This window comes from Psychrobacter alimentarius (genome assembly GCF_001606025.1).
Classification (GTDB): domain Bacteria; phylum Pseudomonadota; class Gammaproteobacteria; order Pseudomonadales; family Moraxellaceae; genus Psychrobacter; species Psychrobacter alimentarius.
This window is the reverse complement of the sequence record NZ_CP014945.1, coordinates 1,499,456-1,557,126: the sequence shown is the minus strand read 5'-3', so window position 1 is coordinate 1,557,126 and position 57,671 is coordinate 1,499,456. Positions and strand designations below refer to the sequence as shown.

General features: G+C 44.1%; 53 protein-coding genes and 1 riboswitch (1 of these 54 cut by a window edge). Of the genes, 24 read left to right on the top strand and 29 right to left on the bottom strand.

All coding sequences use genetic code 11. The annotated features are described in order from the left end of the window. Positions 1–169: 169 nt before the first annotated feature. The 7 genes from ppiC (at position 170) to A3K91_RS06405 (ending at position 5,008) form a co-directional block, all read left to right on the top strand. Positions 170–448: a peptidylprolyl isomerase PpiC gene (gene ppiC, locus A3K91_RS06430; RefSeq protein ID WP_062844521.1), complete on the top strand. Its 279-nt coding sequence runs from the start codon at positions 170–172 to the stop codon at positions 446–448. Between the two features lie 179 nt (positions 449–627). After that, on the top strand, positions 628–702 hold the full coding sequence (pqqA, locus tag A3K91_RS14070; RefSeq protein ID WP_075107140.1) for a pyrroloquinoline quinone precursor peptide PqqA: 75 nt from the start codon (positions 628–630) through the stop codon (positions 700–702). A gap of 79 nt (positions 703–781) precedes the next feature. Next, entirely contained in the window at positions 782–1,693 is a 912-nt protein-coding gene (gene pqqB / locus A3K91_RS06425; RefSeq protein ID WP_062844520.1) for a pyrroloquinoline quinone biosynthesis protein PqqB, read from the top strand. A gap of 30 nt (positions 1,694–1,723) precedes the next feature. Beyond that, positions 1,724–2,482: a pyrroloquinoline-quinone synthase PqqC gene (pqqC, locus tag A3K91_RS06420; RefSeq protein ID WP_062844519.1), complete on the top strand. Its 759-nt coding sequence runs from the start codon at positions 1,724–1,726 to the stop codon at positions 2,480–2,482. Beyond that, on the top strand, positions 2,479–2,763 hold the full coding sequence (gene pqqD, locus A3K91_RS06415; protein ID WP_062844518.1) for a pyrroloquinoline quinone biosynthesis peptide chaperone PqqD: 285 nt from the start codon (positions 2,479–2,481) through the stop codon (positions 2,761–2,763). Before pqqC ends, pqqD begins: the two co-directional genes overlap by 4 nt. Continuing rightward, positions 2,760–3,956: a pyrroloquinoline quinone biosynthesis protein PqqE gene (gene pqqE / locus A3K91_RS06410; protein ID WP_062844517.1), complete on the top strand. Its 1,197-nt coding sequence runs from the start codon at positions 2,760–2,762 to the stop codon at positions 3,954–3,956. The genes pqqD and pqqE overlap by 4 nt, the downstream gene beginning before the upstream one ends. Positions 3,957–3,958: 2 nt before the next feature. Further along, positions 3,959–5,008 carry a dipeptidase gene (locus tag A3K91_RS06405; protein ID WP_208855364.1) on the top strand — a complete coding sequence of 350 codons (1,050 nt, stop codon included), beginning with the start codon at positions 3,959–3,961 and terminating at the stop codon, positions 5,006–5,008. A gap of 35 nt (positions 5,009–5,043) precedes the next feature. Here the strand turns inward: A3K91_RS06405 and A3K91_RS06400 are convergent, their stop codons facing one another. From A3K91_RS06400 to A3K91_RS06345, 12 genes are all read right to left on the bottom strand, one after another. Beyond that, the gene (locus A3K91_RS06400) at positions 5,044–5,646 is read right to left on the bottom strand and encodes an ankyrin repeat domain-containing protein (RefSeq protein ID WP_208855363.1); all 603 of its coding nucleotides are present in this window, start codon (positions 5,644–5,646) and stop codon (positions 5,044–5,046) included. 232 nt (positions 5,647–5,878) lie between these two features. Beyond that, positions 5,879–6,325 carry a hypothetical protein gene (locus A3K91_RS06395; RefSeq protein ID WP_062844516.1) on the bottom strand — a complete coding sequence of 149 codons (447 nt, stop codon included), beginning with the start codon at positions 6,323–6,325 and terminating at the stop codon, positions 5,879–5,881. Between the two features lie 386 nt (positions 6,326–6,711). Continuing rightward, positions 6,712–7,761: a zinc-binding alcohol dehydrogenase family protein gene (locus A3K91_RS06390; protein ID WP_062845900.1), complete on the bottom strand. Its 1,050-nt coding sequence runs from the start codon at positions 7,759–7,761 to the stop codon at positions 6,712–6,714. 106 nt (positions 7,762–7,867) lie between these two features. Beyond that, positions 7,868–8,722 carry an SDR family NAD(P)-dependent oxidoreductase gene (locus A3K91_RS06385; protein WP_208855362.1) on the bottom strand — a complete coding sequence of 285 codons (855 nt, stop codon included), beginning with the start codon at positions 8,720–8,722 and terminating at the stop codon, positions 7,868–7,870. Positions 8,723–8,978: 256 nt separating this feature from the next. Continuing rightward, a complete protein-coding gene (locus A3K91_RS06380) occupies positions 8,979–9,401 on the bottom strand; it encodes an acetyl-CoA carboxylase biotin carboxyl carrier protein (RefSeq protein ID WP_228139929.1) in 423 nt (140 codons plus the stop codon). A gap of 18 nt (positions 9,402–9,419) precedes the next feature. Further along, a complete protein-coding gene (locus tag A3K91_RS06375) occupies positions 9,420–10,607 on the bottom strand; it encodes an NRAMP family divalent metal transporter (protein ID WP_062844514.1) in 1,188 nt (395 codons plus the stop codon). A 40-nt stretch (positions 10,608–10,647) separates the two neighbouring features. Next, positions 10,648–11,385, bottom strand: coding sequence for a 5-oxoprolinase subunit PxpA (gene pxpA / locus A3K91_RS06370; RefSeq protein ID WP_084387281.1), 738 nt, complete (start codon positions 11,383–11,385; stop codon positions 10,648–10,650). After that, positions 11,375–12,298, bottom strand: a complete 924-nt coding sequence (locus tag A3K91_RS06365) for a 5-oxoprolinase subunit C family protein (protein WP_062844512.1) — start codon at positions 12,296–12,298, stop codon at positions 11,375–11,377. Before A3K91_RS06365 ends, pxpA begins: the two co-directional genes overlap by 11 nt. A 191-nt stretch (positions 12,299–12,489) precedes the next feature. Continuing rightward, the gene (gene pxpB, locus A3K91_RS06360; RefSeq protein WP_062845898.1) at positions 12,490–13,143 is read right to left on the bottom strand and encodes a 5-oxoprolinase subunit PxpB; all 654 of its coding nucleotides are present in this window, start codon (positions 13,141–13,143) and stop codon (positions 12,490–12,492) included. A 68-nt stretch (positions 13,144–13,211) separates the two neighbouring features. Continuing rightward, positions 13,212–14,561, bottom strand: coding sequence for an acetyl-CoA carboxylase biotin carboxylase subunit (gene accC, locus A3K91_RS06355; protein WP_062844511.1), 1,350 nt, complete (start codon positions 14,559–14,561; stop codon positions 13,212–13,214). Between the two features lie 72 nt (positions 14,562–14,633). Beyond that, complete coding sequence (gene accB, locus A3K91_RS06350; RefSeq protein ID WP_062844510.1) at positions 14,634–15,149, bottom strand: acetyl-CoA carboxylase biotin carboxyl carrier protein; 516 nt, start codon at positions 15,147–15,149, stop codon at positions 14,634–14,636. A gap of 122 nt (positions 15,150–15,271) precedes the next feature. Continuing rightward, positions 15,272–16,063 (bottom strand): putative hydro-lyase, encoded by a 792-nt coding sequence (locus A3K91_RS06345; protein ID WP_062844509.1) that lies wholly within the window; start codon positions 16,061–16,063, stop codon positions 15,272–15,274. Positions 16,064–16,578: 515 nt separating this feature from the next. Between A3K91_RS06345 and ppc the strand changes: the two genes are divergently transcribed. From ppc to A3K91_RS06330, 3 genes are all read left to right on the top strand, one after another. After that, on the top strand, positions 16,579–19,365 hold the full coding sequence (gene ppc / locus A3K91_RS06340; RefSeq protein WP_062844508.1) for a phosphoenolpyruvate carboxylase: 2,787 nt from the start codon (positions 16,579–16,581) through the stop codon (positions 19,363–19,365). Between the two features lie 333 nt (positions 19,366–19,698). Continuing rightward, positions 19,699–20,544: a molybdate ABC transporter substrate-binding protein gene (gene modA, locus A3K91_RS06335; RefSeq protein WP_062844507.1), complete on the top strand. Its 846-nt coding sequence runs from the start codon at positions 19,699–19,701 to the stop codon at positions 20,542–20,544. A gap of 181 nt (positions 20,545–20,725) precedes the next feature. Further along, positions 20,726–21,004 (top strand): DUF3817 domain-containing protein, encoded by a 279-nt coding sequence (locus tag A3K91_RS06330; protein ID WP_084387388.1) that lies wholly within the window; start codon positions 20,726–20,728, stop codon positions 21,002–21,004. A 189-nt stretch (positions 21,005–21,193) separates the two neighbouring features. Here A3K91_RS06330 and A3K91_RS06325 read toward each other — a convergent pair whose 3' ends face one another. Continuing rightward, positions 21,194–21,802: a manganese efflux pump MntP gene (locus A3K91_RS06325; RefSeq protein ID WP_228139928.1), complete on the bottom strand. Its 609-nt coding sequence runs from the start codon at positions 21,800–21,802 to the stop codon at positions 21,194–21,196. After that, positions 21,775–21,941: riboswitch (yybP-ykoY riboswitch) on the bottom strand. Its footprint overlaps the gene before it by 28 nt. A 162-nt stretch (positions 21,942–22,103) precedes the next feature. Between A3K91_RS06325 and A3K91_RS06320 the strand changes: the two genes are divergently transcribed. Beyond that, positions 22,104–22,964 carry a hypothetical protein gene (locus A3K91_RS06320; protein WP_062844505.1) on the top strand — a complete coding sequence of 287 codons (861 nt, stop codon included), beginning with the start codon at positions 22,104–22,106 and terminating at the stop codon, positions 22,962–22,964. 140 nt (positions 22,965–23,104) lie between these two features. On the opposite strand, the gene ampC is transcribed toward A3K91_RS06320, so the two are convergent. After that, positions 23,105–24,280 carry a class C beta-lactamase gene (gene ampC / locus A3K91_RS06315; RefSeq protein ID WP_084387280.1) on the bottom strand — a complete coding sequence of 392 codons (1,176 nt, stop codon included), beginning with the start codon at positions 24,278–24,280 and terminating at the stop codon, positions 23,105–23,107. A 354-nt stretch (positions 24,281–24,634) separates the two neighbouring features. On the opposite strand from ampC, the gene A3K91_RS06310 reads away from it, so the two are divergent. Beyond that, positions 24,635–25,630 carry a phosphatase PAP2 family protein gene (locus A3K91_RS06310; RefSeq protein ID WP_062844504.1) on the top strand — a complete coding sequence of 332 codons (996 nt, stop codon included), beginning with the start codon at positions 24,635–24,637 and terminating at the stop codon, positions 25,628–25,630. Positions 25,631–25,993: 363 nt separating this feature from the next. Here A3K91_RS06310 and A3K91_RS06305 read toward each other — a convergent pair whose 3' ends face one another. Beyond that, positions 25,994–27,058, bottom strand: coding sequence for a 2,3-butanediol dehydrogenase (locus A3K91_RS06305; protein WP_062844503.1), 1,065 nt, complete (start codon positions 27,056–27,058; stop codon positions 25,994–25,996). Between the two features lie 428 nt (positions 27,059–27,486). Between A3K91_RS06305 and A3K91_RS06300 the strand changes: the two genes are divergently transcribed. Together A3K91_RS06300 and A3K91_RS06295 are read left to right on the top strand one after the other, a co-directional pair. Further along, positions 27,487–28,398, top strand: coding sequence for a homocysteine S-methyltransferase family protein (locus A3K91_RS06300; protein WP_228139944.1), 912 nt, complete (start codon positions 27,487–27,489; stop codon positions 28,396–28,398). Positions 28,399–28,408: 10 nt separating this feature from the next. Then, on the top strand, positions 28,409–29,746 hold the full coding sequence (locus A3K91_RS06295; protein ID WP_062844501.1) for a basic amino acid/polyamine antiporter: 1,338 nt from the start codon (positions 28,409–28,411) through the stop codon (positions 29,744–29,746). Positions 29,747–29,871: 125 nt separating this feature from the next. Here the strand turns inward: A3K91_RS06295 and A3K91_RS06290 are convergent, their stop codons facing one another. The 4 genes from A3K91_RS06290 to A3K91_RS06275 are packed head-to-tail and all read right to left on the bottom strand — an operon-like array spanning position 29,872 to position 34,724. Further along, on the bottom strand, positions 29,872–31,323 hold the full coding sequence (locus A3K91_RS06290; RefSeq protein WP_062844500.1) for an ABC transporter ATP-binding protein: 1,452 nt from the start codon (positions 31,321–31,323) through the stop codon (positions 29,872–29,874). Next, on the bottom strand, positions 31,320–32,123 hold the full coding sequence (locus tag A3K91_RS06285) for an ABC transporter permease (RefSeq protein WP_062844499.1): 804 nt from the start codon (positions 32,121–32,123) through the stop codon (positions 31,320–31,322). Before A3K91_RS06285 ends, A3K91_RS06290 begins: the two co-directional genes overlap by 4 nt. A gap of 41 nt (positions 32,124–32,164) precedes the next feature. Then, the gene (locus A3K91_RS06280) at positions 32,165–33,103 is read right to left on the bottom strand and encodes an ABC transporter permease (RefSeq protein ID WP_062844498.1); all 939 of its coding nucleotides are present in this window, start codon (positions 33,101–33,103) and stop codon (positions 32,165–32,167) included. 52 nt (positions 33,104–33,155) lie between these two features. After that, complete coding sequence (locus tag A3K91_RS06275) at positions 33,156–34,724, bottom strand: ABC transporter substrate-binding protein (protein ID WP_062844497.1); 1,569 nt, start codon at positions 34,722–34,724, stop codon at positions 33,156–33,158. Between the two features lie 284 nt (positions 34,725–35,008). Between A3K91_RS06275 and A3K91_RS06270 the strand changes: the two genes are divergently transcribed. Further along, positions 35,009–35,455, top strand: a complete 447-nt coding sequence (locus tag A3K91_RS06270) for a DUF2798 domain-containing protein (protein ID WP_062844496.1) — start codon at positions 35,009–35,011, stop codon at positions 35,453–35,455. A gap of 161 nt (positions 35,456–35,616) precedes the next feature. Here the strand turns inward: A3K91_RS06270 and A3K91_RS06265 are convergent, their stop codons facing one another. After that, positions 35,617–36,747, bottom strand: a complete 1,131-nt coding sequence (locus A3K91_RS06265) for an NAD(P)-dependent alcohol dehydrogenase (RefSeq protein WP_062844495.1) — start codon at positions 36,745–36,747, stop codon at positions 35,617–35,619. A gap of 316 nt (positions 36,748–37,063) precedes the next feature. Further along, positions 37,064–37,957: a LysR family transcriptional regulator gene (locus A3K91_RS06260; RefSeq protein ID WP_062844494.1), complete on the bottom strand. Its 894-nt coding sequence runs from the start codon at positions 37,955–37,957 to the stop codon at positions 37,064–37,066. A 144-nt stretch (positions 37,958–38,101) separates the two neighbouring features. On the opposite strand from A3K91_RS06260, the gene A3K91_RS06255 reads away from it, so the two are divergent. Together A3K91_RS06255 and A3K91_RS06250 are read left to right on the top strand one after the other, a co-directional pair. Further along, positions 38,102–38,977, top strand: a complete 876-nt coding sequence (locus A3K91_RS06255) for an MBL fold metallo-hydrolase (RefSeq protein WP_062844493.1) — start codon at positions 38,102–38,104, stop codon at positions 38,975–38,977. 160 nt (positions 38,978–39,137) lie between these two features. Continuing rightward, entirely contained in the window at positions 39,138–39,755 is a 618-nt protein-coding gene (locus tag A3K91_RS06250; protein ID WP_062844492.1) for a GNAT family N-acetyltransferase, read from the top strand. 110 nt (positions 39,756–39,865) lie between these two features. Here A3K91_RS06250 and A3K91_RS06245 read toward each other — a convergent pair whose 3' ends face one another. Beyond that, complete coding sequence (locus tag A3K91_RS06245; protein WP_062844491.1) at positions 39,866–42,232, bottom strand: FepA family TonB-dependent siderophore receptor; 2,367 nt, start codon at positions 42,230–42,232, stop codon at positions 39,866–39,868. A 611-nt stretch (positions 42,233–42,843) separates the two neighbouring features. Then, a complete protein-coding gene (locus tag A3K91_RS06240; RefSeq protein WP_062844490.1) occupies positions 42,844–43,284 on the bottom strand; it encodes a DoxX family protein in 441 nt (146 codons plus the stop codon). A 137-nt stretch (positions 43,285–43,421) separates the two neighbouring features. On the opposite strand from A3K91_RS06240, the gene A3K91_RS06235 reads away from it, so the two are divergent. Beyond that, positions 43,422–44,366 (top strand): LysR family transcriptional regulator, encoded by a 945-nt coding sequence (locus A3K91_RS06235; protein ID WP_228139927.1) that lies wholly within the window; start codon positions 43,422–43,424, stop codon positions 44,364–44,366. A gap of 133 nt (positions 44,367–44,499) precedes the next feature. Here A3K91_RS06235 and A3K91_RS06230 read toward each other — a convergent pair whose 3' ends face one another. The 3 genes from A3K91_RS06230 to A3K91_RS06220 are packed head-to-tail and all read right to left on the bottom strand — an operon-like array spanning position 44,500 to position 47,026. Next, positions 44,500–45,951 carry an NAD-dependent succinate-semialdehyde dehydrogenase gene (locus tag A3K91_RS06230; protein ID WP_062844488.1) on the bottom strand — a complete coding sequence of 484 codons (1,452 nt, stop codon included), beginning with the start codon at positions 45,949–45,951 and terminating at the stop codon, positions 44,500–44,502. An 18-nt stretch (positions 45,952–45,969) separates the two neighbouring features. After that, positions 45,970–46,356 (bottom strand): carboxymuconolactone decarboxylase family protein, encoded by a 387-nt coding sequence (locus tag A3K91_RS06225; protein ID WP_062844487.1) that lies wholly within the window; start codon positions 46,354–46,356, stop codon positions 45,970–45,972. Between the two features lie 16 nt (positions 46,357–46,372). Further along, positions 46,373–47,026: a GntR family transcriptional regulator gene (locus tag A3K91_RS06220; protein ID WP_062844486.1), complete on the bottom strand. Its 654-nt coding sequence runs from the start codon at positions 47,024–47,026 to the stop codon at positions 46,373–46,375. Positions 47,027–47,226: 200 nt separating this feature from the next. Here A3K91_RS06220 and A3K91_RS06215 point away from each other — a divergent pair, with 200 nt between their 5' ends. The 6 genes from A3K91_RS06215 to A3K91_RS06190 all read left to right on the top strand — a co-directional run bounded on the left by A3K91_RS06215 (position 47,227) and on the right by A3K91_RS06190 (position 54,083). Beyond that, on the top strand, positions 47,227–47,829 hold the full coding sequence (locus A3K91_RS06215; protein WP_062844485.1) for an amino acid synthesis family protein: 603 nt from the start codon (positions 47,227–47,229) through the stop codon (positions 47,827–47,829). A gap of 13 nt (positions 47,830–47,842) precedes the next feature. Then, positions 47,843–48,682, top strand: a complete 840-nt coding sequence (locus A3K91_RS06210) for an alpha/beta fold hydrolase (protein WP_062844484.1) — start codon at positions 47,843–47,845, stop codon at positions 48,680–48,682. A 34-nt stretch (positions 48,683–48,716) separates the two neighbouring features. Further along, positions 48,717–49,628, top strand: coding sequence for a flavin reductase family protein (locus A3K91_RS06205; RefSeq protein ID WP_062844483.1), 912 nt, complete (start codon positions 48,717–48,719; stop codon positions 49,626–49,628). A gap of 79 nt (positions 49,629–49,707) precedes the next feature. Then, positions 49,708–50,745, top strand: a complete 1,038-nt coding sequence (locus A3K91_RS06200; RefSeq protein ID WP_062844482.1) for an LLM class flavin-dependent oxidoreductase — start codon at positions 49,708–49,710, stop codon at positions 50,743–50,745. Between the two features lie 64 nt (positions 50,746–50,809). Beyond that, a complete protein-coding gene (locus tag A3K91_RS06195; RefSeq protein WP_062844481.1) occupies positions 50,810–52,297 on the top strand; it encodes an aldehyde dehydrogenase in 1,488 nt (495 codons plus the stop codon). A 43-nt stretch (positions 52,298–52,340) separates the two neighbouring features. Beyond that, positions 52,341–54,083: a BCCT family transporter gene (locus tag A3K91_RS06190; protein ID WP_062844480.1), complete on the top strand. Its 1,743-nt coding sequence runs from the start codon at positions 52,341–52,343 to the stop codon at positions 54,081–54,083. Positions 54,084–54,236: 153 nt separating this feature from the next. Here the strand turns inward: A3K91_RS06190 and A3K91_RS06185 are convergent, their stop codons facing one another. From A3K91_RS06185 to A3K91_RS06175, 3 genes are all read right to left on the bottom strand, one after another. After that, the gene (locus A3K91_RS06185; protein WP_062844479.1) at positions 54,237–56,567 is read right to left on the bottom strand and encodes a TonB-dependent receptor; all 2,331 of its coding nucleotides are present in this window, start codon (positions 56,565–56,567) and stop codon (positions 54,237–54,239) included. 261 nt (positions 56,568–56,828) lie between these two features. Then, positions 56,829–57,470 (bottom strand): RraA family protein, encoded by a 642-nt coding sequence (locus tag A3K91_RS06180; protein WP_062844478.1) that lies wholly within the window; start codon positions 57,468–57,470, stop codon positions 56,829–56,831. Then, positions 57,463–57,671, bottom strand: partial view of an IucA/IucC family protein gene (locus A3K91_RS06175; RefSeq protein ID WP_062844477.1) — the final stretch only. Its footprint extends 2,014 nt past the window's final position; the window shows 209 of its 2,223 coding nt (coding positions 2,015–2,223); its start codon lies beyond the right edge, outside the window — the gene reads right to left on this strand; its stop codon occupies positions 57,463–57,465. The genes A3K91_RS06180 and A3K91_RS06175 overlap by 8 nt, the downstream gene beginning before the upstream one ends.

The following is a 57,671-nucleotide window of genomic DNA, read 5'->3' as shown; positions in this document are numbered from 1 at the left end:
AATAGCCTCATCTCTCATCACATTTTCTTGGTCAGATTCATAAATCAAAATATGAGACTTGAGAAGCAAGATAGCTTCTAACGAATTCGCTTATCCAAGCGAGGTTAGCAACCAAGATAAGCCATGATATAATGCCTTGATAATCGATATTTTATGAAAGGTTTACACTATGGCTCGTACCGCTAGCGCATTACACATTTTAGTAAAACACAAAGAACAGGCTGATGACATCCTCGCCAAGCTCAAAAAAGGCGCTCAGTTTGATGTGCTGGCTAAGAAACACTCCACCTGCCCATCAGGTAAACAAGGCGGCAACTTAGGGGAGTTTACAAAAGGTCAAATGGTACCGGCATTTGATAAAGTCTGCTTCAGCGGTGAGCTCCTGACCCCGCACTTAGTAAAAACCAAATTTGGCTGGCATGTGGTCAAAGTTCTTTATAGAACCTAAGCATTAGAGTCAGAGCGTTCACTACCGTCAGTCTTTGTTACCAAAACCCTCCAAACATAATTTTTAACAAATTGACATTGAGGGTCAGCTTATAATACCATTGATATATAGTTACTTTATAGATGGTTACTTTCATTCATCTCAACGATGATCCCATAATAACTTTTCGGAGACATCCCATGCAGTGGACTAAACCCGCTTTTCAAGACATCCGTATCGGTTTCGAAATCACTATGTATTTTGAAGCACGTTAAGATTTACTAGAACTCAGTACATTAAAAGCCCTAGATGATTAGGGCTTTTATTTTTTTAGAAATTTGGAAAAATTGATCTATGTATATTCATGTTTTAGGCTCAGCAGCTGGTGGCGGCTTTCCGCAGTGGAATTGCAATTGCGATAACTGTCATGGCGTGCGTCAGGGCACGATTGAAGCACAAACGCGTACCCAATCGTCAATCGCCATATCAGAAAATGGCATAGATTGGATACTATTCAACGCCTCACCTGATATTCGCCAGCAGTTATTTGACTTTAAGGCGGCTCAGCCAGCTCGTCACTTGAGAGACACAGGAATTACCGATGTGGTTTTGATGGACAGTCAACTTGACCATACCACAGGCCTGTTGACCCTACGTGAAGGCTGCCCTATTCGGATATGGTGTACAGACATGGTGCATCAAGACCTCAGCACAGGTTTTCCTCTTTTCAATATGCTAAAGCATTGGAACGGCGGCCTACAATACAATCAAATCGATCCAAAAAAGAGCTTTCAAATTGACGGCTACAGTAATTTAGAGCTAACCCCATTGATTATCAGAAGTTCAGCACCTCCTTATTCTCCGCATCGCAATGATCCGCATGATGGCGACAATATTGCTTTGATTGTGAAAGATTTGAAAACACAAAAGCAGCTGTTCTATGCGCCAGGTTTGGGCAAAATTGACGATGACGTCATGCAAATCATGAAAGCGTCTGATTGCGTGATGATTGACGGCACCCTATGGACTGATAATGAGATGCAAGAGTGCGGTGTCGGTACAAAAACCGGCCAAGACATGGGGCATTTGCACATCAGTGGCGAAGATGGCTCACTCCATTATTTAGACCAGCTCACCAATTCACGCAAGATATTGATCCATATCAACAACACCAATCCAATACTGAACGAAAAGTCTGAACAGAAAGCCCAATTAAAGCAGCATGGGGTTGAAGTGGCTTTTGATGGCATGCAGATTGAGTTGTAAGGTGAAGACTGAAATACTAAGGTAAAAGCAATGCAAGAAGAAAAAGCAGCACTTAGCACAGAAGCGTTTGAACAAGCGATTTTGGCAAAAGGTCAGTATTATCATATTTACCATCCTTTTCATATCATGATGCATGAAGGACAGGCAACGCAGCAGCAAATTCAAGCGTGGGTCGCTAACCGATTTTACTATCAAATCAATATTCCACTAAAAGACGCAGCCATCATGGCAAACTGTCCCGACCAGCGCGTACGTCAAGAGTGGATTCAACGCATGATTGATCAAGATGGTGTGTATCCTGATGGCGGTGGCCGCGAAGCGTGGCTCAGTCTGGCTGAAGCAGTTGGTCTGACACGTGAGCAAGTGATTTCTGAAGAGTTGGTTTTACCGGGTGTGCGGTTTGCCGTTGATGCTTATGTGAATTTTGCGCGTCGCACCTCATGGCGAGAAGCCGCCAGTAGCTCACTGACTGAGCTATTTGCCCCGCAGATTCATCAGTCTCGCTTAGAGTCTTGGCCCAAACATTATCCTTGGATCAAAGAAGAAGGCTATATCTACTTCCGCTCACGCTTGAGTCAAGCTCGCCGTGATGTTGAGCATGGTCTGACCATCACACTCGACTCATTCAAAACGGTTGAACAACAAGAGCGTATGCTTGAAATCTTACAGTTCAAGCTTGATATTTTATGGACGATTTTGGATGCGTTGAGCTTGGCTTATGTTCATAATCAAGCCCCTTACCAGAGCGTCACAACAGATAATGTCTGGCATAAAGGATTGTTTAAATGAGTATACCTGAGTTAGATCATTCTATCGTACCTGTATGGCGTCATGGCTATCGCTTTCAGTTCGAGCCAGCCCAAAATGCTTATGTGTTGCTCTACCCTGAAGGCATGATCAAACTTAATGACAGCGCCAGCGTCATTGGTCAGCATATTGATGGTGAAGCCTCCATTGCGGATATTATCCAAAAGGTAAAAGCCATGTTTGGTGATGTACCTGAAATCGAGCAAGACATCGTTGAGTATATGCTAGTGGCCCAGCGCGAACATTGGATCGATTTAGTATGACTGCGCCAGTAGGACTACCATTATGGCTGCTGGCGGAGCTGACTTATCGCTGCCCATTACAGTGTCCATATTGCTCCAACCCCATTGATTATGCTCAGTATAAAGAAGAGCTGACGACTGGGGAGTGGTTTGATGTGTTTGATCAAGCGCGGCAAATGGGCGCGGTACAGCTTGGGTTTTCGGGTGGTGAGCCGCTGGTTCGCCAAGATTTGGAAGAGCTGGTCGCTTATGCACACAAGCAAGGCTTTTATACCAACTTGATCACTTCAGGTATGGGACTCACTGAGGCCAGAATCGCGAGTTTAAAAGAAGCAGGCCTACAACATATTCAAATCAGTTTTCAGGCCAGTGATCCGTCGGTAAACAATGCATTGGCGGGTTCAAAACATGCTTTTGAACAGAAGTATGAGATGTCACGTCTGGTCAAGCAATATGACTATCCGATGGTACTTAACTTTGTGATTCATCGCCAAAATATCGATCAGATTGACCAGATTATTGATCTATGCTTAGAGCTTGAAGCAGACACGGTTGAGCTGGCTATTTGCCAGTTTTATGGTTGGGCGTTTGAAAACATTGAAGGTTTACTTCCGACCAAAGAGCAAGTGGTCAGAGCCGAACGCATTACCAATGAATACCGCAAAAAAATTGAAGAACGTGGTATCAAATGCAAACTGATCTTTGTGGTACCTGATTATTATGAAGAACGCCCAAAACCTTGTATGGATGGTTGGGGCAAGATTTTTTTGACCGTCGCGCCTGATGGCACTGCCCTACCGTGTCATGCCGCCAGACAGCTGCCCATGCAGTTTCCTAATGTCAGGCAGACACCATTAAAAGACATCTGGTATGACTCAGACAGCTTCAATCACTTTCGCGGTGATGAGTGGATGCCTGATATGTGCCAAAGCTGCCCTGATAAAGAACGCGATTATGGCGGTTGTCGTTGCCAAGCGTTTATGCTGACGGGCGATGCCAAAAACGCCGATCCAGTATGTGGCAAATCGCCTTATCACTATCTGATCGAAGAGGCGCGTGTCAACAGCGAGACGCCCGTACCTTTTGAGGAATTGCGCTTTCGCAACCCTAAAAACTCCAAGCGGTTAAGTGATAAACAAGTCAATGAAACACAAGTCAATAAAGTACAAGTAGGTCAAGAGCAATTGATTCCTACTCGTACCCTGATGGATTAAATATGAATGCCAAGCCTATCATCTTTGATGGCCATAACGATCTGTTAACCCGCCTGTGGCTAAGCTCGGCTGACGATCCGGTGCATGATTTTATTTATGGCACGCTACCGGGACATTTAGATTTAAAGCGTTGCCGACAAGCAGGTTGGATGGGCGGATTATTCTCTATTTTCTTACCGCCCTATGCTTATGTAAAAAACAACCATCCCGATAAGTTATCCAATCCGTCAAACTCAGACTTCACTCCGCAAGAAATCGTTGATATTTGTTGCGCACAATTAGAACTTGCCCAGCAATTAGAGGCGCGATCAGACGGTCAGATTCAGATCTGTACATCTGTTGCACAAATCAGAGCCTGCCAGCAGAATCAGCAATTGTCCATTGTTCTTCATCTTGAAGGTGCTGAGTTTTTGGCTATTGAGCCTGAGTTGCTGGATGTATTTTATGAAGCAAGACTCAGAAGTATCGGCCCACTGTGGAATAGAAAAAGCCTCTTTGGTGATGGCTTAAATGCGTCCTTTCCGCACTCTCCAGATACAGGATCTGGTCTCACCACTAAAGGCAAAGACCTTATTTTGGCGTGTCGTAATAAACACATGCTCATCGATGTGTCACACATGAATGAGCGTGCGTTTTGGGATACGCTAGAAATTATCGATCAGCCCATTGTCGCAACCCACTCGAACGCCCATGCCTTATGTCCGCAAGCAAGAAACCTGACTGATCGACAACTGGCTGCCATTAAACAAAATGGTGGTCTGGTTGGGGTGAACTTCGATGTAGCATTTCTGCGTGCGGATGGGCAGCGAGATACGCAGACCTCACTTGATGTGATCGTCAATCATCTTGCTTATCTGATTGACCATCTAGGCGAAGATCACGTTGGCTTTGGCTCTGATTTTGATGGATGCCTGTTACCTGATGAATTGTCTGATATCAGTCAAATCTCCAAGCTGATTGAGCGGATGCAACAACGCCACTTCTCTGATGCGCTTATTGAAAAGATCACGTCAAAAAATTGGTTTGCTGTGTTGGATAAGATATGGAGTTGATATTTTATATCTTTGGATACCGCGAAATAGAATATCTATATCGATGCGTATTGCTCTAAGAGTTGGATAACGGGTATGAATTTTTCCTGCCTTCCAAGGTGCTTTTTCATACTATTTACTATACTTAGTTCATTATTACCATTTTTATAGTGTGTATTGGCTCCCTTATCAAGCATTAGCTTAAGTAGATCAAGTCTTTCAGGCATTCCTCCAATCATAGCTAAGGGAATAACGTTGTCTCTGTTTGGTATATTTGGATCTGCTCCTGCTTCTAGTAAGGCTATGGCTGCTTCCGCATTTTTACCTCGCATGGCATAGTGCAATGGCGTCATACCATACCTATCTTGAGCGTTAATAGTCACTCCTTTATCAATATAGAATTTAACAGTTGTTAGTGGTGTGCCTGTCCATTCTTTAGCTTGATTAGGAATATGCATTAGTGAACGATGTAGCCAGTTCCACTTTGCTTCTTCCGTTACAGCTGAGATAGCAAGAAGGTTATCTATTAAAAAAATATTATTCAAAAAATCAATATCACCTTTCCTATTTGCATGAGCCACTCGCAATTCAGGATCTTGTTCATAAAGCTCTTGATAACGTTTCGATATTTCTTCTCTTCTCTGTTTAGTCATTTTCATATCTACTTTCCTTCATTTAAAAACTGCTTCATTTCCACAACAATATCTTGGATACCACCCTTACCTTCCATTTCTTCAGTATGCCTACGATTGTCAGACATACTTTTTAATCTGAAATGTTGAGAGTAGCTATTATCGTGATGTACTACGACTATTTTGACGTGAATGAAGCAGTTAAAAACATAAAGCCTAACTTAATTAGTTAGGCTTTATGATAAAAAATCGTCGAGCTTTAGGCATCTTCTTCATCACTCAAATACCATATCATAAAATCGTAAAAACTATCCCAATGCGGTAATGTACCGTCGGCTAGTTGCTGTAGCTGACCAATCTGAAAGTCCCATACACTATCATTTTCTATGTTATACAAATAACCCCCTTCACCTTCGCCTGTACTGAATAGAATATAGTTGTTAGGTACATCCCAATAATCATGTACCATTTTAGCTGAGAAACCCTGAGGTGGCAGAGGATCAACTATTTCACCAGCACCAGAACGACTATTCAAAAATCTTAAAAAATATTTTGTATACAATTTAAAAAAACCACTGTCCTTTTTAACACCATACTCTAAAAGAATATTTTCTGTACTTTCTTTCTTTTCAATTTTTTTTTGCATTAGACATGCAGCATGCTTTTTTTCAGATAACAACTTTTCCACTGTATTGAATGAACTCATATTAATTTCCTTGCAATTGGTTTAAACGATCTTTCCAGTACTGACCCTTATATCTCTATCAAAAATATCATAATTAACTGGATAATCTGAATGGCTATTGTTTCCATAAGTTTGCCATTCTCTTTTTCATATTGTTTAATCATTTCAATTTTTTTACTATGCATATCTTTTTTAGTACCCAAATTTATTTTTGATATTCAACACCTGTTTTCTCAATTTCATCAGTAGAATAGCGCTTTTGGTTACACTGCGTGACGGAGTTACTATTAGATATTGAAGTACGACTAATTGTATAACCACGCAAGCCCAAAAAAACCACCCTTGCCGATCAAGCTAAGGTGGTTTTTATTTTGGTTTTAAGATTATACTTGATGAAAATATAAGCCCTACGCAGGCCAACCTTCTAACACTATCTTGCCATGTGCTTGCTGGTTTTCTAGCATTTGGTGCGCACTGCGTACATGTTCAGCTGTGATAGTGCCAAGATGATAGGCAACGGTGGTCTTGATCTCGCCTGCGTCAATCATGTTGGCAACATCCGTTAATAAACGATGCTGTTCAAGCATATCTGGCGTATGGAACATTGAGCGCGTAAACATAAACTCCCAATGTAGGCTCAGACATTTAGTTTTAAGCGCCTTAGCGTCTAATGATTCAGGATCATCGATAAGTCCTAACTTACCTTGTGGCTTTAAGCATTTGATGATTTCTTCATAATGCTCATCGGTGTTATTGAGACTCACGACATAATCTACCTCAGTGATACCTGTCTTCTGTAGCTCATCAAACAATGGGTTACGATGATTGATCACATGATCTGCGCCTAAATCCTTTAACCACTGTACACTCTCATCTCGTGATGCAGTACCGATGACTGTGGCAGAGGTCCGTGTTTTTAATAACTGCGTTAAGATAGAACCTACGCCGCCTGCTGCACCAATGACCAATACCGAGACGTCATTATCACGCTCATCACTACCATTTTTATCTGTCGAGCTATTGGTAACAGGCACTTGCAGGCGTTCAAACAACATCTCCCAAGCCGTAATCGTGGTGAGTGGTAATGCCGCAGCTTCTGCAAAAGATAGCGATGATGGCATGTGCCCAACGATACGCTCATCAACCAGTTGATATTCAGCATTGCTACCTGAACGGGTCAAATCACCAGCGTAATACACCTTATCTCCTACTGAGAACAAGCTGACCTCATCGCCGACAGCCGTCACGATACCCGCCGCGTCCCAGCCAATCACCGCATACTCACCCTCTGGTGCAGGACGTGACTGACGGATTTTATAATCTACGGGGTTTACAGATATGGCTTTGACCTCTACCAAAATATCATGGCCTGTAGCAGTCGGTTTATCAAGGGTAATGTCTTGTAGTGCTTGTTCATTATCGATAGCGAAATTGTCTTTATAACCAATGGCTTTTATTGTCTGATTTTGCATTGTTTTTATTCCTAATAATAAATAGCGTCAGTAGCGTCTTTATCTGGACATTAATTAGCTTAAGTGAAGCTTCTTATGAAATGAGTTATGGTTAATATAACGATTGCAAGACCTGCTCTGTATGCTTCTCAAGCTTTGCAATGGCTTCTTTATTCAAAGCATCAGCATGCGGTTTTCCAAACTCGCCTCTTACATCACCTTGTATGCCATCTTTGATATCGTTATCAAAGTATTTACCCGTGTCATTAGCAAACTCATCTGAGATTGCCAGTTCCGTTAAGATATTTGCGCCTTTGTCTGCTGATGACCAGTACTGACCATACGCTTCATCAACCATCTTGGTATTGAGAAGGGAACCTGGATTCACAGCAATCACATTGATATCATCGCTGGCAATCTTGTCAGCCAAGGCCATACTCCACATCGTGAGTGCCAGCTTACTTTGCGCATAGGCAGTTTTATCCTCCAAGCTGGCTTGTCCTGCAAATGCCTCATATGATATCGGCGTTTGGGCAGCTGAGCTTAGATTGATGATGCGTGCTTTACTAGACTGCTTGAGTAACGGTAATAGCGTATTGGTCAGCTCATAAGGTGCTAGGTAATTGATCACAAAGCGTATGTCCAAATCATCTTTGGTCGTTGCAGCTGATGTGGTATAAATTCCTGCATTGTTTATCAAGACATCCAGCTTTGGCAACTTTTCATTCACGTCGGATGCCATCTTAAGTACAGCAGTTAAATCAGAGAAATCCGCTACAAACCCACCAACTCTATCTAATGCTTCACCTGTCGCTACTGCTTGGACTTCAGTAATCACACTGGCCAGTTTGTCCGCATCACGGCCATGCAGGTACACTTGATGCCCCGCTTCTGCCAGTTTTAAAGCAGCTAATTTGCCAATGCCGTCCGTGCTACCAGTGATTAAAATAGTTTTATGCATAGTCATAAACCGTCCTTATTGTTTGAATTATGGTTTCAGTTTTAGATACGTGTTCTATTTTATCTGTCGTCATAGCAGCCATTGTTATGAAAGTGTTGTGATTCTAACAGCAGATATTTACCAGTTTTCTCGGCATTTCTTAATAATGAAACCTTTAGTCACTGCCCATAAAAATGACGGTACCAAGCCCATATAAAGACAAGATACCGCCAAGTGAAAAATCAATAAGCTGCTGGCTGAATGCTAAGTTAATCCATACACGCTATGTACTGCTTGTTAATTTTAAAATAGGCTGACCATATTCGATGTTTTGTCCATTTTTAACTAAGATGGTGTCAATAATACCTGTTTTATCACTGATAACAGGAAGCAAACGAGTCAACTCCTCAATGAAACAGATCGTCTGACCTTTTTCGATACTATCTCCTTCATTTACCAGCTGGTCAGTTGTATCATCTTCACTTAAGTAAACTTTTCCCACATGAGTTGCACATACTTGTAATGGTTTACTGTCTTTCTGTTCAAGCTCTTGAGTCGGCATAGCTTCTAGCGGATTAGCACTGTTCTGTGAGTCTATATTGTTAACCACTTTAATAGATTGCCCGTTATTCGCAATTGTTATTTCGTGCAACTGACTGCGCTCAACCAGCTTAACCACACGCGCTATTTGCTCTATATCCATCATAAATTCCTTAATTAATTATCAACTCATACCAAGATATTTAGCGATCGTCATCACGCTTAGAATACTCATGACAATGGCAATCAACCAACCAAATGCGGCAATCCAAATAGGATGCTTGTAGTTACCGACGATGTTTTTTCTATAAGCAGCGATAAGAATAATGACCATTGCAATAGGCAATACCAAACCATTTAAAGTACCGACCAATACCAGTACTTGAGCAGGCTTACCGATAGTGGCAAACACCAGCGTTGAGATGACGATAAAGCCAATAATAAAATAGCGTTTGTACGTTTCAATAAACGGATGAAAATTGGTCATAAAAGACACAGAAGTATAAGCAGCACCAATGACAGAAGTCACGGAGGCGGCCCAAATGACCATACCAAAAATCACCTTACCTGCATTGCCTAATATATATTCAAAAGGCGACATAGCTGGGTTTGCCGGATTCAAGGTAAAACCCTGAGACACCACACCTAAAACGGCAAGAAACAAGAACACACGAATAACAGAAGCAATCAAAATACCAGACACTGAACTTCGCGTCACTGCGCCCAGATTTTCTTCTCCACTCACGCCTGCTTCTAATAAGCGGTGTGCACCTGAAAACGTAATATAACCGCCAACCGTACCGCCGACCAAAGTAACGATAGCCACTGCATCAATCTTGTCGGGCATGATGGTTTTGGTAACAGCTTCAGCCAATGGTGGGTCAGATTTGAACACCACATAAATGATCAATACAATAAGAATAAAGCCCATCAGCTGAGCAAACTTATCCATCATGGGGCCGGCTTCTTTGCCTAAGAATATGGCTACTGCGACGACACCACTGATCAATGCCCCAGTGATAGGCGAGATATTGAACATAGACTGCATGCCAAGACCTGCACCGCCAATGTTACCAATGTTAAAAGCAAGCCCGCCTGCAATAATTAAAAATGCAAGCAAGTAACCGACGCCTGGGAATACTAAGTTGGCAATTTCCTGTGCCCGTTTTCTAGAGACAGCGACAATGCGCCAAACATTAAGCTGTACGCCAATATCCATGATAATAGATATTAGAATAACAAAACCAAAACTTGCCATCAGACTTTCGGTAAAGGTAGCCGTTTGGGTCAAAAACCCTGGTCCGACAGCTGATGTGGCCATCAAAAAGGCCGCGCCCAAAATGGCGGTATTATGTTTTTTTAAGGTACTCATGAACATCCTTGTGTTATACAAAATAAGTCGATTCAAATTACTATTGAGCGGATATCTTAATACCTTTGATCTCTAGTTGTTTTTTAATCTCTTGAGCAAATAAAATGGCATGTTCCCCATCACCATGTAAACAGATACTTTGCGCCTCTACTGGGATTTTTTTGCCGCTTACACTGGTAACAGTCCCCTCCGTAATCATCTGTAATACATGATTGATTGCTTCATTGGTATCAGTGATCAATGCATTGTCTTTACTACGGGAGACCAATGAGCCATCTTCCTCATAGTTGCGATCGGCGAACACTTCTGATATTGACACTAAACCATGATTTTTTGCTGATTTGACAAGATGACCACCCGACAAACCCATCACTTTTAAGTTTGGGTCGAAGCGTTTGATTTCACTCACCAAGATATCTGACAACGCCTCATCAACCGCTGCTTGGTTATACAGTGCACCATGGGGTTTGACATACTCCAAAGGCACACCAACCAAATCACAGAGTGCTTTGGTTGCCCCCAGTTGATAGGATAACAAAGCTCGGTAACTGGCTTCATTCAAGCTCTGATTGGTACGGCCAAAGTTTTCTCTATCGTTCAGTCCCGGATGCGCGCCTACTCTTACATTGTTTGCTTTGGCCAATTGCAAGGTCGCCAGCATCTCATCATAAGAACCCGCGTGAAGACCGCAGCAGACATTCGCCGAGCTGACGATGGTTAATAATTTATCATCTTGCCCACAGCCTTCAGCGACATCGGCATTTAAATCAATTTTCATCAGCATATTCCTTAATTTGCTTAATATAGTGGTGTCTTTTTTGTTGTTCATGCAATGCTTGTTCTAAACCTACGAGCGTAAACTGACACGCTTTACCGAACCGAATTTGTGCCATCATTCCTATGTCTGCATTGATGACGGTAGCAATTTTGGGATAGCCTCCTGTCGTCTGCCCATCTGCCATCAAAACAATGGGTTGCCCTTGCGGTGGTACTTGAATCATACCAATATCTACGCCGTGCGAACTCATCTCTACAGGCTCAGCAAACTCAAGCGCTGATTCTCCTGCCAAGCGATAGCCCATACGATTGCTGTTAGTTTGCAGCTTCCACGCTTGTGTCTCAAACGCTTCTTGGGAAGCAGCGGTAAAACACTCATACTCGCTACTTTTTATGACTCTAATCATTTGAGTTGGTGTCAGGCGAGCCACGCCAATGACGGGTAAGTGTGAAGCGACTTTTACATTTAAAGTGTCATCGGCTTTAAGATACCTACCTTCAAATCCACCAAAACCCGCTTTGGTATTGGTACTGGTCGACTCTAAGACTGGTTCAATATCAAAGCCACCATGTACACATAGATAGGTATACATACCTTGTAGCGGACGTACCAGTTTGAGCGTTTGATTGGCTTTTGCATTGATACGCCAATAGCAAGGAATGCGTTTGTCATCTAAATATGCTTCATATAATGCGCCTGTTAGGCAAAAACTGACGTCTTCTTCAAATTCTATAGTCAAATTACCTAAAGAAATTTCAATTGCTGGCTCATTAAGCTCATTTTTTATTAAAGCGTTACCAGCTTGTAGCGACCAGCTATCCATCGCTCCGTTTCTACCCACGCCCATGCTTCGGTAGCCCAATCGTCCTGAATCTTGGATACTAGCAAGGGCGCTTGCGGCTAAAATTTTCATTGATACCACCTATTTGTTTATATTTTTTATTCGTACTATCTTTATAGCTAGAGTCAGTCCAATATAAAAAAGGCATAGCGAGAATGGAACTAATTTTTTGTCACCTCTGTCGGCGTAGGCACAGCCAGTAAGAAAAATTTATTCCAGTAGAACCTGATGACTGTATTTGCCATTTCTATTTTGGATTAAATTTACTCATGAATATCAATCGCTGTAAACTTCAAAGTATCGCCTGCGTTAAGCAGCGTCGGAGAGTCTTTGGTTAAATCAAATAATGAGGTATCGGTTTGTCCCAATAGTTGCCAACCGCCTGGCGACTCAAAAGGATAAACCCCCGTTTGCTCGCCGCCTATACCGACTGAGCCTGCTGGTACTTGCGTTCGAGGTATGGCATGTCTTGGGAAATACAAGGATTCTGATAAGCCGCCAAGATAAGGAAATCCTGGCTGAAAACCAATGAAATACACGGTATAAGTCGCCTCCGTATGCAGATTGACAACGTCTTCAACCGAGAGGTTCAAATCATTCGACATGGCAGCAAGATCAGGGCCGTACTTGCCACCGTAATGCACAGGGATTTCGACATGCTTGCCCTCTATGGTTTTTGAAGGCATGTCATTCAGTAGCTCAGATAACGCCTGTTCTACATTTCTGAGCTCAGTCAGGGTCAATGAAACCGTAAATACGCTGAGCGTATTCATGCCAATCACGACTTCTATGACTTCTGGCATTTTTTTTATAATGTCCGCTAACGCCCAGCATTGTCGCTGCTTGTCTAGGGTCACTGGCTTTGGAAAGAACAAAGCCAGATTTGTTTCACTGCATATTTGCCACTGTATTTCCATTTGTATGCGCTCCATGATCTTTATTTCAACGTCAGCTTTCATTTCAGCTTTAGCGCTCGTTTTTATTCTTAACTTATATTGTCTTGTATCCACTCAGCCAGATAGTGAATGCTCATTTGACCGTCACAAAATACCTTGTCTTCAAACAATCGTTGATGCAGATCAATATTGGTATCGATACCTGTGATTTGCGCCTCTGATAAGGCGGCTTGCATTTTTATTATCGCCTGTTCTCTTGAATGGTCGTGCACACATATTTTGGCCACCAAGCTGTCATAAGAGGGCGGCACGATATAGTTTGACTCGATATAACTGTCTACTCTAATCCCAAATCCTGCGGGCATATGACAATAGTCTATACGTCCTGCATTGGGCAAAAACGTGTTGGCATTTTCAGCATTGATACGGCATTCAAAAGCGTGTCCAGTGATTTTGATATCGCTTTGCTTGTGCGCAAGCAGCAACCCCGCAGCCACTCTTATTTGCTCTTGAACAATATCCACACCCGTTATCATCTCGGTAATGGTGTGCTCTACCTGAACTCGGGTGTTCATCTCGATAAAAAAGAACTCGCCATTTTCGTATAAAAACTCAAATGTGCCCGCCCCTCTATATTGCATTTTTTGGCACGCTGTTACGCAAGCCTGCCCGATCTGTTGACGCTGCGCTTCGGTAATGCCAGGTGCCGGCGCTTCTTCAATGACTTTTTGATGGCGACGTTGCATAGAGCAATCACGCTCACCTAAGTAGATAGCGTTACCATGCGTGTCAGACAGTACTTGTATCTCAATATGGCGAGGTGCTTGTAAATATTTTTCGAGATAAACGATTGAGCTGCCAAAATTGGCTTTGGCTTCTGTTTGCGTCATAGCAATAGCGGAGAGTAAATTGGCTTCTTTTTCGACCACTCGCATACCACGACCTCCACCACCGCTAGCTGCCTTGATGATTACTGGATAGCCGACGTCTTTGGCAATCTTGATGACTTGCTCCGAGTCGGTAGGCAATGCACCCTCGGAGCCCGGTACACAGGGCACGCCAGCCATCGTCATCTGTTCTTTTGCAGCGACCTTATCACCCATTTTTCTAATATTGTCTGCGGTTGGGCCAATAAATATCAGCCCTGACTCTTCAATCAAAGCCGCAAAATCCGCATTTTCGGACAAAAAACCATAGCCTGGATGAATGGCTTGTGCACCTGTTATTTTGGCGGCAGAGACGATCGCTCTTTGATTGAGATAGCTGTTTGTGGCATTGGCAGGGCCGATACATACTTTTTCGTCGGCTAAGCGTACTGGCAGTGAGTCTTGGTCAGCTTCAGAATGCGCAATGACGGTTTGAATACCTAACTGTTTGCAAGCTCGGATAATACGTAGAGCAATCTCGCCACGATTGGCAATTAAGATTTTTGAGAACATGTCTGTTTTCCTAAAAATTATGATGTCAAATACAGTATTTATGCGGTGTTATGGACACGGTATTGCTTGACCTTAACTGTTTGGCGCTATCATAAATAAAGGCTGCTCATACTCTACGACATCACCTTCTTCTACCAAAATCTCTTTAAGCGTACCGCTCGTTTCTGCTTTGACCTCATACATCATTTTCATGGCTTCAATGATGCATAGTGTCTGCCCCGCCTCTATCTGATCACCGACTTTAAAAAAAGGCTCGGCTGTCGGTTCTGGGCGTAGATAAAAAGTGCCGAGCATTGGGGCGGTTACGTTATTCTCTGCGTTCTCAGTGGCTACTGTTTCATCAGTTGTATCAGAGCTTATTGTTTCATTATTGGTAATGGTTTTCTGAGCAGATACGCTTGCTGTCTGCTGCTCTGATGTGGACACTTTACTAGTAGAATTGCGCGTGCTGCTGTTGTCATTGTGATTGTCATCGGCCTGACAAACGATAGAGATACGCGTATCGCCATCGGTCAGTTCTAAAGATTTTATGTCTGAGCCTTCTGCCAGTTTTATGAGCTTTTCTAAATCCGTGAAGTTAATATTCATACGATTGATTATTCCGTTAAAGTAAAAATGGGCAATTATTTTTTGAAATGACTGATTTAGTTTGAAGTGATTATTGATTAAGACGTTATATATAACGGTCTGTAGCGAATGGCGTAAGCAAATTATAGAACTGCCAAATCCTCATCTTTGGGATCGCAGATAAACATATAGCCCGGCGCGTGCGTGATCATAAGCTCGGGCTTACTGGTCATGGCGATACTTTGCGGCGTGACACCGCACGCCCAAAACACAGGAACTTCGCCGTCTTTTATGATGGATGGATCACCAAAGTCGGGAGAATGAATGTCTTTTATACCGATTAAGCTTGGATCGCCTACATGGATGGGTGCGCCATGCACTTGAGGAAACCGAGAAGTGGCCTGTACCGCCCTTGTGATCATCTGATAAGGTATCGGACGCATGCTTACCACCATCTTTCCATGGAACTGACCTGCAGGCTCAGTGTCTATATTGGTGAGATACATCGGCACATTGTGATTGTCTTCTATGTGCCTGATAGGAATGGAGGCGTTTAATAATACAGACTCAAAAGAAAAGCTACACCCTAAAAGAAAACAAACCAGATCATCTCTCCAGTACTCTTTTAAGTCTGATACCTCGTCTACTAACTCACCATATTTATATATACGATATTTTGGCACTTCAGACTTTAGGTCTGCGCCTTTTGCCATGAGACGTGGCTCCGAGCTACCAATATCCGTCACGTCTAGTACGGGACAAGATTTTGGATTTCTTTGGGCAAATAATAAAAAATCATATGCCAGACTTTTAGGAACGATGACGACATTTGCTTGAATGTGACCTGTACACATACCAGATGTGGGCTGGTTGATTTGGTTTTTTCCGATTAATTCTCTTACCTGCTCTGGAGTCATATTCGCTAAATCCAGCATGATGATAGCCTCTTCTTTTTTATCATTTTTATTAGACGAAAATCTTTTTAAATCAGATTAAGGTCTCTGACATGGCATTGTTTTATGTCTTGATAAACGCATTATCGTTATTTGAAGTTAACAGAATGGTTTTTAGATTACAATGCGCCATCGACTCTTACTCTCTTTCATACAACCAAGCATATTTGATTCATGAAGTTTAAGTGTATGAATCTACTCTAAATAATATTGGATAAAAAAACTTAATATTTTTTGCCATCGCTGTCAGTTGTGTGGTAGGTCCACCAAAGAGTTCAATCATTATGATTAAATAACGTGCTCATGTGAGAGTATCTTGACGACACCTGATAAACGCTCTATTTTATAGGTGTCATGCTCCATTAAAATCAGTATCACGCTCCATTAAGATTGGCTTTATACGATACCTATCAGCATATATAACAACCACACTTTGAAAAAACTGCCGTTATAACAGTACGGCTATTTTGCTAACCAATTTGATAAAAGGGCTAAGGATGATTATAGATAACGACGTATTACGAGAACGCATCAGCTTACTGGCTTCGTTCCTCGGTGACGCGATTGCTCGCCAGACTGGAGAGCAAACCATCAATACCATTGAGACACTGCGAAAAGGATTTATCCAGCAGCGACGCGCACCTAATGACACCCATAAGCAGCAACTTATCGACTTTATCGCCTCTTTAGACAATCAAACCTTAAAAAACGTCATCCGCAGTTTTTCTATTTATTTTTTCTTAGCCAATCTAAGTGAAGAAAACTACTTACGAGAGCAACGTCAGGCACTGCGGGCGCAATCTGAGCAAAGCTGGGAGGGGTCGTTTCGTCGCACTTTACTTGAGTGCCGTGAACGAAATATTGAACCTGAGCAAATGCAGGAACTCATTGAGCAATTAACATTCATTCCTGTCTTTACCGCGCATCCTACTGAGGCACGCCGCCGCACGACGATGAATATATTGCAGAGTCTGTTTACCCATAGTAATGCGTTAAATAATTTTGCTGAAAACAGCTTCTCGTACGAGCAAGCCAAAGCGCAAACCGCGCAAACGATCGATCTACTCTGGTCATCTGATGAGGTACGTACCCGTAAGCCATTGGTTTATGATGAGATAAATAACGGTCTGCATTATTTTAATGCCAGCTTATTTAATGCCATTCCCAAGGTTTATCGCAATATGAAAGCCGCTATTGTCGATATCTATCCAGAATTAATCGACTACCCGTTACCTGCCTTTATGAGCTTTGGTTCTTGGATCGGTGGCGATAGAGATGGCAATCCATTTGTGACGTTTGAGACCACAGAACTTGCGGTTCTCATGCATGCCGATACCGTACTACGCCACTACCAAGTGCTGCTAAAGAAACTGCGCCGCCAGCTGATTCATAGCGACACCATCGTGACGGTTGCGCCCGAAGTCTATGACAAAATTAGCAGCTATGCCGAACTTGATCAGCGCGTGTTTGATTACAATCTTGATGATTATGGCAACGAGCCTTACCGCCGATTACTCTCTTTGATTCTGAACAAAGTCAAAGCCACCAATCAACTGATTCAAAGTAAAGGGGATGACAGCAACGCCAAAAAAGACGCTTATACCAACCCGCAAGAACTGCTAGAAGATCTGCGCATCATTCGTCAAAGCGTCAATACTCATGACACCGCACATGGCGAAGGCTTATTGCTTGATATGATTCGTCTGGTCAAAACCTGTGGTTTTCATTTGGCGGCGCTCGATATTCGCCAAGAATCATCCTATCATGGTGAAGTCATTGCGGATATTTTTGCTAGCGCCTCAAATTTGCCTGACTATCACACGCTCACTGAAACAGAGCGTCAAGAGTGGCTGACGCGCTTGCTCGAGAAACCTGGTACCCCGCTAATTTATACAGATAACTTGACGGATAAAACCCGCGAACAATTGGCATTGATGAACTCAGTGGCGACATTGCGCAAACTGGTGGGGCAAGACACCTTTGGCAGCTACGTTATTTCGATGACCAACAACGCCAGCCAAATACTAGAAGTGCTGCTGCTCATGCGCTTTGCAGGCTTATGCAGAGTTGATGACGAGGGGCATTTATCCGCTGATTTGCCAGTTGCGCCTTTGTTTGAGACGATTGAAGATCTGAAAAACATCGATCAGATTTTACCGGCTGTTTTAGACAATCCTCTGTACCGAGAGCTGCTGAAGCATTCAGATAATACGCAAGAAATCATGCTGGGATATTCAGACTCCTCAAAAGATGGCGGTATCATTACCTCGGCATGGCAGCTTTATAGTGCGCAACAAACCATTGATCGTATTGCCAAAACATATGGCATCAAAACGCGATTGTTCCATGGGCGCGGCGGCTCTGTCAGTCGCGGCGGTGGCTCAACACACAATGCCATTGCCGCTCAGCCAGCTGGTACGCTGCATGGTCAAATCAAAGTAACGGAGCAAGGCGAAGTGCTTTATGCCAAATACGCCAACACCGATACCGCGGTGTTTGAGCTGACCATGGGGATCACAGGTACGCTAAAAGCCTGCTCGTCAAGGTTTGTGGTACAACCTGCTGAACTGCCCAATTATGAGTCGCTTTTTGCGCAGTTAGCAGATGCAGGTGAGCGGCGCTATCGCGAACTGACCGACCATACAGAAGGGTTTTATCAGTTTTACTCACAGGTTACCCCTGTACAAGAAATTTCTTTGTTAAACATTGGCTCACGTCCATCGCATCGCAAAAAAGGCTTGCCAAGCAAAACCACTTTACGAGCGATTCCTTGGGTATTCGGTTGGTCATTAGCCCGCTTTACGTTGCCTGCTTGGTATGGGGTCGGTAGTGCGCTGCATAGTGTGAAAGCAGATGAAGACTTGATGAAAGAGATGAACGCTCATTGGCCGTTTTTTAGCGTGTTTATCAGCAATATCGAGATGGCATTTACCAAGTCTGAGATGAGTATCGCGCAAGCTTACAGCCAATTGTGCGACGATGAGGCCTTGCGTGATAAGATTATGACAGCGGTTATTGAGGAGCACGAGCTGACTTATTCAGGCTTAAATTCTTTACTTGAGCAAAAGTCTTTATTATCAAATCAGCACAATCTTGCCGCTTCCCTGCAATGGCGAAATGCGTATTTAGATCCCATTAATTATATACAGATTGAGCTGTTAAAACGTGCCAGACAAAAAGGCGATGAGCAAAGCCATGAAAGTGACAAGAGCAATATTGATGTTGAAGACCCATTAATCCGTAGCATCAATGCTCTAGCAGCAGGTTTACGCAATACAGGTTAATGACTATAACGCCTTACAGATTAAGGTATCAAAAAACCCTTGTAGCATAGTGCTGACAAGGGTTTATTTATTATTGCATGTTGAAAACGGTTGCAAACAAGCTATCAAGCCTTTGGTATATAAATCAAGTAGTGACTACAGTTTTCTACCGTCTCATGTATTAGCTTTACTTTTTCTCAATAAACAGTGCTCAGCAAACATCTTATTAGGCAGAAGACTTGTATGAAATATGACTGGCACAGTTGAGAATTTGAGGAGATACTGCTATAAAGCCTATTTATCTTATTGAAACAGTAAAAGCTGAATAATAAGAGTAAATACCAAGGTTCAATAATGATCAAACCCCTAGTTGTCACAACAGCCTGTGTAGCATTCATGCTAACGGCATGCACCAAAGAACAAAATACCAATTCTGTAGTATCGGATACCAATAATGCTATCGAACAGCAAGAGACAATCCGCATCGCAGCGGCAGCCAATCTGTCAGATGTATTGCCCGAGATCATTGCAGGATATAAAGCCGACAAAAACCTGACCAATCAGGAGATTGAAGTTACCTACGCTTCTTCAGGTAAGCTATATGCTCAGATTACCTCTGGCGCCCCTTATGATATATTTTTGGCAGCAAACCAAGCGTTTCCTGATAAACTTGTCAAAGAAAAATCGAATAGCGCGTTGTCTAGTGACAAGGCTATGTCACAACCCTTCACTTATACCCAAGGTCAGCTGGCACTTTATAGCGTTAATAAGTCTTTAGATGGGTTTGATCCGACAAGCCTAAACGACTTACTGACGACTAGAGCAAACACAAAAGTCACTATTGCCAATCCAGCACTTGCACCTTATGGCGAATCGGCAAAATCTTATTTGCAATCGCAAAACCTCTACAACACGCTCACTGAACAAAAACGCCTTATACAAGCTGAAAATATTGGGCAGGCATTTCAGTATGCTCATACAGGCAGTGTCGATTATGGGTTTGTTGCCCAGTCACAGCTGACCGCAATCAAAGCGACGCCCGACCAGTTTTATACTCTACCGCCGGAATCATACCCGCCTATTCTGCAAGACGGTATAGTTATCAGTGATTCATCTATAGCGATCGATTTCTCAAATTATTTACGCTCAAGTGCTGGACAGCAGTACTTTTCTAACGCAGGATATCTCGCTATAGAATAGCAAAGCTCAATACTAAAAAACGGCATGACATAAAGTCGCCGTCATGTCGCTTCTAGCCGTCGTCTTACTTTCTGTTATTTATCAATAGTCACAAAAGGAAAATACCGTGTTGCCCTCTCAGTCAATCGTTGAACCCATACCCCACCTCAATAAGGCACAAAACCTTGCTTTAAAAAGCCTTATGATTATGGGCTATCTAGAAGGGACTTCTTTTTTATTACTGCTAGGCATCGCCATGCCTTTGAAATACATGATGGACATTCCAGAGGCTGTGACATATGTCGGTATGGCACACGGTATGTTATTTGTGGCTTATATCGTTGTACTAATTGCGACTGCAATGAGAATAAAAATGCCTATTTGGGCCATACCTGCAGGCGTTATTGGCTCGTTCTTGCCATTTGGACCATTTATATTTGACTACGTACTCAAAAAGCACTTAAAGCAAGCACGAGTTTAACGCTCGCTCTATTACGAATGATGCCATGATACACACTGGCATCATCCGTAGTGATTGCGCACTTACCTTCAACACTTTAAATGCCTCTGTCTCTGTACGCTACTGATGCCGAGCACGCAAAAAATGATACTAGCCTCTTTGTATTGTACAATTTTTCAAGTGCACGGATTTTAAATAAATGTCGCGACCTTAAAGATGGCTTATCAGTATCCATGCCCCGATGACAACCAACATGACACCGCCAAATGCTTCGGCTTTATGACCAATCAGTGAACCAAGCGCCTTACCTAGCATCACACCTAACGTGACCATGATGGCAGTCGCCAAACCGATCAAACCTGCTGCCAAGAAAATATTGACTTCAATAAATGCCAAGCTGACACCAATGGCCATTGCATCAATACTAGTGCCAAAGGCTGTGAGCGCCAGTTTAAAAAAAGAATGCTGTGATGGTGCTTCTTGTTCTTCATCACTAGGTTTCAGTCCTGCATACAACATATGCAATCCCAAGCCTGCCAGAATGACGAAGGCTACCCAATGATCCCACGCCTCAATAAAAGACGCATCTATAAAAGTAGTGGCAGAACGACCAATCAACCAGCCAATAATAGGCGTGACAGCTTCAATGGAGCCAAAAATAAGGCCCATTCTCAAAGCTTCGGTAAAACGTGGGTTTTTGAGACTTGCTCCTTTACTAATGGCCACAGAAAAGGCATCAGTAGACATAGAAAAAGCAAGTAAAAGAAGAGCGATAGGGTTCATTTTGATTTTCTCGGTCGAGTATAGAGTCCACGACATACCCACACTCTCGACCTGCAGTGTGTATATATCGATGGTCTCGCCAACCGAGAGGTGTTCACACCATGGCATGTGGCCAAGTATGTTGATGTGAACGCTTTCGTAGGACGAAAGCAGGCTACTCCCCAAAGAGTGGTTAGGTTAACATTAATATGTTATAAGTCAATAATAAATTGCCAGATAGAACGGCAAATCTGCGTATGTTGTTTTGTATTAATAGGATTGATATCGCAACAATATGCTATTACGCTATTATGCTATTTAGGTAAGCGATATGAAGTTTGTCTTTAGGAGTATGACCATGTTTGATTCTCATAACCGACTATTATCCAAAAAAGTGACGTCACTATTATTCTCAGCTTGCCTTGTGGGCGGCGTACAACTGCTTACAGGCTGCGAGTCACAATCCTCACCTGCTGATGATAGCGAAGCCCAAGCTGATGAAAACACAACATCAGCGCAAACGGACACGCCAGTCCCTGTTGCTGATAGTAATGATGAAACTGTCGCAGAACAAGAGCCGATTGGTGCCGAAACAAGTCCTGCCGATGACCAAGTGGTAAGTCCATCTGGCTACCAAAAGCTGGGCTTTGGACAAGTCGTGACCCCTGCGCTTTTGGCAGACTTAGGATTGACCAAACAAGAGAGTGATAACGAGCAGTGCTATTATGTGAGCGATTCAAAACAATACTATATGGATCAAGCTTACGGCAAACGCGCCTCTGTCCTATATCAAGTAATAGATGGCAAAGTAGCACTGATTACGATTCGAGATCCCAAAACACCGTTCTATACGGGCGTACATGTCGGTGATACGGCAACATCGGTCATGAGTGCTCATGATGACAGTCTCACCTATGCCGTTGATAAATACGCGGTTGAAGGTGATTATTACAATTTGACTGCGAACGTCAACTTTGTTGTAACCAATAACAACGATGTAGGCGCACTTTTAAAGCAAGAAGATATCAAGCTGAACGATGCAAATGATACCTTGCCTATTCAAATTGAGTATCATATTAAGGGTGGTCAGAAGCTCAGTAACAACATCATTAGTGAGACTGAGTGGACGGTAGACAATAAGCGTGCGTTAAAAGGTGAGGTAGAGAGTATCGATATCGGTATTCCAGAGGCTATTTATTTGGTCGAGGGCTGTTCTTAATTACTTTTAAGCGTTTCGGACATAAACGACAAAGAACCCAGATAAACACTGGATTCTTTGTCTGCTGCTATGATGTTTTAGAATCACTGCTTCTTGGCATCATGGTTATGCCTTATCAATCATATCAATGACTCATCCTATCATTGACCAATGGCACTTTCTAAAATCGTATACGCTGCTTTGACTCGTTCTGTATTCGGATAGTTCTTGTTGGCTAAAATGACGATGCCTGTTTTTTTCGCAGGTACATATGCAATATAAGCGCCAAATCCATTTGTCGATCCTGTTTTATTGACCCATACATCATCGCGTACAGGCGCTGGTGGCTCATTCACTTGGATGGGCTGAGGTTTTAAAATAGTGTCTGTTGAATTGCCTTCCAAAAGCGTTGCCAATGTGGTCGGTAGAGGATACATCTCCCACGCAAGCCCTTGTGTGAACGAGCTGGTACGATAGTAACCCTTTCTGTTGTTATCTAGTGCTTGCTGTATCTGATTGTCCAGAGGCAGTAGCCCCATATTCATAGCCAGATACCGTGTCATATCGGCACTGGTCGATTTGATACCGTACGCTTCTGCATCCAGCATACCGGGATTGACCCTGATTGGCTCATCTGACTTATTATAGCCAAACGCGTAATTGCCCATCTTATCAGCAGGCACATTCACAAAAGTATTGCTCATACTTAGTGAAGGCAATACTTTGTTTTCCATTAGTTCAGTGTAGTCCGTGTCCATACTCAGCGCAGCTATATACCCAAACAATCCGATACTGGCATTAGAATACAAACGGGTGGAATTGACAGGAAACTCAGGTTGCCAAGACTTGTAGTATCGCATTAACGTTTTATGGTCTTCGATACTCTCAGGTACTTGTAGCGGTAACCCACCGGCACTATAGGTTCCTAAATTGATGAGTTTTGTGTTGCCAATCGCGCTGTTTTTTAGGTAAGGAATATATTTGTCTGCTGTATCATTTAGCGCCAATGTGCCGTTTAACTCGGCATAGCTGGCAAGTGTAGCAGTAAAGGTTTTACTCACCGAACCCAATTCAAAGATAGTGTCCTCTGATACAGGCTTATTGCGCTGTGTATCGGCCAACCCATAGTTATAAAAGTGTGATTTGCCATCAATGATTACGCCAAACGCCATGCCTGGGATATTATGCGACACCATCAACTGTTTGGCTTGCTCATCAACTTTACTCTTTAAACACGCATCAGAGCATGCTGCTTGAGCCGTTTCAGAGATGAATAATGTTGCAGCCAGTAGACTAAATACTAGACTGGTTAGAGGTTTTTGAGATGATATTTTCATTGGATATTTACCGACACTCTCTATGAATAACAAAAGGAAAATGAGAGTTAAAGGTAGCAGCTTTGACACTCATTTATCACTCTATTTTTTGCAATTTATATTTTTAAACAAGTATCTGCTTAGCGCTAATGCAAAAATAGTAATGAATGGCCTCAAACTTTCAAATAACGACATACTGTAAAGAAAATCAGACAGCAATGCGTATATGGTTTGCTACAGTATCAGCCGATAATTTGGACTGGGTGCTAGGAATGTGCCTTGAGCGTCGATCACCGCATTCAACCGTCATAATAAGCACAATGATAAGCACATGATTTAGTGCTCTATCAGCCCCAATAAAGGAATAGGCTATCCATGATTGCTCTTATTGAACAATACCCTCAGCTAATCAGCTTGGGTATTGTGCTTATTTTAACGATGGCATTGTTATGGCTGATACAGCATCTCATGATTCGCTATGGTAAGCGCCTATTAGGATTCATATCGCGCAGTGAGCTTTGGTTGCGCAGACATATCGTGCGCCTGCCATTGATGGTACGTCTACAGGACAAATATCCAGCAACGTTTGGATTTATCGCACAGCGCTTTTCCCGTGGTCACTTTTCGGGCTTGATACTCACCGTTTTGACACTTTTAAATATATATATTTTGGCGCTGTTTGCAGGCTTGGTCGAAGATATCGTGGAGGCGGACTCTATTGTGACCACCGATCTGTTTGTGTCGCAGCATATGAGCGTGCTACAAGACTCAAGCATCGTGCCTGCATTTATTTTTGTCACGAGCTTAGGCTCTACGCCAATCACTTGCTTAATCATCCTACTGACCGCAATCCTCTGCACGGCGATACGCCAGCCTTATATTTTGGTCGGTCTGCTAATCTCAACCATCGGCAGTACCACTTTTACGTTTTTGAGCAAGATGGCTTTTCAGCGGTCGCGACCGATCGATATTTTGCTGATGGAACATACTTACTCTTTTCCCAGCGGTCATGCGACCATCAGTATTGCGCTGTATGGGTTTTTGGCTTATATGGCGATTCGCTTTAGCACTCACTTCGTCCGCCAAGTGCGAATATTATCGCTCACTATTTTATTGTGTTTGCTTATTGGACTGAGCCGAATTGTATTAAATGAGCATTATCTCAGCGATATCATGGGTGGATTTTTGGTGGGTATATTATGGCTGACGATTGCCATTAGTATGACAGAGTGGCTGACCGCCCGAGGTAAAATCAACTGGCGCATCATATGGTCAGCGTCTCAGCGATATATGGTGTGGTTCAGTGTTATCGCAGTCCTTATCGCTACGTTTATTTATGCCAATATGTATCAGTTTCCGCTGCTTGGGTAGTGGTGGAGACTGAGATGATTAAAGCTTATCATCTAATGATTTTATTAAAAATGATCACAACCGATATCTACATATAGCAATTAACAGATTTAACCATAGGCACTAAGTATAGGTACTAAGCATCATAATATTTTGGCTCATTTAATCTCAACACAGCAAGCACTTGAGCCAATACATCAAAGATGCGCGTATCAGTCGACTGCGCGATATTAAAGCGTATAGTATGCTCAATAATTTCCTACTAAGTAATCCTGTCACATTCAGTAAAAACACCACAAAAAAAGCGCCATCCGAATAGATGGCGCTTTTTGGTTTTCTTCCCTGATTCTAATCTACTAAACCAGTTTTGAACAAATATATCGCTTATAGATTTGGATTCACGATGATTTTTACCGCAGACTCATTGTTGTGAATCAGCGTTTCAAAGCCTTCTGAAATCAAATCATCCAACTTGATGCGCTGAGTAATAAATGGCTCAAGATCAACCAAACCATCTTCGACCAGCTTGATGGTGTCTTTATGGTTGTTCACATAGCCGATGGTGCCGCGAATATCTAGCTCTTTCATCACTACGCTATGGACGTTGATGGAGGCTGGATGACTCCAAATAGAGACAATCACTACCACGCCAGCAGGTTTGGTCAGCTCAACCAATGAGTCGAGCACCGCGTTGACACTGGTACATTCAAACGCCACGTCCGCGCCGCGATTGTCCGTGATTTTCATCACCTCTTCTTTTAAATCGACTTCGGTAGGGTCTAAGATATAATCGGCAACCCCACTTTCGCGGGCTTTGTCTTTACGCTTGGCGCTCAGCTCAGTCAAGATGACGGTCAAACCTTTGGCTTTTAATACCGAAGCCAGTAACAGACCAATGGGGCCACCGCCGCCGACCAGTGCCACATCACCCGCCTGCGCACCACTACGGACAAAGGCATGATAGCCGACAGATAATGGCTCAATAAGAGCTGCTTGGTCCAAGGGAATATCATTTGAGATAGGATGTACCCAGCGACGTTTGACCGCGATTTTTTCAGATAAGCCGCCGCCGCGTCCACCCAAACCAATAAAATTCATGTTTTTTGATAAATGATAGTTCTCTCCTTCGGCGGTAGAAACATCATCAGCAATGATATATGGCTCAACTACCACATGTTGCCCAACTTCAATATCATCAACGCCTTCACCGACTTCATATACTACTCCTGAGAACTCGTGCCCCATTGTGATGGGCGCAGACTCTCCCGAGATAGGATGCGGATGACCACACGGCGGAATAAAGATAGGGCCTTCCATAAACTCATGCAAATCCGTGCCGCAAATACCGCACCATGCCACGTCGATACCCACAGTACCCGGCTCAACGGTAGGTTCTGGGATATCTTCGATACGGATGTCACCTTTGTCATAAAAACGTGCCGCTTTCATATCATACTCCTTTGATGAGTGTACACAACGAGGGTTGATCGATAACGTAATGCCCAGATGAAAGTTGGGCTGTTAACTCTACAACTATACGCCGTTGCTGGTCAAAAGTAACGCTAATAAAGACGCTTGGCCCTACTACTAATATCAGTCACTATCTGCTGTTACATGGCTGTGTTGAATCATCTACTAACCATTTGTAATCTATAAAACTATCATGAAAAATCCGAGAGAGATGGTAAAAGATAAATCACTGTCAAAACAATCAAACAGTAAAGGTGATAAGTTTTCAATGTTGCCAAACTTTTGGTTGCATATCTTCTTTATTACGCCTAGTATTTCGCCCCTGAAATAATTCTACTTCTCAAAATAGAGCCTTAGCAGAGACTTCTATTTACAACAAATAAGGACTTATTATGTCAACCAATTCAATCACAATTCTTGACGGCGGTATGGGGCGAGAATTGGCAAAACGCGGTGCACCATTCCGTCAACCAGAATGGTCAGCGCTCGCTATGATAGAAGCACCCGACGTCGTCCGTGATGTACACCGTGCATTTATCCAAAGTGGCGCCGGAGTCATCACCACCAATAGCTATGCGCTCGTACCGTTTCATATTGGCGATGAACGTTTTGTCAATCAAGCTCAGGATCTGGCCACCTCAGCAGGCGAGATGGCGCGTGCGGCAGTCGAACTTGAAGGCACAGATACTAAGGTAGCTGGCTCTATCCCGCCACTATTCGGCTCATACCGTGCCGACTTGTTTGATGCGGAGCACGTAGAAGATATCGCAACCCCGCTTATCAAAGGTCTGGCTCCTCATGTAGACTTTTGGCTGGCCGAAACCCAAAGCTTGATTGCTGAAGCGGTGGCTATTCGAGAGTTACTCACCACGTTAGATACAAACAATAAGCCACTTTGGGTGTCATTTACGCTGGAGGACAGTGAGCATCTTGATGTACCACGCTTGCGCTCAGGCGAAACGGTAGAAGAAGCCGTCGCCACTCTAGCAGATCTCAATGTAGAAGCGATCTTGTTTAACTGCTGTCAGCCAGAAGTAATCGACCAAGCACTTGATGTGGCGCAAAGCATTTTGCAGGACAAAGGTGCTTCGCAGATCCAACTTGGTGCTTATGCCAATGCCTTCCCGCCGCAGCCAAAAGACGCCACTGCCAACGATGGCCTAGATGAAGTACGTGATGACTTAACGCCACCCGCCTATCTGACATGGGCACAAAAATGGCAAACCCAAGGCGCATCACTGATTGGCGGCTGCTGCGGTATTGGTCCTGAGCATATTCAGGAATTAAGTCAGCATTTTACAGATACTTCGACAAAATAGAGATAGCACCATGCAAAACGGACAAAAAATTGGGTTAACCATGCTCACTGCCATCGTGTTCAGCTCGATGGTTGGTGCAGGCATTTTTAGCTTGCCACAAAACATGGCGGAAGTCGCCGGTGTGGATGCCATCATCACTGCGTGGCTCATCACAGGCGTGGGTATTTTGTTCCTCGCAGGCTGCTTTTTGCATTTATCACGTCTCAAGCCTGAGCTGGACGGCGGCATCTATACCTATGCCAAAACAGGGTTTGGTGATTTGGCCGGCTTCTTCTCAGCATGGGGTTATTGGCTGTGCGCTACCATTGGCGTGGTGGGTTATCTGGTGGTGGCTTTTGCCGCATTGGGTAGCTTTGTAGATACACCCGATAGTATTGTGTTCGGTGAAGGCAATACACTATGGGCGCTTATAGGTGAATCTGCCATATTATGGCTGGTACACTATTTGGTATTGCGCGGTGTCAAGCAAGCGGCATTTATCAACCTTCTGGCAACCTTAGCCAAAAGCTTGCCACTCATTGCCTTTATTGTGTTTGCCTACTACGCTTTTGATGTGCAAACTTTCACGGCTGACCGTGCAGGCGAGACTTTGAACGTACCTTTTATGGAGCAGGTCAAAGGGACGATGCTGATCACCCTTTGGGTGTTTACAGGTATAGAAGGTGCGATTGTCTTATCACAGCGTGCAAAGAAGCGCTCTGATATCGGTCGCGCCACCTATATCGGCGTGATTTTTGCTTTAGTGTTGTATATTGCTATCACCTTGCTCTCGCTTGGGGTAATGAGCCGCATGGATGTGGCGGCTCTAAGCAATCCTTCGATGGCTGGCATTATGGCACAGATGACGGGCAGTGTGGGCAAATGGGTCATTAGTATTGGACTCATTGTCTCGGTGCTGGCGTCTTATTTGAGCTGGATTCTCTACTCGGCTGAAGTGCCATTTACCGCAGCGAAGTATAATGCGTTTCCGCGTATCTTTACTAAGCAAAACGAGCAAGGAACACCCACTGCCTCACTGATGCTCACCAGTTTGACCGTTCAATTTTGCTTATTGATGATTTTTTGGACGGGCGAAGGGTATAACACCTTGGTGATTATCTCCACCTCTATGATTCTTATCCCTTATTTTTTGGTAGGGGCGTATTTGGTCAAAGTCTCGTTTGCCCAGTCAGAGCGCTGGAGTATCAAGGCCATCGGTCTTGGAGCAAGTGTCTATGGTGTCTGGCTGATTTATGCAGCAGGCGTTGAAAATCTACTGTTGTCCCTGCTGCTATATATACCTGGTTTGGCGATTTTTTATTATAGCCGCTATCAGTCTCGGCAGCGTAAACTCAACTCTCTGAACTAAGTGCCGAAGACAATCTATACCAGCACGGCACTATTCTGCATAAAAATAAGTCCAAAAAACGTGCGCTCTTTGGACTTATTTTTTTGTGTGATTGTTCTACTGGTATCTCTTTATTTTAACCGCCATTACGACTTGGCAAAATCCTCCAAATCGATCACTTGATGGCAGTAATGGCGCATGATGTGATGATCGTGACTGACCATCACCAGCGTACAATGCTGCGCTTGACACTGTGCCACCAGCAGATCAAGCGTTTCTTTTTGAGTAATGGGATCGAGTCTAGAGGTGACCTCATCAGCAAATAGCAAGACAGGGTTGAAAAGTAGTGCGCGCAAAATAGCTACCCTTTGCAACTCTCCACCTGAGACATTGAGCGCGTTACGTTCAAGAATCCGTTTATCCAGTTTTAACTTTTCTAATAACTCAGGCACGCGGCTGGCATCTAACCGGTGCTTTTTGATGACATCATTAAGCAAGATTTTCAGTGGTACATGTGAGGCAAAAGCAGCAGGTGGATCTTGATACAGCTTGAGTACTTGATGGCGCTTGGGTTTATGTTGCCATGAGATTGAACCGCTAGCTGGTTTAAGCAGGCCGCAGAGCGCATCCCCTAGTGAGCTTTTACCAATGCCGCTGCCACCAATGATACCTAACATCTCAGATTGTTTCAGACTAAAATTTAGCCCTTCAAATAAAACGCGCTTACCACGAGTCAAACTCAAGTCTTGGACACTCAGCAAGGGCTGATCTAGAGCGGTCGTCTTGTCTTTGCGATCCCAGTTATGCGGCGCGGCGGCGATTAGCTGTTTGGCGTAGTCGGATATTGGATGATTGAGCACTTGCTCGCCACTGCCTTGCTCCAGCAATTTTCCTTTTTTCATGACCATCATACGATCATTGGCACCATGACTTAAGGATCTTGCCACATCAATGTCATGAGTAATCGTTAATAATGTTCCTCCATCTTTAGCGACATTTTTCAGTAGCATGATGACTGCTTGTTTATTGGCTTCATCCAAGCCTTTAGTAGGTTCATCGGCGATGACGATATAGGCACCACCCGAGGTGGCAATTGCAAAAGAGGCGCGCTGAGCCATACCGCCTGATAGCTCATGTGGGTAATAATCCGCAGATGCTGTTAATCCCAAATGCTCGATTTTTTCTTTTGCCGATTGTTTGCTATGCGTATTGTCTTTTTTCGCCACAAAATACAGGCTTTCCCACACTTGATCGAGCACGGTCATGGTGGGATTGAGTGAGCGGCTTGGCTCTTGTGGCAGCATCGCCATGCGGCGTCCCCAATATTCGCGTAACTGCGACTTGCTCAGCAATTGTTCTTCGATCAAAACATCACCTTGAACCATTAATTCATTGGGTAGCGCGCCCATAATAGCCTGTGCCAACAAGCTTTTCCCCGATCCTGTCTCGCCCAAGATCGTGACGTTTTGACCCTGATGCAACGTCAAACTGATCGGCTCAACCAAACTCAGACCTGATTTGGTAAACACCGCTACGTTATTGGTTTTTACCAAGACTTTTTTTGTTGATGCGTCTTGTATTGATGATGGTTCTATCATTTTGTTTTTCCTGAAAGTAATTGTAGGCTTAAGACCAAAACGAAGACGGCAATAATAGGCTGCAAAAACACAAAGGGCGCTTGATAGTAATAAGGAAACAGCTCCGTCATCATCAGTCCAAGCTCAGCGGTGGGCGGACGCAAACCAACGTTAATAAAGCCTAATGTGGCAAGTGCCAACACGGCATTACCAGCAGCAAACGCACTAAGTGTGGCGACAACGGGCAATAGCTTGGGTAAAAAATGACGCTTAAAGCAGTAGAAAAAATCCATCCCCATTAAGCGCGACGCTTCAATCTCGCGACTACTGGCAATCGTCTGCGTCATGGCGCGCACCATGCGAAAAAACTCCACCCACAATACTAGCGAGATACCCAGATATAAGGACCAAAAGCTATTGGGCGCGATAGCAGCGAACAACAATACAAATAATAATCCCGGTAGCGCCATTACGATGTCGCATAAAAACCGGCAAACAAAGTCAATCCAGCCGCCAAAATAGCCACTGAGCACCCCAAGTAATAACCCGAAAAACAACGCAAAACCTACTGATAATACAATGAGCGAAAACGACAAGCGAATAGCCGATGCCACGCGTGCCAGCATGTCGCGTCCAAAATGATCCGTGCCAAACCAATGGCTGACGCTTGAGGATTGCAGCATACCGCTCAAATCTTGAATATTGGCATCTATGGGATAATAAATTGGCTGCAAAAACGCAAAGATCAACAATAATAGCAATAAAAAACCACCAAACTTTTGGCCCAATGACAGGGTATTGAATCGATTAAAAATAGTCATAAAATAAAAATTCCTTTTGTCAGGTAAGTTTGTGATAACACCTAGCGTGCCAAGTCAATGCGTGGATCGAGCAGACCGCTCAATAAATCCACTACCATGTTGAGCACCACAAACATACCGCCCATGATCAGCGCTGTGCCCTGTATCATGGGTACATCACGCGCGACAATCGCGTGTACCAAAGCATGACCACTGCCCGGCCATGCAAACAAACTCTCCACAATCACCACCCCTTCTACCAAATACACCAGCTGCACTGAGTGATAGGCCAAAATCGGAATCGCCACATTGCGCAGACCATGACGACAAAACGCCGTCCATTTACTCAAACCCTTAAGCTTGGCAAAATCATAATACTCAGACGTTTGTACTTGTACCATGGCGTGACGACTGACGCGGATAGAAACCGCTGCCAGTCCAATCGCTAAGGTCAACGCAGGCAGAATATAATGTTGCGGTGTGCCATATCCTGCCGCTGGTAGCCATTTTATCTGCACCGCGAGTAACGTAATGAGCGCAATACCAATGATAAATACTGGTACAGAACGCAGCATGGTACTGATTACCAAGGTAAACCGATCAAACAAGCCATTGGGTTTTTGCGCGGCAAGCAGCCCCAAAGGCGGTCCGATTAGTAGCGATAGCACCAGCGCAACCAATGCCAGTGCCAGCGTATGCCCGAACTGGTGCGAGATCTCAGCCCATATAGCCTCGCCACTGACCAAGGAGTGCCCAAGATTGAGCTGCACCAAATCAAGCAGCCAATCGGTATAGCTTTGCCACCACGGCTGATCCAGACCCAGCTCTGCACGCACAATCGCAGCAGCAGCGGCATCGGTTTGATCATAACCGTAGCGACTAGCCGCGATACGGTAAGCCATATCACCGGGTAAACTACGGGTCAAAATAAAAGTCAACGTACCAACTGACCAAATGACAAACACCAGTTGTAACAAACGCTGCAAAATATACTTAAACATAATTATGAGTCACCATTTTTGAATGTATAAAACGAGTTACGGCAACCTCAAATTACCAAGACAGCTTGTTTAAATAAAAATTCCGCTCCAAACCATCAATCTCTAACCCCTTCAATGACTTATGGGCCGCAGCGTTTTGTTGGTAATACACCACAGGCACAACAGGACGCTCATCAAAGATAATCTGTGAGACGCGCTTCTTGGTCGCTACATCATTCCCTTTGGTTGTCTCAAGCGTCAATAAATCCTTGCTCAATGCAGCGTTTTGCCAATTCATGACACCCCAATCGCTACCGTTTGGATCAAAGTCTTCTATGAGCGAGCCGACAGGATCAGGGGTCATGCCGTAGTTACGGGCATATAGTCCCATCTCTAGCGTGCCGTCTTGATGGCCAGCAGGAATGTCTGAAAAATTGCCCACAGACACGTCCACATCTACCCCAATTTTTTTCCACTGCGCTTGTAAGGCGGTCGCAATAATTGGTAGCTCTGGACGATCTGAAAACGTGCGTAAGGTAAATTTAAAGGGCTTGCCGTTTTTTTGTAGCATCCCGTTACTATCCACAGTAAAACCTGCATCTAACAAACGTTGTTTGATGGCTGCTGGATCAGGCGTTTGGGTGGGGGTTTTGATTTGCCAGTCTTTAAAAATCGGCGGCAATATTTGTGCGGCAGCGGCATTTTCTGCATGCATCACAGAGCGAGCGAGACCCTGTCTGTCGATGGCATCACTAAGCGCTTGGCGAACGGCAACATCATGAAATAAAGGATTGTCCGCATTGACTTTGTATTCGATAGTACGAGCCAGCGACTTTGACTGAACTTGTAGATTTGGGTCTTGTTGCAAGCGTGTCAGGCTCGCCGAATCTAGCGTAAATACAAGGTAGTTGGGTTTGCTCTGCGCCAGTAGCGTGCGCGTTTCGCTACGACTATTGGCAAGATAAGTAACGTCCTGAATCTTGGCTTTTTCTCCCCAATAATCAGCAAAAGCTTTTTGCTCGATTTTTTGTGGTGGCTCAAATTTGGTGACGTAATAGGGTCCTGTACCCAATAGCTTTGTAACTTCGTTATTTTCATCAAACGATGCGCTCGCCAAAATAATGCTGGTGGCATGCGCCAAGTAAGCGGGAAAAGACATGAGTGGCTTGTCTAAAGTAATCTCAACCGTTTTGCTGTCAATGGCTTTGATATTTGAGATTGCGGCCGATTCCAAAGCGGTGGGTTTAGTGAGTGCCACTTGCAAACTTTTGACCACATCATCCGCTGTCAATGGCGAGCCGTCATGAAATACGACGTCATCACGCAGCACAAACGTCCATACATCGCCCTTATCATTAGACGACCAGCTTTGTGCCAGCATGGGCTGCAACTCTGCGTTTTGTTTGGCGTCCACCAACGTCTCGGCAATTTGCAGACGCTGAAAGATAAAACCAGACTTGCTTGGGTCCATAGCAGTCAACTCCCACGGGGTGACCACGATTAAGTCCTGTTGAGCATCGCCATTGCCTTTCGGCTTAGACATTGATGCCGATGAATTTGTCACCGTGCTCGCCCCAGCGATGAAATACCATGCCATTCCTGCCAATGCGACCAAAACCGCAATTAAGCCAACTTTTCTCATAAATTATTCCGTTATAGTATAACATTTCAAAAAAATCGTTATGTTATAACGAAAGTATGCAAAGGTAAACCTTTTTCTATGGTCGTTATACGTTAAAAGCTTCCTCACATTACAAGGTTAAAGGATGATTAAAGCAGAAAAACGGAAAGCTCATGCGCTCTAAATTATCTAAAAATGTCGAATAAATTCATCACTTTGTACAGAAAAAAACCAGAAGAACAAGACTGCTTTTATCAAAAATATATGGCTATACTGTGCTCGAATTGTTTAATAGAGATCAGTAGATGATTAAGACTTTTAAAAAAATAGGTATTATTTTTAGTATAGTAGCGGTGATCGGCGGGACACTGACCTTTGTAATGACTTGGAATAACCTTGGTTTTGGGGATGGTTTTCTACGTGCTTGGCTGAGCTCTTTTGCGCTTTGCGTCGTTTGTATTGCCCCTATTGGCGGTGTCATTGCCATGCTAATCAATAAAATATTGCGTACATTATTGCCAACGATTTCTACTGTACAAATGAATGTTATCTTTGGGCTATGCATGGCTGTCATCATGGAGTCAATCATGGCGGTGGTGACCACTATGAATATCAATGATTTTTCTGACTGGCGTCATTTTATCTATATGTGGATGGCGAGTTTATTGACCGCCCTACCGATTGGCATTTTCTTTTCAATCATCCTCTCATTAGTTATCAAACCCAAACTCGAAATTTTTTGGGCAAAATAATTTTAAACTTAAGATAACGGACGAATAAAAAGTGATCGATAAATAAAAAAGGTCTAAGCGAATGGCTCAGACCTTTTTTATTGAGAGAAAGTTAAGATTGTTGCGGATTTACGCGATAAGTTGTCGCTAATATGCTCGCATCTTTGATAGACAAACTACCGTTACACCTGATCAGCAATACGGATAATGGGTTTTAAAGTAGTCCCCTCAGCACTGTCTTTTGCCGCTTGATTAATATCTTCAAAGTCATAGTATTTAACCAATTTGTCAAAGGCAAAGCGCCCTTGTAAATAAAGCTCGACCAGCTGAGGAATAAAGATTTTGGTCGTAGAGTCGCCTTCCACGATACCTTGTATGGATTTACCGCCAAGCAGCAAATCATTGATATCAAAACCCGCATCCGTACCCAAGGCAGGTGCGCCCACCACACCAATAGTCCCAAGCGTGCCAAGCGAATCAATACCTTGACGTAAAACATCTGGAATGCCCGTTGACTCCAAGGCAAACAATGCACCGCCACCTGTAATATCACGTACCTTTTCGACCACATCTTCTTCTTTACTATTAATGACGTGCGTTGCGCCAAGCTCTTTGGCAAGCTCAAGTCGTGATGGCACCACATCCACTGCAATGATAGTGGTCGCGCCAGCTACTTGGGCTGCAAGTACGGCTGACAGTCCCACAGCGCCTGCACCAAAGGTCACAAAGCTCGTGCCCGGTCGTACTTTTAGCGAGTTAATTACCGCGCCTGCCCCTGTCTGGATACCGCACCCTAACGGACCAAGCAGCTCAATCGGTGCATCTTTTGACACTTTAATGGTATTGCTCTCTAAACTGAGCGCATAGGTCGCAAATGAAGACTGGGCAAAGAAATGATCGTTGAGCGGGTTGCCATCCGCATCTTGAATCGCATTATTACCTTCCATGTCACTGCCACCAAAATTACGTGGATAAAACTCCTTACAATACGCCTCATGACCTGAATGGCACGAACTGCATTTTGAACAATAGCCATAGGACAATACGACGTGGTCGCCCACTGCTATATCTTTGACCAGTGGCCCGACCTTTTCGACAATACCTGCGCCTTCATGACCCAATACCAAAGGTAATGGCACAGGATAATCTTGGTCACGGACGATCATGTCGGTATGGCACATGCCTGTGGCGACGACTTTTACCAACACCTCGTCCGCTTTGGGTGCGCGGATCTTAGCCTGCTCTAAGACGAAATCACTGCCTTTTTCGCGGGTAACGGCGGCGGTAATATCGGTATATTCTGTGGTACTCATATTTATAATCCTTTATTGTTATGTATGATGAAAATCAGTAATTTTAAGGCAGAGTCAATCTATTTTTCTATATAACCGCTTTTAAAACAAGCATCTATATGATTAATCCATTAAAAGCAGCCACCTTAAAAATATACTTGCATTTGGTCACTGTCAAGAAGAGCGCTGCTGCTGTATCCGTTTTGATACAATTAGATTTAAGATGTTGTTGTGACAGTATTTTTAATTTATTCATGTGTAAATTGAACGCTTATTTTTACATCAAAAAATACAGCATAAAGTTTTAAGTGCTTAAAGTTTATAGAGAAGTCAGACATTACCAATGAGGCGAGCGTTTGATCTCTTCTATAAGAAAATCAATAAACTGCCTTTGTAAAGGCGTCACCTGTTTTCGATTGGCATAAACCACATACACGCCCAGCGTTTTGGGTTGCCATTCAGGCAGTAGTTCAATCAATTGACCGGACTCAATCAACGGCTTGACCGTACTGGAGGGCTGCAAACTGATACCGTGACCGCGCAGCGTTGCAGCGAGCAATACCTCGGAGATATTGGCGCTGATATTGCCTGAGATGGGGACAGATTCGGGGCCATTTGGGCCATTAAAAACCCATGCTGAGCGCCCAAAATAAGCAAACGACAAACAGTTATGATGCATAAGTGACTGCGCATCGATCGGTTTACCACGCTTTTGTAGATACTCTGGCGCAGCGCAGACAATAGAGCGACACTCGCCAATACGTCTGGCGACCACGTTTGGTTCCAAGTCATTGGTAATCCGAATGGCCAAGTCAATGCGCGCATCAATCAAATTGACTGAGTCGTCCGTCGCAAGAATATCAACCGCTGTCTGCGGCCAATGCGATACAAAGCTACCAACCACATCCATCAGCAGACTATCAATCAGCGAGTAGCTGGCAGTAATCCGCAACTGACCTTTTAGCACCAGCGCGTTTTGGTTGCGTATACCATCCAAAGTATTCGTCAATCCGAGTAGCTGATGCGCCACTTCCAGCGTCTCCTCACCTGCTGCCGTCAAGCTCAAACGTCGAGTGGTGCGATGCAACAAGCGCACATCCATCCAACTCTCAAGCTCTGTCAAATATCGCGTTACTTTGGCTCTAGACATGTCTAAATTGTCTGCCGCTCGGCTCAAGCTGCCTTGCTCCACGATCGTCACAAATACCTGTAGGGCGGTCAGTCTGTCCATTGTTTTGTCCTTATTTGCGCGAAATATGAAACAGTTAATATCGAATTATAAGGTATTTCAACGAAATATAATCAAATAGAATAGATACCAGTAATTAATACCGCACATCACGTGACCCATTTACTCAAAAAAAACAGGTATCTTATGAACAAACTTATCGCCACTGCTGCTATCGTAAGCGCGCTACTGTTTGCCACGCAAGCAAACGCTGCCAACCTAACACTACAAGAATATAAGCCCGATCAAAACGCTGTATTCCCCGTAACGTCAGTACTGGCCAGCGGTGAAAAGGACGCTATCTTATTCGATGCGCAGTTTAGTGTCAGTGACGGTAAAGCCTTGGTAGATATGATCAAAAAAAGCAATAAAGATCTTAAAATGATCTACATTACCGCAGGCGACCCAGATTATTACTTTGGTCTACAGCCATTAATCAAAGCCTTCCCCAGTGTCAAAGTTGTCTCTAGTCCCTCAATTGTGAAACACATCGAAGCCACTAAGGAAGCAAAATTAGCACATTGGGGCCCTATTCTAGGTAAACATGCACCCACAAAGATTACCGTGCCACAAGTGCTTAATCAGTCAACGTTAACCCTAGAAGGTCATGAGATCGACATTAAAGAAATAAACACCCCGCAAGCCTACATGTGGGTACCAGAGTCCAAAACCGTCTTTGGTGGCGTATCTGTGACCTCAGGCATGCATGTCTGGACAGCGGATACTCAAACAACTGAGGCTCGTAGTGCTTGGGTAGAATCGCTGGAGCGTATGAAGCTGCTTAAGCCAAACATAGTCATTCCGGGACATTATATAGGCACGCCGCTCCAACAAGACTACGCCATCGACTTTACCATCAGCTATCTAAAAACCTTTGAGCAAGCACTTGCTGCTACAAAAAACCAAGATGGTAAACAATCAGAAAAAGTGACCGATATTATGACATCAGCCTATCCTGCGTTGCCGGGTGAGAGTGATTTAAAATTGAGCAGTCAGGTGAATACTGGCGAGATAGAATGGTAGTTCTGTACTAAATATAATTATCTCATTCAGTCTATTTTAGACTTTGTACAGTTGCGTCAAGTTGACGCAACTGTCTCGTTGTTTGCCTATCGAACTTGATGTTAGAGAAGAGAACTGACGTATGAACGACTAGTGTTAGTACAAAAAAAGAGAGCGGCTTATGACAACCATACAATATCGCGATGCTGAGCCTGAAGACTTTACCGTCATTGTTGACTTGTTTGTCAGCAACATGAATCTTAGTGTGTTTACCACTGCCACAGACGATGAGGCGCTGCGGCAACTGGCCATTATTTTTATGGCAAAAGACATTCACCGCGCCACCTTTATGCAAGTTGCACGATGCAGTGATACACTCTGCGGTGTCATCATTGGTGTCGCCAAGAACGACACGTGTAGAGCGTTAGCGTTTGATAATAAGCCACTGATTGCTCAAGCAAAAGAGACGCTACGACTATCAGTACAAGGACGACAGGTATTGAGTGATCTACAAGTAAAAGACGAGATTAGCGCACGACGACGTGACATAGATTTTGATAGTGAGTTACAGTTTTTTTGTGTAGATGCAAGTTACCGCCGTCATCGTATCGGTGCTACATTGATTCAAACGTTTGAAGATTATCTTATCGCGAAAGGCGCAGCCGCTTATTCACTGCATACCGATAGCTTGTGTACCTATCAGTACTATGACAATAATGGCTACCAACGTGTTGATCAGTACCCCAGTCCTCTAAATTTGCAGATTGAGCATTATACGTATGTCAAAAAGCTATCTTAATAGCTTTATACAGCAAAGAATCTATCTAAAAAGCACAATCAAAAAAGGTCTGAGCATATACCCAAACCTTTTATTTTCGCAAAAAACCTATTTATCAAAGTGAATCAGTATTAAAAATCAACGCTGACATCAAAGATGTAGTAACGACCGGGTTCATTGAACGTACGCGCACCAGCATTGGTCGTCGTGCCTTCTCGTTTGACTTGTTTATCAAATAAGTTTTTGACACCAGCGCCAATGGTGATAGCGTCCGTCAGATTATAGCGGGTGCTCACATTAGCAAGAGCATAAGGTTCACGGTCAAGTTTTGCAGTACCAAGCTCATCGCCAGTCGTCACAGAGATATTAGGTGCCTCGATGGTTCCGTAGTAGCTGACGCCAAAATCTGTATTCCAGCGCGGGGTAATATCCCAATCGACGCTTGTGTTCGCTGTGAATTTAGGAATTAACGATAGCGGCTCGCCCGTATCTTTACGCTCTGAGCGAATGTTTCCTGTTAAGTTGGTTGACCATGTGACGGTATCTGTAACAGGTACTTTTACAAATCCTTCAAGACCTTCAATGACTGCATCGCCTTGGTTTTCCCACTGAAATACAGATCGGTTTGCGGCAATACCATCAGCCACGACACCTATTACACCCACACGATCTACACCCGCACCGATACGATTGTCATAGGCGTTATGATAGTAAGTTAATCCTGCATTGAGCCCATCATTGTCTTTATAAGTAAAGGTCAACTCTTTGTTCCAAGAGGTTTCATGCTTTAGGTCAGAGTTACCCAAGACGTAACAGCCTCGTTGATCGAGCGGTACATTAGATGGACAGCCATTACCACCCGTATAGTAGATATAGTTCGGATCAAGCTGATAAAGTGAGGGCGCTTTAAATGCGCGACTAACACCTGCTTTTACCGACCAGTTCGGACTGAAATTCCAAGTGGTATTAATACTAGGTGACCAGTTACTACCAGCCTGATCATGATAGTCAAAACGGATGCCAGGTGTGATATACCAATCAGGATTAAGTTGATAATTGTCTTCTAAATAAGCACCTACTAGATACGAATCTGTCTTTGAATCACGCTTAGAAGGATCAGTCTCTGTATCACCAAACTCAAACCCCTCATCAAACGTCAATGTAGAAACCACTGGATTGTCCAGTTTTTCACCACGGAATTCTGCACCCGCGGTCAATGTATGACGGTCAAAGTAGATATCCCACTCTGATTTTGCATTTAGCGTGTCATAAGTTGCTTCTGTCCAAGTGTACTCTTCTCCTTCACCAGGAACTGAAATTTGGCCTTCATTACGACCTGCGTTGCCTTCGTTAAGGCGCTCATTGACGGTACGCGTATATTCTAAGTAACTATTACTACTGCTATTGTCATATTCACCGCGATGAGTGAATGCAGCGCCATAACGCTCCATTTTGTTGGTTTCTTGACCAGCTAATGCATTGATCAAGTCATCGTTTATTGTTTGAAATTGTGAATCGCCCGCCCAGCGATTACTTTGATTACTGTAATTAACCTCAACACCAACGGTATTCATCGCATCCATGGCGTATTCAAAAAGCTGGCGAGCGTCTATATTTTCGACCCCTTCACGACCTGCCGCAACAGAGGCTTCTGGACCACCACGCCCATCAACAATGACTGCATCTTTTGCATTAATATAAGGATCGTCTCCTTCACTCTCATGATAGCCAAGCGTGGTACGGAAGGACAGCTTATCCGTCAACGGGCCTGCCATATTGATGTTAGTCCGCCAATCGTCGCCTTCAAAATCACTGTCTGGCAACTCATAATGTCCTGACACCGAAAATTCTTTTTTGGTCGGTGCCTTTGTGATGATATTTACCACACCACCCATACTACCAGAACCATAGCGAGCCGCTGCAGGTCCACGCAATACTTCGATACGTTCAATGGCGCTTGGCGGTACCCATTGTGAATCGCCACGAGTATCTTGTTCACTGCCACGACCAGGACGCACGGCATTACGAGAAGTGACTGGCCGACCATCGATCAAAATAAGCGTGTTATTCGGGCCCATACCGCGCAAATCAATCTGACGTTGATTACCACGCTGGCCTGACGTAGACGAGCCTGACAGATTCACGCCTGGCATTTTACGCACGATTTCTGAGATGTCATTAGAGATCGATGCTTTTTCGATGGCTTCTTCACTAATGATAGACAGACCCGGCGCTTGCACCAACTCGTCCCTAGCCGCTAAGACGACAATGGTATCTAACTCAGTGCTTGGCATCTCTTGCTGTTCAGCAATATCTTGTGCCACTGTGTTTTGTGCAGAGGTTTGCTGCGCTGTCAGCGCATTATTTTCTGCCGCAACTGCTGTCGTGCTAAGAATGGAGGCAACAGCAATACTTAACAGCGCTTGGTTGGTGCCAAAACGTGGTAATTTTTTTGTATGAACAGGTTTTTTATAAGAAGGTGTTGATAACATCGGCATAAATAACAATCCTGAAAGTACTTGTTTCTATCAATACCTTTCAGCGTCATCCATCAAGGAAAGCTCAGTAATAGCACGCACACATTATGCAAAAATAAATAATGTCAGGCTAAAGTGCGCTTATATTTTGACCAAAAATAATAAAAATTTTGATCAAAAAAATAAAAACTGTCTTTCTCTGACTGCAACTGATAGACACTAAACGGTCAACATATTGATACAGGTCACATTTTAAAACAGAAAAACCGAACAGCAGTTAACTGTTCAGCAATAAAGAATGCACACTTTAGCAACATTGTAAGGATAATACAAACAATAATGATAATTATTATTGTTTACAAATTATAGTAAGATATTTTAATATAATTATCATGCAGTTATGGAGATGGTTAAAATAACCATCTTAGAATGAGGAAGGTTAGTTGTGGCAGAAGTATGAGTAGTTTTGTAAAGGATGAAATCACAAAAGTGATTTATCTAGATAATATCATGCTCTAAAAACACGCGGCGCAAGACGACTAATCTGTGCAGACGCGTGCAAAGGCTGATTGGGTACATAAGATTAATTTTTGACTGAATCATCGTGATTGAGTATAACAATGACAGACGTTTTATTTTTTTGCCAACTGATTGTCAAGACTTAGATAGCCGCCGCCTTGTATCGCCAAAGAAACCAATACAACCAATAACGTCAGCGCATACTCATAACCGTTATTACTTGCGAATAAACCATTACCAATATGTACCGAAAAAATAGCGACGATCATCGTAAATGCGGCAACCACTGCTGCTGGTCGGGTCAATAATCCTAATACCAATGCTAAACCACCAAAAAATTCAGCGCTGCCAGCCAATATGGCCATCAAATAACCTGGCTCAATACCAATACTGCTCATCCATCCAGCAGTACCTGCCAACCCATTACCACCAAACCAGCCAAATAACTTTTGCGCGCCATGTGCTGCTAGAATGAGACCAACTGGCACACGCAGTACTAGCGCGGCTATGCCAGCCTCTGATAGGAAGATTTTGTTTAAGGTTGAATTTGTCATTTGTGGTTACTCTATAAAATGTATGTGGAGACGTCTGTTTGTCTCGATAAGGCAATACACTTTACTATCAACAAAGCAAAAGAGTAAGATAACTAATAGCAAATAACTAACAACAGAATGTTGATAATGATATCTTCATGAATGTCTCAAGGAAACCAGCAGTAATGGACAGAATCGATGCCATGCGAGCGTTTGTGTCAGTCGTCACTGAAGGCAGTTTCAGTAATGCCGCAACCGCGATGCAACTGTCGCCACAGTTAGTGAGCAAATATGTATCAAAGCTAGAAGAACGTCTTGAAATACGATTACTCAATCGCACTACGCGTAAAGTCAGTCTAACAGAGGCTGGTACGCATTATTTTCAGCATGCACAGCAAATATTATTAAGTATCGATGACATGGAGTCCAAATTGGGCGGGTTTCAACAAAAACCCAAAGGGACACTAAGAATCAGCGCGCCTGTTTCATTTGCATTAAAACACATGGCGCAACTCATCACAGATTTTCAGGCCCTCTACCCTTCAGTCAATGTCGATTTACAGCTGACGGATCGTAAGGTAGATATTGTTGAAGAAGGCTTTGATGTGGCACTTCGTATTGGACAGCTCAAAAGCTCTTCATTGATTGCCAAGCAAGTAGCGCCTATTCGAGTCATCTTATGTGCCTCGCCTGACTATCTTAAAAAATACGGCGTGCCTCGCAACCCTGAAGATTTAAAAAACCATCGTTATTTACATTACAGCTATATGGAAAGAAGCAATAAAGAAGAGATTTATCAATGGCTGAGTATAGAGAGCAGTCAGCGTGATGGTGGTTTGAGCAGTAATAACGGAGATTTGCTGGTCAATGCGGCGATAGCAGGTGCGGGTTTGGCGCTGCAACCCACTTTTATTGCCAGTGAAGCCCTTGTAGAAGGCAAGCTGGTGATAGTGCTACCTGAATATGAGCCCGAAACGTTAGGCTTGTATGCGGTTTATGCGCATAGAAAACTGCTGCCACATAAGATCCGATGCTTTATTGATTTTATCGAAGGGTATTACGGGTCACCACCCTACTGGGATAAACCGATACCCGCAAAATAATAAGCTTGTTTTTAATCCACTATAAAATAAATACAGCGTGGCTGAAATATATTTTACGTAGCCTCTGTCGATGAAAGTACAGCAAGCAAGAAAAATTTATTTCAGTCGCGCGTTATGATATTTGTCAGTTATCTCAGTTGATATCTAAGCAGATATATTTGGTTTCAACATATTCTTCGATACCATATTTTGATCCTTCACGCCCCATACCAGATTCTTTAACCCCGCCAAACGGTGCCAACTCTGTGGTCAACATACCTGTGTTGACGCCGACCATACCGACTTCAAGCGCTTCAGCGATACGCCAAACACGGCCAATGTCTCGACTATAAAAATAACCCGCCAAGCCATATTCAGTACGATTGGCTAAGGCAACTGCCTCTTCGTCTGTGTCAAATTTGAAAATCGGCGCGATTGGCGCAAAGATTTCTTCATTGGCAATCCGCATGTCATTGTTGACATCGGTCAGAATGGTTGGATTAAAGAAATTTTTATCCGCATCGACTCGTTGACCACCGCACAGAACCGTCGCGCCTTTGTTTTTGGCATCTTCAACCAATGCTTCTGTATTATCAGCAGCGGCTTTTGAAATTAGCGGGCCTTGTGTTACACCTGACTCTAAGCCATTGCCCACTTTTATGGCGCGTACTTGTTCTGCCAGTTTTTGTGAAAACGCTTCATAAACGCCCGCTTGCACAAATAAGCGATTGGCGCACACGCATGTTTGCCCACTGTTGCGATATTTACTCATCATCGCACCAGTAACGGCAGCGTCTATGTCTGCATCGTCAAAAACAATGAAAGGCGCATTGCCACCCAGCTCCATCGACATTTTTTTGACCGTATCCGCACACTGTTTCATCAAGATTTTGCCCACGCGCGTTGAACCGGTGAAGCTGATTTTTTTGACCATCGGGTTTGTGGTCATCTCTTCCCCAATTGCCACTGGATCACCTGTCACTACGCTATAAATGCCGTCAGGAATACCCGCTTGCTGTGCCAGATACGCCATTGCCAATGCTGAGTATGGCGTCTCCATCGCAGGTTTTACAATCATTGGACAACCCGCTGCTAAGGCAGGCCCTGCCTTACGGCTGATCATTGAGTGTGGAAAATTCCACGGGGTGATGGCTGCGGTAACCCCAACAGGTTGTTTGATGACGATCAGACGCTTATCTGCCATGTGGCCAGGAATCACATCACCATAAACCCGTTTCGCTTCTTCAGCAAACCATTCTAGATAATCCAGTCCGCTTTGAATCTCCCCTTTGGCTTCACCGATTGGCTTGCCTTGCTCATGGGTCATCAGCAATGCCAAATCTTCGATGTTTTCGGCAATCAGCGTGTGCCAACGACGCAAAACGATACTGCGCTCTTTACCCGTTTTTTTTGCCCATGTTGATTGTGCAGTGTCCGCAGCTTCAATGGCACGGCGAGTTTCATTAGCTCCCATCATTGGTACCGTACCAATGACCTCCCCTGTCGCCGGATTCAGTACTTCATGGGTTTGCTTATTATCAGCATCACACCACACCCCATTGATAAAAGCTTGTTGTCTAAACAACGCATCGTTCTTTAATTGCATCTCTCTCTCCAGCAGGTTTCAGGATTCTAATAATCCGCGTGTGGTCAATACTTGACGGGCAATACGAAAGCACTCTACGCCTTGTGGTACACCGCAATAGATTGCGATGGCATGAATTGTGGCGCGAATTTCTTCCACAGAACAGCCATTAGTAATGGCGCCATTTAGATGCAGCTCCCACTCATGCATTTTGCCGAGTGCCGCAATCATGGTTAGGTTCATCAGTGAACGGGTTTTGGCGTCGATGGCCTCATCACCCCAACCAAAACCCCAGCACCATTCTGTCATGGCTTCTTGAAACGGACGGTTAAAATCATCGGCTGCCTGTAGGTTTTTTTCTACATATTCAGCACCTAACGTGGCTTTACGCTTGGTAAGACCAAGTTCAAATCGTGTTTTATCCATGACTCTTCCCTATTATTTATTGTTGATTGAGATGCAAACCCATACGGCAGGCTTCATCGATATGTTTGCGGCAAGCTTTGACAGCAGCTTTACTGTCACCTTTGGCAATATTGTTGACGATTTCTTGTAGATTGTTTGGGCCTTTAACAGAACGCTCTTTGGTCGATAAGGTCATAAAGCGCAAACGACCGATACGACCATTCAACCGCTCTGTCAACTCCCACGCAACCGTCATGCCAGCCGTCACAAAGAGACGCTCGTAAAAGGCATAAGAATGCGCGAGTGCTTCGACCACATCCCCTGCATGCAAGTTGTCTCGAATTTGAATCAACCCTTCTTGCAATAATTCTACTAACTCAGGGCTGGCTTGCTCAGCACAATGACGAACCGCTTCACTCTCGAGCATGGCACGCAAATGATAGATTTGGCGAATCTCATCGCTCTCGAGCACAGCCACTGAAGAGCCACCTGCAGAAAAAGTCACCAAATGCTCGCTCTCTAAGTGCCTTATACACTCTCGTACCACGGTGCGACTGACTCCCAACTGCTCGCAAATAGTACGCTCTACCAATCGTTGACCTGGTGCCAGCTGTCCAATCATGATAGCCAAGCGCAATTGCTCTAGCGCTGTGTCTTTTAAGGTCTTTGGTTTTTCTACTTTTTCTAACATAAGGTCTCTGCTCTCTTAGATGTAAAAAAGAAGTATAGCGAGTATGGCGCAAAAAAGCAGTAAGCTTGTACCTCGTATCATGGTATACCATAATATTTTTTTTCAAAAAAAGCTAGTAATTTATTTAATACCGTATTATGGTATACCAATATTGTTAGAAACCATTTATTACTAGAGATTATTACTAAAGGGAAGTCATCATGCAAAAACCAGAAATCAGAAAGATTGTCACTTTTGAAGAAGAGACCTTGATTGAAGGCTACAAGTCAGCCGACACACCTCTACGCATGTTTGCGGTTGCAGCTGTTGTGACCAACCCATGGGCTGGTCGTTATGCTGAAGATTTGCAACCCGAAATCAAAGCGTTCGCACCTGTCTTAGGTAAGCTACTGACTGACAAAATCATTGCCTTAGCAGGCGGGGCTGACAAGATTGAAGCTTATGGCAAAGCCGCTGTGGTGGGTTTAAATGGCGAAATCGAACACGCATCAGGTCTGATTCATACCCTACATTTTGGTAATTTTTATCGTGAAGCCTTGTCTGCCAATACGTATTTAGCCTTTACCAATACGCGCGGCACAGCCAACACTCCTATCATGGTTCCACTGATGGACAAAGATGATGCTGGTCGCCGCTCTCATTATTTGACGATTCAATTTGCTATTCCTGATGCGCCTCGCGACGATGAAGTGGTGATTGTGTTAGGCGGTGCCACTGGTGGTCGTCCCCATCATCGCATTGGTGATCGTTACCAAGATTTAAAAGATCTCGGTCATGATTTGAATAATCCAGCCGCCGTTTAAGGAGCATCTACTGATGAAATGGTCACGCGAAATCTCTAACGGAATTGCTTATTACTCTAGTGGTAATCAAGACAGTAATCATGAAAACGACAAAACCACTCCCATCGTTTTTGTTCATGGCGTGGGTTTGCGAGCAGAAAGCTGGTATCAGCAGGTATCAGCCTTTAACGACCGTTATCGTTGCTATGTGATTGATATGCCAGGACATGGGGAAAGCGATTTATTGCCCAATCCCACGCTTACGTTAGAAGACTTTGCCGCGGCTCTAAACAACTTTATCCAAAACGTGGTTGGAGAGCCTGCCATTATCGTTGGACACTCTTTAGGCGCAATGACTGCATTACAAACGGCGGTCAGTTACCCAAAAATCGTTAGAGGCGTTGCCGCGTTCAACGCCATCTATAATCGTCCTGACAATGCGGCGCAAGATGTACAAACTCGCGCTGAATCACTACTTAATGATCTTGAGCAAAATGTGACTGATAAGCCGATTGCCAGATGGTTCGATGGTAATCCGCAATATGATAACGAGGCAGAGCTGTGCCGCTCATGGCTAAATAATGGTAACCGTTTGGGGTACGCGCAAGCTTATCAAATGTTTGCACATCTGCGCGGTATTCCAGCAGCAGAGCTCAAAACCATTACTGTTCCTGCATTATTGCTGACGGGGGAGATGGACATCAATTCTAGCGCTAAGATGTCGCTCACGATGGCTGATATCTTGCCAAATGCCAATGCTGTTATTGTTCCAGAAGCGCGCCATATGACACAAATGACACACGCCAATGCCGTTAATAGTGCCTTGGAAAGGTTTTTTGCCCAGTGCGACTCGCACCATACGGCCAATGTGTAATCTAAAATATGCCTAATTTGAAAAAGAGGTTCTCATGAAACAACTTGATCCTAAAATGCTCCGCAACGCCTTCGGCAGTTATATGACTGGGGTGACCGTGATTACAGCGGTGAGTAAAGATGGTACGCCTGTCGGTTTTACAGCCAACTCTTTTACCTCGGTATCGCTTGATCCGCCATTACTGCTGGTTTGCCCAGCAAAATCTTTATCTACCTTTGATGTGTTTGCTAACTGTGAAAGCTTTGTTGTCAACATCTTAAGTGAAGACCAACAGACCGTGTCGAACATATTTGCCAGCTCTAAAGAAGACCGTTTTAGTCAGATTGAGTGGCACAAAGATGAGCAAGGCAACCCTGTTATCGATGGTGCGCTCACGCATTTTTCTTGTAAAACCGAACGTAACCTCGACGCAGGTGACCACAATCTTTTGGTGGGAGAAGTACTGAATTTCTCTAACCGTGAAGGCCATGGTTTGGGTTATGCATCAGGCGGTTATTTTAGTTTGGCATTAGAGCGCGAAGCGGCAGACATCAGTACCCAAGAAAAACACGTCTGTGTTGGCGTCATTATCGAGCATAACGGTAAAGTGATTATCAACAAAAGCGAAGGTAAAGCCGTCTTACCCAATACGACAACCGATGACAATACCAACGCGGTCAGCGCCATCAAACAGTTTTTGACAGATAACGGTATAGATGCGCAATTGGGCGCTGTGTTTTCAATCTATGAGAATACCAAAACCAATACCAACTATATCTTTTACCGCGCCATTGCAAATTCGCCAGAGACCAAAGAGCTTGGTGAATACGTCGCAATCGATGATATTGAAAAACAAGATTTTGCGACCTCAGCCATGAATTCGATGATGACTCGCTACGCCGCAGAGAGCGAAAACGGTCTTTATGGTGTCTATGTCGGCCAAGAAGAGCAAGGTCGCGTCCACTAAATTTTATACATAAACGACACTTAAACAAACATGACCTGTAAATACAGTCAGTAAAAACAAATAGCAAAGGATATGCCTTATGAAATTCTCACTATTCCTACACATGGAACGCCTCGACGAATCACAATCTTATGAACAGCTCCATAATGATTTTATTGAGCTGGCAAAAATGGCCGACCAAGGCGGAATGCACGCTATCTGGACAGGCGAACACCATGGTATGGATTTTACCATCGCCCCCAACCCATTTTTAAATTTGATTGATCTATCCCATCACACCAAAAACGTGCGCTTAGGTACGGGTACAGTGATTGCACCCTTCTGGCATCCGATCAAACTGGCGGGCGAAGCTGCCATGACAGACATTATCACAGGCGGCAGATTGGATTTAGGTATCGCGCGCGGTGCTTATAATTTTGAATACGAGCGCTTGATGCCGGGTATGGATGCCATGGAAGCTGGCGGGCGCATGCGAGAGCTTGTCCCTGCCGTCCAAAAACTGTGGAAAGGCGACTACGCCCATGATGGCAAATATACCCAATTCCCATCGACCACCTCAGCGCCAAAACCGGTACAAAGTGGCGGCGTGCCTATGTGGATTGCAGCTCGTGACCCTCATAGCCATAACTTTGCAGTAGAAAACGACTGCAATGTGCAAGTCACCCCACTGTGGCAAGGCATGACCGAAATTCAAAACCTCATGACGGCATTTAAAAATGCCAAAGCTGAGCATGGCGAAGGTAAGAACCCAAAAATCATGTTATTACAGCACGCTTATGTGGGTAGTAATGCCGATGATGTGGCAACAGCAGCAAAATCTATCAGCCGCTTTTACTGCTACTTTGGTGCATGGTTCAAAAACGAACGTCCAATTCGTCAAGGCTTGCTTGAGCCATTAAGCGAAGAAGAAATGGCAGCAATCGATATGTATGCGCCTGAAAAAATGTTAGAAAACATGCCAATAGGAACGCCTGAGCAAGTCATTGAAAAGCTTAAAGTCTATGAAGAATTGGGCTATGACGAATTTGCATTCTGGATCGACTCTAGTATGACGTATGAACAAAAACGCGACTCGTTACGCCGTTTTATTGATGATGTCATGCCTGCGTTTGCATAAATACTTTGAGTCTCTTACTCTAGTGCGGGCTAAACAGACAACCTAAAAAATTTGGAGAATCACCATGACCAAACCTCATTACCAGCTTTATATCAACGGTGAGTGGTGCGAAGGCAGTAACAACCAACGCTTGGACAGCTATAATCCTGCGACTGGCGAAGCATGGGCAACGTTTGCTTGTGCCAGCCCTGAAGATGTTGAGCGCGCGGTCAGCGGCGCAAAAGCCACCCTTAACAATCCTGAATGGGCAAAAATGACCGCCACTCAGCGTGGTAAATTATTGTACCGCTTGGCTGAACTGATCGAAGAGAATGCTGAGAGACTTGGTGAGATTGAGACGACAGACAGTGGCAAATTGGCTCACGAAACGGTCGCTCAAACCCGCTATGTCAGTGACTATTACCGTTATTACGCGGGTCTTGCTGATAAAGTTGAAGGCGCGACGTTACCGATTGATAAGCCTGACATGCATGTCTTCACCACTCGTGAACCCATCGGTGTGGTCGCCGCTGTCGTACCGTGGAATGCCCAGATGTTCTTAACATCGACTAAGCTTGGCCCAGCCCTAGCGGCGGGCTGTACTATTATTTTAAAAGCATCAGAAGTCGCGCCTTGTCCTATGTTTGCGTTTGCTGAATTGATTGAGCAAGCAGGATTCCCTAAAGGAGTGGTCTCTGTCATCACAGGCGATGCCGAAAACTGCGCGATTCCGCTGACCAGTCATCCTGATGTCGATAAAATTGCCTTTACAGGTGGGCCTGAAGCGGCGCGTCACGTGGTCAGAAACTCTGCCAATAGTTTTGCGGTCACAAGCTTAGAGCTTGGCGGCAAGTCTCCTATCATTGTCTTTGAAGATGCGGATTTGGAGAGTGCTGCTAACGGCTTGATCGCTGGCAACTTTGGCGCTTCTGGACAGTCTTGTGTGGCAGGCTCTCGCGGCTTCGTTCATCGCTCTATCTTGTCTGAAATCATCAAACGCGTAGAAGAAAAAGCCAAGGGTATTGTTATTGGCAATCCGCTAAATCCTGAGACACACGTTGGGCCTTTATGTACCAAAGCACAGGTTGAGCGTATCAAAGACACATTAGCAAAATCAGTCGCACAAGGCGCAACCATTCGCTTTGGTGGTCAAGCTCCTGAAGATGCGGATTTGGCAAACGGCAACTATTTTTGTCCAACGCTCGTAGAATGTCCGAATACGGACATCGAAACGCAAACCATTGAGATGTTCGGTCCTGTTATGTCATTGGTCGCATTTGATACCGAAGACGAAGCCATTGCCATGGCAAATGACAGCGTCTATGGCTTGGGTTCAGGTGTGTTTACACAAAACTTGGCGCGCGCCCATCGTGTCTCTAAACAAATCCACTCTGGGGTTTGTTGGATTAATACATACCGTGCTATCTCTCCAACCGCACCGTTTGGTGGTTACAATCAATCAGGTTATGGACGAGAAGCTGGTAGCGAGTCTGTACTGCAATACACACGCACAAAAACGACATGGATTAATATCTCGGCGGAGCCGATGGCTAATCCTTTTATCATGAGATAACCAACTGGTGTAGTCAGCTACATTAAGTTTTAAGGAAAAAACTATGGCTATCCGTCCTCCTTTAGAAGAGTTAAACATAAAAACCCATGACAAAGGTTTTTATAAAGGTTTCAATCGCTTTGTCACCGTGACCTCGAAGATTTTCGTAACGCTGGTGGTGATTTGGATTCTAAGTGACATCGAGCGTTCTGGTGCTATGCTCGATGCCATGAAAAATTGGTCGTATGCCAATCTAAATGGCTACTACACCTATTCTATCGCCTTTTATATTTTAGTCTGTCTGACGGTTATTTTATGGCCGTCATTCGGCCGTATTAAGCTTGGCTCTGACCCTAATGGAAAACCAGAATTTTCAAATTTTTCTTGGTTCTCGATGATATTTGGTGCAGGTATTGGTATTGGTGTTTTGACCTATAGTGCGGCAGAACCCCTTTGGCATTTGATGAATAACCCTGACATCATTATGTCAAAAGAGATAATTTTGTCATCAATGAGTAGCAATGGTATCGCACTGCCGCAAGGCGCTGATGTCTTTGCCTTTTATCAAGATCAGGTCGCGGCTAACGCATTGGCTCCTATTGATAATCTCGTCATACCCAAAAGCGATGAAGCATTAGACACCGCCTTTCGTTATGCGTTTTTTCACTGGGGTATCGGTGCTTGGGCGACGTATTGTTTGGTTGGTATCTGTTTGGCGTTTTTTGCTTATACACGCGGTTTGCCGCTCACCATGCGTTCGGCACTTGCGCCTTTATTTGGCAAGCATTTAGAAGGACCACTTGGCAATATCATCGATGTGGCTGCCGTCATTGCGACTATCTTTGGCGTGGCGCAAACCATCGGTATTGGACTCAGCTCTTTTGCCTCAGGCTTGTATAGTATTACTGGTATCTCGTGGCTAGTCACGGATGCAGTCAATCCTGAACCAACCACAGGCGCATTATTGATGTCGTTGCTTGTGGTCATGTGTCTTTCTATGATTTCAGCCCTATCAGGTGTTGGACGCGGCGTTAAATGGCTCAGTAACATCAACATGGTACTGTCATTTTTACTCCTCGCTTTCTTCTTGATTTTTGGCGCAACGATGTTTGCGTTAGAGATGCTGGGCAAAGGTATTTTTAGCTATGTGATACATCTGCCCGCGATGGCAGTAACAGTTTGGGACCCTAATACCGAACTGGGCGCTTGGCAAACCAGCTGGTCTATTTTTTACTGGGCATGGTGGATTGCGTTTGCCCCCTTTGTTGGTCTGTTCTTGGCACGTATTTCTAAAAACCGTACCATCCGTGAGTTTGGTTTGATTGGGATTGTTGCACCAAGTTTGACGTTGTTTGTTTGGTTCTCTTTGATTGGTGGTACTGGCATTGATTTAGAATTAAGCGGTATTGCAAATGGTAAGATTTTTGATTCAGGATTGACCGCGCAGCTGTTTGAGATTATTGGTTTTATGCTAAACCCAGCGATGGCAGGCGTCTTATCATCGATGGTGGTGGTGCTGCTATTGACGTATTTGGTCACGTCAGCCGATTCTGCATTACTGGTAATTAATACCCTCAATGCTGCGGGTGAAGTCCAAGTCGAGAATGGCTCAAAACATATCATCGTTTGGAGCATTGCGGTTACTGCTGTGGTTGGCGCGTTGATTCTGGCGGGCGGATTAGACGCTATTACCTCAGCCATGATTGTGGCAGCAATTCCCTTCTCGTTTATCATTATTTTAATGGCAATCAGTCTATTAAAAGCATTAATTTTGGACATTGCACGAGCAAGAGAGCGTAAACTGTAATAATTATATGCTGGCTAATCTTGCTTGATAATGGAGCATGCTCACTTTAACCTTGCTGCATTGGTTTTTAAGTGAATCGATTATCCTAAAAAGCCCTACTATTTAAAAGATTAAATAGTAGGGCTTATTTATGTCATCTATATTTTCGATATTTTAATAATCAACCGTATAACTCAAACCATAAGTCGTGCCTGTTGCAGGCAGACGATTTAAATCACCAAATGTGGTTTGATGATAAACCGTTTGATAGTCTTTATTGAGTACGTTATAAACCCCATAACCCACTCGGCCCACTGGCATTTTTACTTGACCCAATACATCTAACGTCATGTATCCTGTGACTGGCTGCGCACTAGCATCAGGGTCGTTTTGTTGATCTTTAAACGCTCTATCATCGCCGCCAATAGCCAGTGCTTGCAGACGAATATTGCTGCCTTCATCAAAGTTGTATTGCGCAAATGCAGTACCTTTGAGCGGAGTCAAACGCACCGCGTCTAGCTCTAACCAATCGCCGTCTTTCTTATACTGACCACGCGTGTAAGCCACGCTGCCACCCACTTGCCAGTTATCGCTGATATCTTGAGTGAGTGAACCCTCGACGCCATAGACGCGCTCATCGGTATCCACCACTTCTACCGTATAGTCATTGGTAAAGCGCACGGTTTTATCTGAAGTATTATAAAAACCCGTTACTCTTGCTGACGTGTCACCACGCTTGCCTTGCCACCCTAAATCGTAATTATTGATTGCGATAGGCTGCACATTGTCTGAGTTGACCACAAACCCTGCGCGTACGTCACGTAAAGCGCGCTGTATGTCAGCTGTGGTAAATCCTTGTGAGAAGTTGGCAAATATTTGATCGTTCGGTGTCAGTTGATAACTGCTGCCAAGATTAAATAAGGTTTTGTCATGATCCGTCTTACCCTTTGCGACGTCACCTGCTTGGTAGTCAGTACTAGAGCCATCAAAGTACTCTTGTAGTAATTGCTCATAAAAGGGGGTAAAGGTATCTGTCTTTGATTTGAGCTTTTGATAACGGACACCTGCGCTTGCATGCCATTTGTCAGTGATGTCTATGTCAGAGTTGACAAATGCACCAATTTTATCGATGGTCGTGTCTGGTCCGCCATTATAAGTCATATCATTTGCCTTTGAGACCAGACCATTACTGTCCTCGAACTGAGTGTAGTCTTGCCCATGGTAGGTTTGTTCACTGTTCTCACGCTCAAAATCCGCGCCATAGCTCAACAGCACTGGCTTGTCAGCAAGCTCCGTCTCAGTTTGCATGGCAGCGCGCAGACCCATCACTTCGATATCGGCTTCTGATTGCATTACGTAGGTTGCATCGGCTGCCAGCTCTTTCGCTGTGTCTTTGTCGACGCCGCTTTCTAGCAATACTTCACGGGCTTGTTTTCTGCCGTCTTTGGCCGAAGGATAAAAACGTCCCTGTTCATCGCGGTAGTAACCCGTAACGCTTAAGTTAGAACCAAAAACATCATCATTGTTATAGTTCAGGTTCACTGATTTTTTGGTAGTAGAAGGCTGTTTTTCGATATGAGCACCATCGATCGCTTTTAAGGATGGCGGCGTACCAAGTAATAGCACTCCTAAGTTGTTACCGTAATCTGGGCCATAGTCAGTATCTTGCTCATCGTTATAATAGGTCACTGCCAGATTCACGCTTTGGCTATCATCAATGTCCATACCTAAGTTGGCATTGACACTCAATGATTCGGTATCTTGTTGGTCGGTTTGATTGACATCTGGGCTGATACGGTCACCGTGGCTATCAAATTTACCACCTTTGCTGGCGTAATCTACATCCAAACGGCCATAAACACGCTCGCCGCCATAACCCAGGCTCTGCCCCACGTGATAACCGAGGGAGTCGGATTCAAATTCACGACTACCGTCGATACCCAATCGAGTTTGACCTGTAAAACCAGCACCTGCTGCTGATTTTGTCACTAAGTTAATCAGACCACCTGCCGCGCCAGACCCATAAATACTCGTCGCGCCAGACAGCACTTCTACCCGCTCAAGCTGAGCAGGATCAATACTGTTTAGCTCTCGTGATAAGCTACGTGACCCTGATAACGGTACACCATTAAGCAAATACTGTACCGGACGACCACGCATGGTCGTACCATAGTTACTGGTTGAACCACTACTAGCACCCAAGCTTGGAATCAGCTGAGCCAATATATCGCCTGTGGTACGGTTGCCTGTAGCCTGTGCTTGAATATCTTCTTCACCAATCACTTGCGTGACCGCTGGCATCTCACTAATTTTTTGTGCCAGTGCCGTGCCCGTTTTAGCGCGTGCGGTTACCGTAATGGTATCCAATGTCGTGCTGGGCATATCACTGATGACCGCATTTTCCACTGAGTCTGCCGTAGAAGCATCGACGTCAGTTTGCGCATATAACTGCTGACTGATACATAGCGTAAGAAGAGAGAGAGCAACTTGATGATGACTTTTCATTTTTATTTCGCTTATGATCTGAATAAGTGGAGACAGGTTAACGTATGTTTAGCTTATAATACTAAGTGTACTGGGTTTGTGACTGTCGCATTGTAAATGATAATGATTCACATTTCTACACTTGTTTACAAACCTATCGATTGGTTGCGCTCTATCAGAGCCATTATTTCGGCAGCTAAGTGATTGACATACGTTTATGTATAAACACATAAGCCACTTAACCAATTGATTTATCATTCATTCATCTAAAAAATAGTATGGCTATTTTCTGAACAAGTGGTCCAATTGATTGTTTTGATAGGCTTCGAAAAATAGCTGGAATTTTGTCTCATCTTGCTGATGCTTGTCTTGGCAATCAGGTAATAACTGCTGTGCAACCTCCGGCGACAGTACAAACACCCCATCATTGTCCATAATAGCGATGTCGCCTGAGCGGATAAGCGTACTTTGCTCGCCAAAACGATAGCGGATATCAGCTTCCAGCATGCCTTTTGTGTCATTACTTTTGAAGGTAGTGACCGCACTCACGCCTTGAGCAAAAACAGGAAAAACCAGTTGCTGGATTTGTAACGAATCGGTTGCCCGTCCAATAACAACGACGCCTGCAAGCTTTTCATAAATAGCAGCGCAAGTACGCAGCGCACCCCAACAAGCTTTGTTGCCTAATACTTGGGCATCAATACATAAGACGTCGTTAGGCTGCGCTTGAATCAGGGCTTGATTGATGACCTCTGTGTTATCGGAGTTTAAAACCACTGTCACTATTTTGCCAACTACCGTGTGCGTACAAGGATATAAAGCTTTGATATCTGGTAAGTATCCTCTCTCATTTAGATGTCCAATCGTCGAGGTGGCGATGTCTTTGTAGCTCTCTACTAGCGTCTCAATATCGATGTTATCCATTAATTTTTGCCCCATTATGCTTTTGTATTGAATCCACCATAAGGTTTGCTTCAATATTTTTTGCGCTAAAAAAAGGATTGATGGTTCTGCTCTCCCCTGCAGGCATACTGCCATGGGGATCGTCACCACGCTCAATGACTGGTAACAGCAAGGTTTTATGCGGATAGTATGGATTGGTCAGTAGCTGCTCACGGACAAACT

What these genes read in the sequence shown, in the direction of transcription:
- A3K91_RS06230 (WP_062844488.1), bottom strand. Translation starts at nt 45,951, where the DNA reads ATGCAATTAAAGAACGATGCGTTGTTTAGACAACAAGCTTTTATCAAT.
- A3K91_RS06375 (WP_062844514.1), bottom strand. Translation starts at nt 10,607, where the DNA reads ATGAGTACCTTAAAAAAACATAATACCGCCATTTTGGGCGCGGCCTTT.
- A3K91_RS06365 (WP_062844512.1), bottom strand. Translation starts at nt 12,298, where the DNA reads ATGAAAATTTTAGCCGCAAGCGCCCTTGCTAGTATCCAAGATTCAGGA.
- A3K91_RS06205 (WP_062844483.1), top strand. Translation starts at nt 48,717, where the DNA reads ATGAAACAACTTGATCCTAAAATGCTCCGCAACGCCTTCGGCAGTTAT.
- A3K91_RS06395 (WP_062844516.1), bottom strand. Translation starts at nt 6,325, where the DNA reads ATGAGTTCATTCAATACAGTGGAAAAGTTGTTATCTGAAAAAAAGCAT.
- A3K91_RS06400 (WP_208855363.1), bottom strand. Translation starts at nt 5,646, where the DNA reads ATGAAAATGACTAAACAGAGAAGAGAAGAAATATCGAAACGTTATCAA.
- A3K91_RS06260 (WP_062844494.1), bottom strand. Translation starts at nt 37,957, where the DNA reads ATGGACAGACTGACCGCCCTACAGGTATTTGTGACGATCGTGGAGCAA.
- A3K91_RS06275 (WP_062844497.1), bottom strand. Translation starts at nt 34,724, where the DNA reads ATGAGAAAAGTTGGCTTAATTGCGGTTTTGGTCGCATTGGCAGGAATG.
- pxpA (WP_084387281.1), bottom strand. Translation starts at nt 11,385, where the DNA reads ATGAAAATTGATTTAAATGCCGATGTCGCTGAAGGCTGTGGGCAAGAT.
- A3K91_RS06225 (WP_062844487.1), bottom strand. Translation starts at nt 46,356, where the DNA reads ATGGATAAAACACGATTTGAACTTGGTCTTACCAAGCGTAAAGCCACG.
- A3K91_RS06265 (WP_062844495.1), bottom strand. Translation starts at nt 36,747, where the DNA reads ATGAGTACCACAGAATATACCGATATTACCGCCGCCGTTACCCGCGAA.
- ppc (WP_062844508.1), top strand. Translation starts at nt 16,579, where the DNA reads ATGATTATAGATAACGACGTATTACGAGAACGCATCAGCTTACTGGCT.
- ppiC (WP_062844521.1), top strand. Translation starts at nt 170, where the DNA reads ATGGCTCGTACCGCTAGCGCATTACACATTTTAGTAAAACACAAAGAA.
- ampC (WP_084387280.1), bottom strand. Translation starts at nt 24,280, where the DNA reads ATGAAAATATCATCTCAAAAACCTCTAACCAGTCTAGTATTTAGTCTA.
- A3K91_RS06200 (WP_062844482.1), top strand. Translation starts at nt 49,708, where the DNA reads ATGAAATTCTCACTATTCCTACACATGGAACGCCTCGACGAATCACAA.
- A3K91_RS06245 (WP_062844491.1), bottom strand. Translation starts at nt 42,232, where the DNA reads ATGCCGATGTTATCAACACCTTCTTATAAAAAACCTGTTCATACAAAA.
- A3K91_RS06385 (WP_208855362.1), bottom strand. Translation starts at nt 8,722, where the DNA reads ATGACTATGCATAAAACTATTTTAATCACTGGTAGCACGGACGGCATT.
- A3K91_RS06215 (WP_062844485.1), top strand. Translation starts at nt 47,227, where the DNA reads ATGCAAAAACCAGAAATCAGAAAGATTGTCACTTTTGAAGAAGAGACC.
- A3K91_RS06305 (WP_062844503.1), bottom strand. Translation starts at nt 27,058, where the DNA reads ATGAAAGCGGCACGTTTTTATGACAAAGGTGACATCCGTATCGAAGAT.
- A3K91_RS06380 (WP_228139929.1), bottom strand. Translation starts at nt 9,401, where the DNA reads ATGATGGATATAGAGCAAATAGCGCGTGTGGTTAAGCTGGTTGAGCGC.
- A3K91_RS06325 (WP_228139928.1), bottom strand. Translation starts at nt 21,802, where the DNA reads ATGTCGTGGACTCTATACTCGACCGAGAAAATCAAAATGAACCCTATC.
- A3K91_RS06345 (WP_062844509.1), bottom strand. Translation starts at nt 16,063, where the DNA reads ATGCTGGATTTAGCGAATATGACTCCAGAGCAGGTAAGAGAATTAATC.
- pqqC (WP_062844519.1), top strand. Translation starts at nt 1,724, where the DNA reads ATGCAAGAAGAAAAAGCAGCACTTAGCACAGAAGCGTTTGAACAAGCG.
- A3K91_RS06295 (WP_062844501.1), top strand. Translation starts at nt 28,409, where the DNA reads ATGCAAAACGGACAAAAAATTGGGTTAACCATGCTCACTGCCATCGTG.
- accC (WP_062844511.1), bottom strand. Translation starts at nt 14,561, where the DNA reads ATGTTCTCAAAAATCTTAATTGCCAATCGTGGCGAGATTGCTCTACGT.
- A3K91_RS06330 (WP_084387388.1), top strand. Translation starts at nt 20,726, where the DNA reads ATGATTATGGGCTATCTAGAAGGGACTTCTTTTTTATTACTGCTAGGC.
- accB (WP_062844510.1), bottom strand. Translation starts at nt 15,149, where the DNA reads ATGAATATTAACTTCACGGATTTAGAAAAGCTCATAAAACTGGCAGAA.
- A3K91_RS06280 (WP_062844498.1), bottom strand. Translation starts at nt 33,103, where the DNA reads ATGTTTAAGTATATTTTGCAGCGTTTGTTACAACTGGTGTTTGTCATT.
- A3K91_RS06320 (WP_062844505.1), top strand. Translation starts at nt 22,104, where the DNA reads ATGTTTGATTCTCATAACCGACTATTATCCAAAAAAGTGACGTCACTA.
- A3K91_RS06185 (WP_062844479.1), bottom strand. Translation starts at nt 56,567, where the DNA reads ATGAAAAGTCATCATCAAGTTGCTCTCTCTCTTCTTACGCTATGTATC.
- A3K91_RS06235 (WP_228139927.1), top strand. Translation starts at nt 43,422, where the DNA reads ATGAATGTCTCAAGGAAACCAGCAGTAATGGACAGAATCGATGCCATG.
- modA (WP_062844507.1), top strand. Translation starts at nt 19,699, where the DNA reads ATGATCAAACCCCTAGTTGTCACAACAGCCTGTGTAGCATTCATGCTA.
- A3K91_RS06240 (WP_062844490.1), bottom strand. Translation starts at nt 43,284, where the DNA reads ATGACAAATTCAACCTTAAACAAAATCTTCCTATCAGAGGCTGGCATA.
- A3K91_RS06255 (WP_062844493.1), top strand. Translation starts at nt 38,102, where the DNA reads ATGAACAAACTTATCGCCACTGCTGCTATCGTAAGCGCGCTACTGTTT.
- A3K91_RS06220 (WP_062844486.1), bottom strand. Translation starts at nt 47,026, where the DNA reads ATGTTAGAAAAAGTAGAAAAACCAAAGACCTTAAAAGACACAGCGCTA.
- A3K91_RS06190 (WP_062844480.1), top strand. Translation starts at nt 52,341, where the DNA reads ATGGCTATCCGTCCTCCTTTAGAAGAGTTAAACATAAAAACCCATGAC.
- A3K91_RS06405 (WP_208855364.1), top strand. Translation starts at nt 3,959, where the DNA reads ATGAATGCCAAGCCTATCATCTTTGATGGCCATAACGATCTGTTAACC.
- A3K91_RS06195 (WP_062844481.1), top strand. Translation starts at nt 50,810, where the DNA reads ATGACCAAACCTCATTACCAGCTTTATATCAACGGTGAGTGGTGCGAA.
- A3K91_RS06180 (WP_062844478.1), bottom strand. Translation starts at nt 57,470, where the DNA reads ATGGATAACATCGATATTGAGACGCTAGTAGAGAGCTACAAAGACATC.
- A3K91_RS06210 (WP_062844484.1), top strand. Translation starts at nt 47,843, where the DNA reads ATGAAATGGTCACGCGAAATCTCTAACGGAATTGCTTATTACTCTAGT.
- A3K91_RS06270 (WP_062844496.1), top strand. Translation starts at nt 35,009, where the DNA reads ATGATTAAGACTTTTAAAAAAATAGGTATTATTTTTAGTATAGTAGCG.
- A3K91_RS06285 (WP_062844499.1), bottom strand. Translation starts at nt 32,123, where the DNA reads ATGACTATTTTTAATCGATTCAATACCCTGTCATTGGGCCAAAAGTTT.
- pqqB (WP_062844520.1), top strand. Translation starts at nt 782, where the DNA reads ATGTATATTCATGTTTTAGGCTCAGCAGCTGGTGGCGGCTTTCCGCAG.
- A3K91_RS06310 (WP_062844504.1), top strand. Translation starts at nt 24,635, where the DNA reads ATGATTGCTCTTATTGAACAATACCCTCAGCTAATCAGCTTGGGTATT.
- A3K91_RS06290 (WP_062844500.1), bottom strand. Translation starts at nt 31,323, where the DNA reads ATGATAGAACCATCATCAATACAAGACGCATCAACAAAAAAAGTCTTG.
- pxpB (WP_062845898.1), bottom strand. Translation starts at nt 13,143, where the DNA reads ATGGAAATACAGTGGCAAATATGCAGTGAAACAAATCTGGCTTTGTTC.
- A3K91_RS06250 (WP_062844492.1), top strand. Translation starts at nt 39,138, where the DNA reads ATGACAACCATACAATATCGCGATGCTGAGCCTGAAGACTTTACCGTC.
- pqqD (WP_062844518.1), top strand. Translation starts at nt 2,479, where the DNA reads ATGAGTATACCTGAGTTAGATCATTCTATCGTACCTGTATGGCGTCAT.
- pqqE (WP_062844517.1), top strand. Translation starts at nt 2,760, where the DNA reads ATGACTGCGCCAGTAGGACTACCATTATGGCTGCTGGCGGAGCTGACT.